The organism is Stygiolobus sp. RP850M, from assembly GCF_037389295.1.
In the GTDB taxonomy this organism is placed as follows: domain Archaea; phylum Thermoproteota; class Thermoprotei_A; order Sulfolobales; family Sulfolobaceae; genus Stygiolobus.
The window spans coordinates 1-42,951 of sequence record NZ_JBBHKU010000054.1; the positions used below are offsets into that span (position 1 = coordinate 1).

Annotated in this window: 51 protein-coding genes and 2 pseudogenes; 20 read left to right on the top strand and 33 right to left on the bottom strand. The window is 36.0% G+C overall.

Annotated elements, in window-relative coordinates; translation table 11 throughout:
- Positions 1–664, top strand: a pseudogene (locus WIW52_RS06365) (hypothetical protein); the annotation flags it as partial.
- 9 nt (positions 665–673) lie between these two features.
- Here the strand turns inward: WIW52_RS06365 and WIW52_RS06370 are convergent.
- Together WIW52_RS06370 and WIW52_RS06375 are read right to left on the bottom strand one after the other, a co-directional pair.
- Positions 674–1,021, bottom strand: a complete 348-nt coding sequence (locus WIW52_RS06370) for a hypothetical protein (RefSeq protein WP_337709327.1) — start codon at positions 1,019–1,021, stop codon at positions 674–676.
- A gap of 117 nt (positions 1,022–1,138) precedes the next feature.
- Entirely contained in the window at positions 1,139–4,375 is a 3,237-nt protein-coding gene (locus tag WIW52_RS06375) for a protease pro-enzyme activation domain-containing protein (RefSeq protein ID WP_337709328.1), read from the bottom strand.
- Between the two features lie 81 nt (positions 4,376–4,456).
- Between WIW52_RS06375 and WIW52_RS06380 the strand changes: the two genes are divergently transcribed.
- The 5 genes from WIW52_RS06380 to WIW52_RS06400 all read left to right on the top strand — a co-directional run bounded on the left by WIW52_RS06380 (position 4,457) and on the right by WIW52_RS06400 (position 8,898).
- The gene (locus WIW52_RS06380; RefSeq protein WP_337709398.1) at positions 4,457–5,683 is read left to right on the top strand and encodes an NADP-dependent isocitrate dehydrogenase; all 1,227 of its coding nucleotides are present in this window, start codon (positions 4,457–4,459) and stop codon (positions 5,681–5,683) included.
- A 439-nt stretch (positions 5,684–6,122) separates the two neighbouring features.
- Positions 6,123–7,283 (top strand): Cdc6/Cdc18 family protein, encoded by a 1,161-nt coding sequence (locus WIW52_RS06385; protein ID WP_337700913.1) that lies wholly within the window; start codon positions 6,123–6,125, stop codon positions 7,281–7,283.
- A 26-nt stretch (positions 7,284–7,309) separates the two neighbouring features.
- A complete protein-coding gene (locus tag WIW52_RS06390) occupies positions 7,310–7,639 on the top strand; it encodes a hypothetical protein (protein ID WP_337709330.1) in 330 nt (109 codons plus the stop codon).
- A gap of 53 nt (positions 7,640–7,692) precedes the next feature.
- A complete protein-coding gene (locus WIW52_RS06395) occupies positions 7,693–8,544 on the top strand; it encodes a mechanosensitive ion channel family protein (RefSeq protein WP_337709332.1) in 852 nt (283 codons plus the stop codon).
- Positions 8,545–8,619: 75 nt separating this feature from the next.
- Positions 8,620–8,898, top strand: coding sequence for a 4a-hydroxytetrahydrobiopterin dehydratase (locus tag WIW52_RS06400; RefSeq protein WP_337709334.1), 279 nt, complete (start codon positions 8,620–8,622; stop codon positions 8,896–8,898).
- A 55-nt stretch (positions 8,899–8,953) separates the two neighbouring features.
- On the opposite strand, the gene WIW52_RS06405 is transcribed toward WIW52_RS06400, so the two are convergent.
- The 8 genes from WIW52_RS06405 to WIW52_RS06440 all read right to left on the bottom strand — a co-directional run bounded on the left by WIW52_RS06405 (position 8,954) and on the right by WIW52_RS06440 (position 14,631).
- Positions 8,954–9,397 carry a hypothetical protein gene (locus WIW52_RS06405; protein WP_337709336.1) on the bottom strand — a complete coding sequence of 148 codons (444 nt, stop codon included), beginning with the start codon at positions 9,395–9,397 and terminating at the stop codon, positions 8,954–8,956.
- Positions 9,398–9,400: 3 nt separating this feature from the next.
- Complete coding sequence (locus WIW52_RS06410) at positions 9,401–9,862, bottom strand: hypothetical protein (protein ID WP_337709338.1); 462 nt, start codon at positions 9,860–9,862, stop codon at positions 9,401–9,403.
- A 320-nt stretch (positions 9,863–10,182) separates the two neighbouring features.
- Positions 10,183–10,431 carry an ArsR/SmtB family transcription factor gene (locus WIW52_RS06415; protein ID WP_337709339.1) on the bottom strand — a complete coding sequence of 83 codons (249 nt, stop codon included), beginning with the start codon at positions 10,429–10,431 and terminating at the stop codon, positions 10,183–10,185.
- Between the two features lie 80 nt (positions 10,432–10,511).
- A complete protein-coding gene (locus WIW52_RS06420; RefSeq protein ID WP_337709340.1) occupies positions 10,512–10,796 on the bottom strand; it encodes a hypothetical protein in 285 nt (94 codons plus the stop codon).
- A gap of 32 nt (positions 10,797–10,828) precedes the next feature.
- Positions 10,829–11,638 carry a nitrilase-related carbon-nitrogen hydrolase gene (locus WIW52_RS06425; RefSeq protein ID WP_337709341.1) on the bottom strand — a complete coding sequence of 270 codons (810 nt, stop codon included), beginning with the start codon at positions 11,636–11,638 and terminating at the stop codon, positions 10,829–10,831.
- Positions 11,629–12,471, bottom strand: a complete 843-nt coding sequence (locus WIW52_RS06430; RefSeq protein WP_337709399.1) for an NAD+ synthase — start codon at positions 12,469–12,471, stop codon at positions 11,629–11,631. The genes WIW52_RS06425 and WIW52_RS06430 overlap by 10 nt, the downstream gene beginning before the upstream one ends.
- A gap of 3 nt (positions 12,472–12,474) precedes the next feature.
- The gene (locus tag WIW52_RS06435) at positions 12,475–14,025 is read right to left on the bottom strand and encodes a hypothetical protein (protein ID WP_337709343.1); all 1,551 of its coding nucleotides are present in this window, start codon (positions 14,023–14,025) and stop codon (positions 12,475–12,477) included.
- 99 nt (positions 14,026–14,124) lie between these two features.
- Positions 14,125–14,631 (bottom strand): NTPase, encoded by a 507-nt coding sequence (locus tag WIW52_RS06440; protein WP_337709345.1) that lies wholly within the window; start codon positions 14,629–14,631, stop codon positions 14,125–14,127.
- Positions 14,632–14,753: 122 nt separating this feature from the next.
- Here WIW52_RS06440 and WIW52_RS06445 point away from each other — a divergent pair, with 122 nt between their 5' ends.
- Positions 14,754–15,434 (top strand): chlorite dismutase family protein, encoded by a 681-nt coding sequence (locus WIW52_RS06445; RefSeq protein WP_337709347.1) that lies wholly within the window; start codon positions 14,754–14,756, stop codon positions 15,432–15,434.
- Here the strand turns inward: WIW52_RS06445 and WIW52_RS06450 are convergent.
- Positions 15,391–15,915 (bottom strand): NUDIX hydrolase, encoded by a 525-nt coding sequence (locus tag WIW52_RS06450; protein ID WP_337709349.1) that lies wholly within the window; start codon positions 15,913–15,915, stop codon positions 15,391–15,393. The genes WIW52_RS06445 and WIW52_RS06450 overlap by 44 nt on opposite strands.
- Positions 15,916–15,922: 7 nt before the next feature.
- A complete protein-coding gene (locus WIW52_RS06455) occupies positions 15,923–16,522 on the bottom strand; it encodes a hypothetical protein (protein WP_337709351.1) in 600 nt (199 codons plus the stop codon).
- 181 nt (positions 16,523–16,703) lie between these two features.
- Here WIW52_RS06455 and WIW52_RS06460 point away from each other — a divergent pair, with 181 nt between their 5' ends.
- The 3 genes from WIW52_RS06460 to WIW52_RS06470 are packed head-to-tail and all read left to right on the top strand — an operon-like array spanning position 16,704 to position 21,257.
- Entirely contained in the window at positions 16,704–19,718 is a 3,015-nt protein-coding gene (locus tag WIW52_RS06460; RefSeq protein WP_337709353.1) for an FAD-binding and (Fe-S)-binding domain-containing protein, read from the top strand.
- 43 nt (positions 19,719–19,761) lie between these two features.
- Positions 19,762–20,595 (top strand): deoxyribonuclease IV, encoded by an 834-nt coding sequence (locus WIW52_RS06465; protein WP_337709355.1) that lies wholly within the window; start codon positions 19,762–19,764, stop codon positions 20,593–20,595.
- Positions 20,595–21,257 carry a phosphoglycolate phosphatase gene (locus tag WIW52_RS06470; RefSeq protein WP_337709357.1) on the top strand — a complete coding sequence of 221 codons (663 nt, stop codon included), beginning with the start codon at positions 20,595–20,597 and terminating at the stop codon, positions 21,255–21,257. The genes WIW52_RS06465 and WIW52_RS06470 overlap by 1 nt, the downstream gene beginning before the upstream one ends.
- On the opposite strand, the gene WIW52_RS06475 is transcribed toward WIW52_RS06470, so the two are convergent.
- Genes WIW52_RS06475 through cobT form a run of 4 tightly spaced genes read right to left on the bottom strand, consistent with a single transcriptional unit; the run spans position 21,234 to position 23,850 of the window.
- Positions 21,234–21,866: an METTL5 family protein gene (locus WIW52_RS06475; protein ID WP_337709401.1), complete on the bottom strand. Its 633-nt coding sequence runs from the start codon at positions 21,864–21,866 to the stop codon at positions 21,234–21,236. The two genes, WIW52_RS06470 and WIW52_RS06475, sit on opposite strands and share 24 nt — an antisense overlap.
- Positions 21,833–22,492 (bottom strand): HAD family hydrolase, encoded by a 660-nt coding sequence (locus tag WIW52_RS06480; protein WP_337700882.1) that lies wholly within the window; start codon positions 22,490–22,492, stop codon positions 21,833–21,835. Before WIW52_RS06480 ends, WIW52_RS06475 begins: the two co-directional genes overlap by 34 nt.
- Positions 22,489–22,809, bottom strand: coding sequence for a transcriptional regulator (locus tag WIW52_RS06485; RefSeq protein ID WP_337700880.1), 321 nt, complete (start codon positions 22,807–22,809; stop codon positions 22,489–22,491). The genes WIW52_RS06480 and WIW52_RS06485 overlap by 4 nt, the downstream gene beginning before the upstream one ends.
- 3 nt (positions 22,810–22,812) lie before the next feature.
- A complete protein-coding gene (gene cobT / locus WIW52_RS06490) occupies positions 22,813–23,850 on the bottom strand; it encodes a nicotinate mononucleotide-dependent phosphoribosyltransferase CobT (protein WP_337709359.1) in 1,038 nt (345 codons plus the stop codon).
- Positions 23,851–23,902: 52 nt separating this feature from the next.
- On the opposite strand from cobT, the gene WIW52_RS06495 reads away from it, so the two are divergent.
- Complete coding sequence (locus WIW52_RS06495; protein WP_337709361.1) at positions 23,903–24,253, top strand: hypothetical protein; 351 nt, start codon at positions 23,903–23,905, stop codon at positions 24,251–24,253.
- A gap of 26 nt (positions 24,254–24,279) precedes the next feature.
- Positions 24,280–25,224, top strand: coding sequence for a quinolinate synthase NadA (nadA, locus tag WIW52_RS06500; RefSeq protein WP_337709363.1), 945 nt, complete (start codon positions 24,280–24,282; stop codon positions 25,222–25,224).
- On the opposite strand, the gene WIW52_RS06505 is transcribed toward nadA, so the two are convergent.
- From WIW52_RS06505 to WIW52_RS06530, 6 genes are all read right to left on the bottom strand, one after another.
- Complete coding sequence (locus WIW52_RS06505) at positions 25,199–26,323, bottom strand: aminotransferase class V-fold PLP-dependent enzyme (RefSeq protein ID WP_337709365.1); 1,125 nt, start codon at positions 26,321–26,323, stop codon at positions 25,199–25,201. The genes nadA and WIW52_RS06505 overlap by 26 nt on opposite strands.
- The gene (locus WIW52_RS06510; RefSeq protein WP_337709367.1) at positions 26,310–28,028 is read right to left on the bottom strand and encodes an AMP-binding protein; all 1,719 of its coding nucleotides are present in this window, start codon (positions 28,026–28,028) and stop codon (positions 26,310–26,312) included. The genes WIW52_RS06505 and WIW52_RS06510 overlap by 14 nt, the downstream gene beginning before the upstream one ends.
- A gap of 3 nt (positions 28,029–28,031) precedes the next feature.
- Entirely contained in the window at positions 28,032–28,841 is an 810-nt protein-coding gene (locus tag WIW52_RS06515; protein ID WP_337709369.1) for a hypothetical protein, read from the bottom strand.
- 159 nt (positions 28,842–29,000) lie between these two features.
- Positions 29,001–29,477: an NOB1 family endonuclease gene (locus WIW52_RS06520; RefSeq protein ID WP_337709371.1), complete on the bottom strand. Its 477-nt coding sequence runs from the start codon at positions 29,475–29,477 to the stop codon at positions 29,001–29,003.
- Entirely contained in the window at positions 29,477–30,220 is a 744-nt protein-coding gene (locus tag WIW52_RS06525; RefSeq protein WP_337709372.1) for an NAD(+)/NADH kinase, read from the bottom strand. The genes WIW52_RS06520 and WIW52_RS06525 overlap by 1 nt, the downstream gene beginning before the upstream one ends.
- Positions 30,221–30,225: 5 nt before the next feature.
- The gene (locus tag WIW52_RS06530) at positions 30,226–30,582 is read right to left on the bottom strand and encodes a hypothetical protein (RefSeq protein ID WP_337709374.1); all 357 of its coding nucleotides are present in this window, start codon (positions 30,580–30,582) and stop codon (positions 30,226–30,228) included.
- An 87-nt stretch (positions 30,583–30,669) separates the two neighbouring features.
- Here WIW52_RS06530 and WIW52_RS06535 point away from each other — a divergent pair, with 87 nt between their 5' ends.
- Both WIW52_RS06535 and WIW52_RS06540 read left to right on the top strand, forming a co-directional pair.
- A complete protein-coding gene (locus WIW52_RS06535; protein ID WP_443294976.1) occupies positions 30,670–31,653 on the top strand; it encodes an NAD(P)/FAD-dependent oxidoreductase in 984 nt (327 codons plus the stop codon).
- Between the two features lie 65 nt (positions 31,654–31,718).
- Positions 31,719–32,480: a methyltransferase domain-containing protein gene (locus WIW52_RS06540; RefSeq protein WP_337709376.1), complete on the top strand. Its 762-nt coding sequence runs from the start codon at positions 31,719–31,721 to the stop codon at positions 32,478–32,480.
- Here the strand turns inward: WIW52_RS06540 and WIW52_RS06545 are convergent.
- The 3 genes from WIW52_RS06545 to WIW52_RS06555 are packed head-to-tail and all read right to left on the bottom strand — an operon-like array spanning position 32,388 to position 33,391.
- The gene (locus WIW52_RS06545) at positions 32,388–32,867 is read right to left on the bottom strand and encodes a DUF371 domain-containing protein (protein ID WP_337700854.1); all 480 of its coding nucleotides are present in this window, start codon (positions 32,865–32,867) and stop codon (positions 32,388–32,390) included. The genes WIW52_RS06540 and WIW52_RS06545 overlap by 93 nt on opposite strands.
- The gene (locus WIW52_RS06550; RefSeq protein WP_337700851.1) at positions 32,860–33,129 is read right to left on the bottom strand and encodes a YhbY family RNA-binding protein; all 270 of its coding nucleotides are present in this window, start codon (positions 33,127–33,129) and stop codon (positions 32,860–32,862) included. Before WIW52_RS06550 ends, WIW52_RS06545 begins: the two co-directional genes overlap by 8 nt.
- A complete protein-coding gene (locus WIW52_RS06555) occupies positions 33,080–33,391 on the bottom strand; it encodes a ribonuclease P protein component 4 (RefSeq protein WP_337709377.1) in 312 nt (103 codons plus the stop codon). Before WIW52_RS06555 ends, WIW52_RS06550 begins: the two co-directional genes overlap by 50 nt.
- A gap of 27 nt (positions 33,392–33,418) precedes the next feature.
- On the opposite strand from WIW52_RS06555, the gene WIW52_RS06560 reads away from it, so the two are divergent.
- Complete coding sequence (locus WIW52_RS06560; protein WP_337709402.1) at positions 33,419–34,078, top strand: 16S rRNA methyltransferase; 660 nt, start codon at positions 33,419–33,421, stop codon at positions 34,076–34,078.
- On the opposite strand, the gene WIW52_RS06565 is transcribed toward WIW52_RS06560, so the two are convergent.
- From WIW52_RS06565 to WIW52_RS06575, 3 genes are all read right to left on the bottom strand, one after another.
- Positions 34,052–34,651 carry a hypothetical protein gene (locus WIW52_RS06565; RefSeq protein ID WP_337700847.1) on the bottom strand — a complete coding sequence of 200 codons (600 nt, stop codon included), beginning with the start codon at positions 34,649–34,651 and terminating at the stop codon, positions 34,052–34,054. The two genes, WIW52_RS06560 and WIW52_RS06565, sit on opposite strands and share 27 nt — an antisense overlap.
- A gap of 63 nt (positions 34,652–34,714) precedes the next feature.
- Complete coding sequence (locus WIW52_RS06570) at positions 34,715–34,870, bottom strand: hypothetical protein (protein ID WP_196770238.1); 156 nt, start codon at positions 34,868–34,870, stop codon at positions 34,715–34,717.
- Between the two features lie 129 nt (positions 34,871–34,999).
- Positions 35,000–36,040, bottom strand: coding sequence for a hypothetical protein (locus WIW52_RS06575; RefSeq protein ID WP_337709380.1), 1,041 nt, complete (start codon positions 36,038–36,040; stop codon positions 35,000–35,002).
- A gap of 176 nt (positions 36,041–36,216) precedes the next feature.
- On the opposite strand from WIW52_RS06575, the gene WIW52_RS06580 reads away from it, so the two are divergent.
- The gene (locus tag WIW52_RS06580; RefSeq protein ID WP_337709381.1) at positions 36,217–36,786 is read left to right on the top strand and encodes a hypothetical protein; all 570 of its coding nucleotides are present in this window, start codon (positions 36,217–36,219) and stop codon (positions 36,784–36,786) included.
- On the opposite strand, the gene WIW52_RS06585 is transcribed toward WIW52_RS06580, so the two are convergent.
- A complete protein-coding gene (locus WIW52_RS06585; protein WP_337709383.1) occupies positions 36,783–37,649 on the bottom strand; it encodes a menaquinone biosynthesis family protein in 867 nt (288 codons plus the stop codon). The genes WIW52_RS06580 and WIW52_RS06585 overlap by 4 nt on opposite strands.
- A gap of 29 nt (positions 37,650–37,678) precedes the next feature.
- Here WIW52_RS06585 and WIW52_RS06590 point away from each other — a divergent pair, with 29 nt between their 5' ends.
- Both WIW52_RS06590 and WIW52_RS06595 read left to right on the top strand, forming a co-directional pair.
- Positions 37,679–38,191 (top strand): inosine/xanthosine triphosphatase, encoded by a 513-nt coding sequence (locus WIW52_RS06590; RefSeq protein ID WP_337709385.1) that lies wholly within the window; start codon positions 37,679–37,681, stop codon positions 38,189–38,191.
- Entirely contained in the window at positions 38,191–39,357 is a 1,167-nt protein-coding gene (locus WIW52_RS06595) for an NAD(P)/FAD-dependent oxidoreductase (RefSeq protein ID WP_337709387.1), read from the top strand. Before WIW52_RS06590 ends, WIW52_RS06595 begins: the two co-directional genes overlap by 1 nt.
- Before the next feature lie 10 nt (positions 39,358–39,367).
- Here WIW52_RS06595 and WIW52_RS06600 read toward each other — a convergent pair whose 3' ends face one another.
- Together WIW52_RS06600 and trxA are read right to left on the bottom strand one after the other, a co-directional pair.
- The gene (locus tag WIW52_RS06600) at positions 39,368–40,018 is read right to left on the bottom strand and encodes a hypothetical protein (RefSeq protein ID WP_337709389.1); all 651 of its coding nucleotides are present in this window, start codon (positions 40,016–40,018) and stop codon (positions 39,368–39,370) included.
- Position 40,019: 1 nt separating this feature from the next.
- Positions 40,020–40,436, bottom strand: coding sequence for a thioredoxin (trxA, locus tag WIW52_RS06605; RefSeq protein ID WP_337709391.1), 417 nt, complete (start codon positions 40,434–40,436; stop codon positions 40,020–40,022).
- Between the two features lie 68 nt (positions 40,437–40,504).
- Here trxA and WIW52_RS06610 point away from each other — a divergent pair, with 68 nt between their 5' ends.
- Complete coding sequence (locus WIW52_RS06610) at positions 40,505–41,434, top strand: FAD-dependent oxidoreductase (RefSeq protein WP_337709393.1); 930 nt, start codon at positions 40,505–40,507, stop codon at positions 41,432–41,434.
- On the top strand, positions 41,431–42,150 hold the full coding sequence (locus WIW52_RS06615; protein WP_337709394.1) for a D-aminoacyl-tRNA deacylase: 720 nt from the start codon (positions 41,431–41,433) through the stop codon (positions 42,148–42,150). Before WIW52_RS06610 ends, WIW52_RS06615 begins: the two co-directional genes overlap by 4 nt.
- Here the strand turns inward: WIW52_RS06615 and WIW52_RS06620 are convergent.
- Both WIW52_RS06620 and WIW52_RS06625 read right to left on the bottom strand, forming a co-directional pair.
- Entirely contained in the window at positions 42,136–42,753 is a 618-nt protein-coding gene (locus tag WIW52_RS06620) for a 2,3-diphosphoglycerate-dependent phosphoglycerate mutase (RefSeq protein ID WP_337709396.1), read from the bottom strand. The two genes, WIW52_RS06615 and WIW52_RS06620, sit on opposite strands and share 15 nt — an antisense overlap.
- A gap of 71 nt (positions 42,754–42,824) precedes the next feature.
- A pseudogene (locus tag WIW52_RS06625) lies at positions 42,825–42,951 on the bottom strand (IS1 family transposase); the annotation flags it as partial.

Below are 42,951 nucleotides of genomic sequence, written 5' to 3' on the forward strand. Positions count from 1 at the left end.
GCTGTTGGGTTCAAAGCGAATTAAGGTCCTCAGCACACTCAGCCCAACAGCCCCCATTACTAACACTAGATTTAACTCACTTTTAGCCCCCGTTGCAGTTATTATGAAAAAGACTATAAATTCAACTTTAACTTCTATAAAAAACAAGTATAAAAATGAGATAAGAACATTGGTAAACGAAATACGTTTACTTAATCAGCAAAAACAGAAAGAATTAGAAGGAGTTAATATTAAGATAAAGGAACTAGATGAACTACTTCAAAGTGTTGTTAATCAATTGAATACTATAAAGAGGACGTGTGAGGAGGAATTAAACAAACTTAAACTTGCATATAAGAGAGCACCATATATGGACGAAAAAGTAGATGTTATAGTGCCCTTCCTTCTGGTGAAAGACTACGCAGATAGGGTTTTAGCAATAGGTATTCAAATGTATAAATATAGGAAGAGCTTCTTCGGATTCTTTAAAAAAGAGCCGAATGAGATATCTGAAGACCTCCTTAACTTCAATGATTTTATATCCGTTCTGATTTCTAAATACGGACACAACATTTCCGATAACTTAAGGCAGTTGAAAGCACAAGTAGACAAAGGATTTGAAGAGCTTTATGATGAAGGTTGGAACGTAAGAAAGAGAATAGAAGAGTACTATGTGTTTCTATAAAGAAATTATTCATTTCACTTCAGTTATTACTCCCATCCACTTTCCTTCATCGTAAATCATGTACTGAACTTCTAAGTTTATTTTCTTAGAGCCATGTCTAGTCTTAACCTTTATTGGATAAACGAAATAATAGATATCCCCTTCAATGTCTTTTTTCGCTCTCTCCGGGAACTCTATTTCATAACCGTAAGACTCTGCGATCTCCTCTAACTTAGACGTCAATCTGGTAATAATATCTTTTATATTCTCCCCGTAGATAGGTTCAAGCATCATAGCTCGAAGCTCTTTCTTAAAAGCTAATATGCTTTCTTTGCTCTTTTTTCTCTTCTTTTGTTGTTTACTTCTGTTATTCTCCACAATAATGTTATCATTAGATTAGGGTTAAAAACAGTTTCCCTATTCGTTTAATAACGTCTAACCAGCCAAATTAAGAGGGCTTTAGAAGACAGAAGAAAAGGGGAATAGTAAAAAAGATTACTTATTTTTCCTAAGGCTGAAATATATGAGAGGTATGAAAGATACAAGAATTGCCAAAACCTCTTCAACAGCGAAGAACCCAGAGTGATTAGTTATAGAAGAGGAACTATTAATACTATTAACATTATTAATACTAGATACTGTATTTGAAGGTATAGTATTACTAATATTTAGAGCTGTTAGATTGCCTACTATTTTAGAGTTTATCAATTTAGCGCTGTAAACATTAGTGTTTATGAGCATAATTATAGAGTTAATTGCGGTGAGGTTTTCTACTATAGAATCTATTAACGTTACATTTTCGTCCTTAAATACCGCATTTTGTATATACAGACCGTAGCCTATATTTCCACTAAAGTTCTTTACAAAAGTATAAGGGAAAACTACAAACGTTAGTCCTTCATAAAGGGGACTTATAGTAAGACTCTGATAGCTTAACGTTGAGTTGAAAGGTATAGAATACCCGTTAAAAGAAGAGCCAACAACATATACATCCCACTCACCTGCGACACTATCTGTAGACATTCCACTATTAGGATTATTTCCAGATGGAATTGTGAAATTACCTATCCATTTTCCGTCGGTATAAGTTAACTGGACAGCATTGGATATCTCCAAATTGTTGAATTGGGAGACTAAATATCTAGGAATAAAGATTGCAGTAAACGTTCCGAACTTCACCGGTGTCCCGTTGGGATATAAGATAGTAGCTTTAATTGTAACTGTTTGGTTTTCGAAGGCTACTGAATTAACTGATGCTTTGTACTCTAAGTAACTTGGAGACACGTAAACTTGTGTATATCCTTCACCGTAAGTAGTGTAAGTATCGTTACTATAAACAGCATATGCCTTAACTTCATAATAACCTGGGGAAAGGTTCATAGGTACTGTAACTTGATTTATATAAAATGCGTTATTTCCGAAGGTTATTGAGTTCACGGTGAAATTCCAATACACTTTTCCGTCCTTAATGAAAGATACAGTAACGTTTGGCATTCCTAAGCTTTCCACTGCAACTTCTACAGTTATATTCTCCCCAGGGTAAATCACTGTCGGTTCTTCGAAGGAATTAGGTATTATGATAGGGACTACATAAGAGCCTAGGACTATTTCATCCAATCCAATAGTGTTTACAACCTTTAACACGAGAACTCCTCCCAACTTACTGACGTTAGTATAATTTATATAACCCTCTAGTATTCCAGAATTGTATTTGATAGTTATACCAAGAGCTGAGATATTGATAATAGGAACATTTGTCAGAGACGTTGAACCTATCATCGTTAACTTACCGTTAATCTGATTCTCAGAATATACATTCAATTGGGTATTATTAAAACCAGAAACCAACGTACCGTTAGGATAATCGATCATGACCAACACGGGTATTGCCATAGGTATAGGATACACTGCCAACGGTGGGAATATGAAAACTGCTTGATATCCGTCAATGAAGTATGTAAATCCGGTTAAATCGTTATAACTCGCTATTACTTCGTAAACTCCAGACTGAGGGGCTGAGAACGAACCTACGTAATAAGTTCCATTATATACTAAATGAACAGTATCTATTACAGTAGTTCCGTTAAAAATCTCAGCCGTAAGAGTAGAAGGTAGTGGAGAAACTCCGCTTAATTTTCCTATCACTTTCACTGTTTGTCCAGGTAAATATGTGGTGTTCTGAACTGCCAGAGAAAGTGATGAGTCTGGTACTTTTAATAGCTTTACAAAATATCCCGCGTTAATATATCCTAACCCAGTGACCGGGTTATAAGATGAATTTGCAACGTAAGGAGAGTTATACCCAAAAGTCACATGATGAAGAGCCGGGGTTTCGTTTAGTGCATATATCAATGGATTTATAAAACCGAGTTTACCGTGAACTTCTGAAGCAAGAGCTATTATTCCTGCAACTGTAGGTGTAGCTAATGAAGTACCTCCTACTAATATACTTTCTCCGTGATAATAAGTCACGTTTACTCCAGTATAAGGATTAGCTAGAGCCACTACATCTGGTACCTCTCTGAAACCCTTTAACATTTGGTAGGGAGGAGCAGGGAATATATTGCTAAATCCTCCAGTTGTACTTCCGAGAACACTTTCTCCGCTCCACGCAGTTTGCATACTTTCGTTACCAGATACATAAAGACTGCTACCTCCTACAGCTAAAACGTAAGGAATTGCAGCCGGAACTATTTGGGATCCTAATGGACTTAAGTAAAAATTGTAACCGTTTCCACCTGCATCACCACTAGCGCCTAGAAAAGTTATACCTTCGACTTCTCCCAGCCAATATTCATATACCATCGATTGCAAATACGATAAAGGAAGAAGACCCAATAAGAAGTAAATTTCTGGAATACCGAAGCTCTGTGAGACTACATTTACTTCGTCTTGTTGGTCTATAAAAGCTATTGCCTGAGGTAAGGATATAGACGGGTTTGCTACATAAAGGATTATACCTGCACCCGGTGCCGCCACATGTGCATACTCTACGTCTAGAGAGATCTCTAGCGCCCAACCGCTTTGTATACCATCATTTGGATTGTAAGGACCTATGGGAACTACTTTGAATAAGGGAGGAGGTGATATATTATACTCTTGATCAAACGCTGTTAATTGTTGATAAATATAAGGATCCCCTTCAAAGTCTAAGATACCAATATTAGTCCCACTACCGTTGATACCATGTTTTAACAAATAAGTAATATTGTAAGCTTGCTGTATCTGCTGAGGAGTTACCGTAGAATATGCTACAGCTTGAGTTATATTATACAAGGTATTAGGCTTACTGAAAAGAGCCTCAGTTAAGTTAGTAGCAATAATGATACCTGGTATCGACTTATCCGCGGAGATAAAAGTATACACTTTCTTACCTTCGAAAGTGTAGGTAATGAATTGACCTTTAAACATCTCTTCAACCTCTTTAGCAGGAGCTGAGAAAGAGATAACGTTCCAATTCACAGTAGGTTTAATGCCCTTAGATTCAAGTTCTTGGACTAGTTGATTGATCTGCTGAGAAGGGATAAACAATTTCTCTACTTGGCTCTTGTTTAAAATCATATGCTGTTGAATATAGAGTTGTAACATCTCAAGGTTTTTAGGAGGAATAACTATACTGACGTAAACATTTCCTTGAGGTAATGTAGAGTTAACGGAGGGGGTAAAGAAAGGAAGGGTAGTGATACTAATACCACTTAATACAAGTAAGAGGATTGCTAATGACGACCACATGGTATTATGCAATTTTACTAAATCCTTAAAATCTTTTTCGTAAAGCCTAATAACTTCGCTGTAAATCTACTGAATGAAATGTTGTATAAAGAGCCTGAAGACGGAGAAAAGATCACATTTAATAAAGGTAAATGGATAGTGCCTGATAAACCTATTATACTATACATAGAAGGAGATGGAATAGGACCAGAAATAACGCAAGCCGCTATTAAGGTAATTAACGCTGCTGTTGAAAAAGCCTACGGAAGCAAAAAGGAGATAAAATGGATGGAAGTGTACGCTGGTGAAAAAGCAGAGAAATTAACTGGTAATAGGTTTCCTCAAGAAACCCAAGATATGTTACTAAAATATAGAGTAGTGTTAAAAGGACCCTTAGAGACTCCAATAGGTAAAGGTTGGAAATCTGTAAACGTTGCAATTCGTTTAATGCTAGATCTGTATGCAAATATACGCCCAGTTAAGTACATACCGGGATTAGAAAGCCCTTTGAAAAACCCTGAGAAAGTAAATATGATAATATTCAGAGAAAATACCGACGACTTATACAGAGGTATCGAATACCCATACAATAGTGAGGAGGCAAAGAAAATAAGGAACTTCCTGAAAGAGCAGTTTAAGGTCGAGATCGAAGATGACACAGGTATCGGTGTTAAGGTAATAAGTAAGTTCAAGACACAGAGGATAACCAGGCTTGCCATTAACTATGCAATAACCAACGGGAGGAAAAAGATCACGATAATGCATAAGGGGAATGTAATGAAATACACAGAAGGAGCCTTTAGAGAATGGGCATATGAAGTCGCACTAAAGGAGTACAGAGACTATATTGTCACTGAAGAAGAAATTAACCGGGGAGTAAAATCTGATGGAAAAGTTGTGATAAATGACAGAATTGCAGACAACATGTTCCAACAGATTATAACAAGGCCAGATGAATACGACATAATCCTAGCTCCTAACGTGAATGGAGATTATATTTCAGACGCTGCTGGAGCTTTGATAGGTAACATTGGAATGTTGGGAGGAGCTAATATCGGCGATGACGGCGGAATGTTCGAGGCAATACATGGTACCGCACCGAAATATGCAGGTAAAAACGTAGCTAACCCTACCGGAATAATTAAGGGAGGAGAGCTAATGTTGAGGTTTATGGGTTGGGATAAAGCTGCTGATTTGATCGAGATAAGCATAAATGAGGCAATAAAGAGGAAACAAGTGACTCAAGATTTAGCAAGGTTTATGGAGGTAAAACCGCTAGGTACTAAAGAATTTGCAAATGCTCTAACCGAGATTATAAATCAATTGTAATAAGTTACAGTATTTTTCCTTTGTTTCTTCTCCTTGCATACCCTAACCTAAAGAGACACTGCCAGGTTTTCTTTTGTTAAAAATTGTAACATCTCTTTTAGTAATACATTAAGATAATTTACTCGTTACCTTTATTATACAAACAAGTTCATTCATAACTTAAACTAATCTTGGCATGAAACGTAGGAAATTCGCTCTCTCTCTTTTTCGGTTTTGAAATACCGTACTTGCTTGTATTACGGTTAAAAAAGATCTTTTTTGAATTGTAAAAAATTATGAAATTTGATAATTAGGGAAAGCGTAATACCTGGAAACGACTGAAATTTACTGTAAAACTGGGGGGTAAAACAGATGGTATTTTTCCCATTCATTATGATTAGGTAACACCAATTGAAATATCTGATAACCAAAATAACAAATGAAACATTTGAAATAATACGTGGCGATTAGAGAGACATTAAAAGGCGGTAAAGGCGAGGTGATAAAGAACCCTAAAGTCTTTATTGACCCACTGTCAGTATTTAAGGACATCCCCTTTAGGGAGGACATACTGAAAGAATTGGCGATCGCGGTACGATATTTTGTAAAGAATTCGGTGAAATTTTCAACATTGTTTCTAGGTCTCACCGGTACAGGTAAAACATTTGTCGCAATGTATATGTTCAACGAAATTGAAGAGGTTAAAAAGGAAGATAGTGATTATGAAGGAGTAATTCAGGCTTATGTTAACTGCAGAGAAGTAGGTGGTACTCCTCAAGCCGTTCTCTCAGCGCTTACTGAAAAACTAACTGGTATAGATGTTCCTAAGCACGGGATTAATCTGGGCGAATATATCGAGAGGATTAAAGAAGAACTGCTGAACCGTAAGGCGTTAGTCTATTTAGACGAGGTCGATACTTTGGTGAAAAGAAGAGGAGGTGACATAGTCCTCTATCAATTATTACGTGTTGAAAGTAATATTTCTGTTATAATGATCAGTAACGACATTAACATCAGAGATTACATGGAACCCAGAGTTTTATCTTCCCTGGGACCGACTGTTTTCTTTAAGCCTTACGACGCTGAGCAGTTAAAACACATACTTTCAATATATGCTGAATACGGCCTATTCAAAGGTTCTTATAACGACGAAATATTGTCATATATAGCAGCAATATCAGCAAGGGAACACGGTGATGCGAGAAAAGCTGTTAACTTGTTATTTAGAGCTGCTCAATTAGCCTCTGGCGAGGGAATTATTAGGAAAGACCACGTAGATAGAGCGATAACCGAGTACGAGCAGGAGAGACTCATCGAAGCTATTAAGGCTCTGCCTTTTCACTACAAGTTGGCATTAATGGCTTCAATAAGGGCTGAAGATGTAGTTACTGCCCACAAAGTGTATTCCGACCTAGCTTTAGAATACAAGCAGAAACCTCTTTCGTATAGGAGATTTTCAGACATAATCTCCGAGCTGGATATGTTTGGTATTATAAAAGTTAAGATAGTTAATAGAGGAAGAGCTGGTGGAATTAGGAAGATTATAGAGGTGGCAGATAAAGAGAAGATAATGAAAGCACTTGAAGAGACTATGCAAATGGAATTAGATGACGGTTTGTAAAATCTCTTAGCTTGAGGGAGAAAAAGTTGATCTGGGAGAAAGTAAAACGAATTGAAGAGAGAAAATACGAACTAGAAAATGAGATAGAGGCACTTACCGAGCAACTGAAGTCCTTGCCTACTGGACATCTTGAGGGAAAGGTGATTAAAGGCAAGAAGTATTATTATTTACGGTATTGGGAAGACGGTAAGCTGAAAAGTAAGTATGTGGGAAAAGAGGTAGATGACTTACTAGAGAAATTTAAGATAGCTAGTGAAATTAAAATAAAGCTAGATAAATTAAAAAGAGAGAATGAAAAGTTAGGAAGAGTCCTTGAAAAAATAGTGAAGATAATTGAAGAAGAAAAGATGAATTAAATATGGTTATATCAACAAGTCTTTTATACTAATTATAAAGTATAGTTTACTCGATGTTGTTCCTATATCAAGTAAGTAGTATAACTCAAACATCAACTACTCAAGTAAGTAATATATCTCAAGCATTAACTAATTTAGCAACAGAAACAATAGATGCAATACCATCAATAATACTTTTCGTAATCATAGTTATAATTGGGTATATAGTTGCTGAGATAGTCAGCAACATAGTAGGTAGGGTGATAAGGAAAGAATTCGCTCGCTTTTCCGTAAACTTGGATCCTTCATATATTGAAGGAACAGTAAAGGCATTAATTATAATACTCAGCTTGGCTATTGCCTTATCTATACTTAATCTCGGAGCAGCTACGGTCTATATTTCACTAATAGCTAAGTACTTACCTTACTTGGCTGGAGCAATACTATTACTGACACTTGGAATGAGTTTAGTAAATGTACTATTAGATTACATGGCGAGACAAATGCCCGTACAAGACCAGTTTATAGCCGTTATTTTAAGTGTGTTAAGGTTCGGTCTGTACGCAGTAATAATTACCATAGCTGCTGAGTTAGCTATTTTTGAATGGTTACCGTCTATAAATTCATACCTATTCTATGACATCTTGATCGGTTCTATCGTATTACTCTTTAGCTTTACCATTACCGACAAGGCCTTAGATACTATTGTTAAGACTGATCCTAATGCAAATTATATAGCTACTTACGGAAGATTCCTACTTTACACAATTTTCATATTAATAGCAATAGCAATAATTGTTCAGCCATTTGAATATGTAACGGAGATTTTACAGACTTTATCTTGGGGATTAGCAATAGCGTTTGGAATATTATTAGTGCCGTTAATATACATGTTCGTCAAAAAGATGGTAGCAGAGATAAAATGATGAGAACTCCCCAGACGGATAAGTGAAGACTCCTTTAAGTGCTGATTTTTATACTTCCTTGGAACAATATATCTCATGAAAAAACTTACTCAAGATGAAATAAGGATTTTTTTAGATAATTCTAAAGGTTGGAACTTAAAGGATAATAAGCTAGAAAAAGTCTTCTTATTTAAGGATTTTAGAGAATCAGTACAATTTGTAAATAAGATCCAACTCATAGCTGATGCTATGAATCATCATCCAGATATATGCATATACTATAACAAAGTTATTATCCAACTTACTACCCATGACGTAGATGGTATAACGGATCTTGATGTGGATTTAGCGAAAAAGATAGATGAAATCAAGTAAGTTTGAAGATTATTCCTTCTTTTCCACCAACTCTAGTACCTTTTTACCCTTACCCTTAAGATGTTTTCTTCAATTCGTATATCCCCAGCCAATTAATCTTTATTATTTTGCCAGGTAGGTGCCAGGCAGCTTCGTAAGGGTATTCAGCTATTTCTTCACTATATATGTTATAATACTCATTTAAACCTTTTCTTGACGTGCCCGAGAAATATACTAGGAACTCAATGATAGGGTGGTGTTTATCTAATAACTTAATTTTCACCCATTTCACGTAAGCTTTAACTCTTTCCCCATTTATTGTTATTTTCTCTTCATCAATTAGTTGTTGTAGATTTCTCTTTATGGTGATAATTTCTCTCTTAACTTCATTTTCGTTCAGGGAGACGTAATAACCAAACTTATCTATATAATAAAAAGTCGTAAACTGAGTTACTTTACCGTCTCTGCTAAAGTTGAAAAAACCTGATGCATATATAGGAATTACATTATCGGAGCTCATATTTTACTTTTTAGCCGATCTTCTTTTTCTGCCACTTTCATGCTGTAATAGTGACTCTATAGCTTCTTTCAATTCTTGACAGTTATTAACTTTAGCAAAAACTAAGTTTATGAAACAACACAAGCTTCTCAGTCTCTCAAATGAGGTAAACTTTATTGAGTTCTGTGGTCTCTCTGTAGAGATTGCCAAGAACTTAGCTTGACCAGCTAATGCCTTAAGTACTAACCTTTCACTGGTCAGTAGCTCGGTTGATGTCCATCTCCCCTCACTTGGTTCTGGCAATTTAAGTTCGTTTTGCTGAATACCTTGACAATCTTCATTAAATTCTACTTCTTCTTTTTTGTCCATAAGGTCTACAACTTCTGATTCGTTAGTAGTTTGAGTTCCTAAAAATTTTTCAAAAAGCCCTTTAAGTTCTTGATTATTGTAAGCACAACAGCTCAATTTTCCTAGTTCTTCTAGCATAGAAAAATCTCTCAAGGTAATGTTATTTGTTCCCCGACTAGTTGAGATAGACAAAAGAGTAGGGCCATTTGGTATCATAAGTACTTCAAATCGGAAGTAGTTACTTTCAGCTAGTCTGATAATGTAGGTCTTATTCCCTTCATTTGATAGTTTTCTAAATTCTTCTAATTTTGAAGTCAAAAATGTTTTATCACAAGTAGAAACGAGATAATTAAAACCTCTGATATCTTTCACACACTCCGTTGAACACAACATATATACTAAATCTCGATTTGTAGAATATAAAAATATTTGAGGCTTTAGACTAAAACACTTTTAGTTCATACGCCTGCTAAGAGTAGATTAGCGTTTTTAGTTAATTCATAGTAGTATTTTCTTCCTTTTCTGATATTTACAAGTCCGAATTTCTGCAATAATTCTAAATGATATCTAGCAGTTGAATAATTTATTTTAAGCTCTTTAGATATTTCGTATGCGGTTTTAGGTCCATCTCTCAATACTTCTATTATCCTCTTTCTAGTCTCCCAACCTGGTAGGGCTAATAGCTCATCTACTTTTGTTATGCTCATAGGACCTATCTAGCTTTCCATTATGCTTAAATCTAAGCAGTTTTTTATAGGAATAATTTCATTTTCAGTGAATAAATTCATTATCTAATGGGAAAATACCTGTCTCTATTCATGAACATTACAACTAGAAGAAACAATACCAGTGCAAAGACAGCAAATGAGTAGTACGGTTCTCTAAGTCCTAGTAAGAGTAGAAGAAATATTGAAAAAGGTATAGGAAGAAAAGTCTTATTATTTAGACCGTGGAACAGTGAAAAACCAATAGCAGGTACTAAGAATAGAGGATTGTAGATCGATAGTACAAGTAGGATGAGTAATATCATCAAAAGCAGGATTCTCAATATGTTAATTCTCTGTGTTAGCATAATTATTTGATAATTATCGGTTGAGTATAAATTTATAGCTTATGTAAAACTTCGTGGAAACCTTGTAAATGATCTCTGAAACTGCTGAAAAATCTATTTTTCCTAACTTCATTTAAATTAATCTCTGTGATTATTCTATCCTCTTCAAATAATTTTGCTGTAATAATAATTTCTCCTAAAGGCGATACTACCATTGAACCTCCCCAGAAGAACTCTTCTTCTTGGCTACCGACAGTATTTACAAAGACGCTCCATACACCATTTATGATAGAATGGGCTTTAAGCAAGGCCTCCCATTGCTCCCTGATTGCTATGGTAGAAGAAAGCCTTCTCATAGGTGAGGCAGCTGGAATCATAATTACGTCTGCTCCCATTAGCGCTAGTGCCTCTATTGGTTCGTAGTGCCACGCATCTTCACATATTGTGACACCGAACTTATATCCTTTGTATTCATATATCCTTAAATCAGTCCTAGGATCGCCTGGTTGAAAATACCTTCTTTCTTCAAAAAGCCCGTAGGTGGGTAAATAGAACTTGTAAATATAATCTATTTTTCCCTCGATTATTACGGCAGCACTATTTCTCAAAATACCAGGTCTTACCTCTTTGACCAACCCTGCGATTACACATTTAGAATGTTCTGAGAGCTTATTTACTGCTTTTTCGCTTTCCTTATATACCTCAAATACAAGGTCTCTAAGCACGTAACCCGTAAGCGATAGCTCTGGAAATACTACACAGTCTGCTGACGAGGTTTTAATTATTTCTATGTGTTTTTGAAAGTTATGTGTAACGTCACCTAATTTAGGTCTGATTTGTGCTAACTCTACTCTTAACCCCATTGTCTAGGATATCTCCAATCTGAATTTATAGCCCTTCCGCTCAATCTGAATATCTCAGGAGGAAGTCTTTTGTGTTGAGAAATCTTAACCATTTTGATTATTTTATTAATCGCTGAGATATCGGTATTAGTAATCTTACTTATAGTTTCTTCATCAAGCATTTCCTCAAATTTAAGGTATAGGATCGAGTCTATTGTTTCGTAATCTAATCCTATTTCTCCTTCTGCAGTTTGTCCTTCCCAGAGAGCAGGAGACGGAGGTTTCTTCACTATTTCTTCAGGAATTCCTAAGTGTAGTCCTAGAGCCCTTACTTGGGTTTTATACAAATCACCTATTGGCAATATATCAACTCCTCCGTCACCGTATTTAGTAAAGTATCCTAACATAAGTTCACTTTTATCTCCGGTGCCAACGACTAAGTAATTGTGTTTTTGAGCAAAAGCGTATAGAAGAATCATTCTAACTCTAGCCTTTATATTTCCCGTTACCAACTTATCATCAGTCCCAACAGCTTTACTGAATAATGAAGTTATTTCGTCAATATTAATTACAGAATAGTTTTTCTCAGTAGCGTTTACAAGTTTTAAGATAGAGTAAGCGTGTTGTAAGTCTTGATGTGGGGTAGAGCTAGAAGGCATAAGTAAGAAGTATGCGTTTTTAGTAGCTTTAGAAAGAAGTACAGCCGTTACTGAAGAGTCTATCCCTCCGCTTAATCCTACTATTCCTCCTTCTTTTCCGCTTTCCTTAATATATTCTCTTATTCGTTCAACTAGGTACTCGGTTATCTTGTCAAAATCAATTAAAAGTAACTTTTTCCTTACGTAATCTGGCATCATTTAAAATATATTAGAAGCTGAAGTATTTAGAGTATACGTTGCAAAATAATAATTGTAGTAAACTTGAACCGTAAAAACAGTACTGTTTATACTCTCGTTAAATTGCGGTGCGTATGCGAAGACTAAACCCGTGGAGTTGGGTGGTATTATTCCCGATGAGAAATCCCAGACCATATTTAAGTTATTAGGTATTGAGACTCTAACTAAAGTTATATTCACGGGATAAGGTTTATCATTGTATACTTTAATTAGTAATGCGTCATAAGGAAGTTTTCCTAAAGGATAAACGCCTTCTATTGTTAATGGGTTTGATTGTACGTAATTTATATGAGCATAAACAGCTAGAGAACTTAGTAAGGTTACTAGTAAGAATAAAGGAACTAGGATTTGTCTCTTGAAATTGACTTTTACTGTGGGAATCTTATTATAGTCGATATTGTACAAGGATAGAAAAAGTAAGGGGATCCACATAATGAAGTATTCTGTTAATGTTCTCCATAAGAACCAGCTTATTATTATCGGAAAGACCCATATGCTTTCTCTTATTACTTCAAAGTACCTGCTGTAAAGGTAAATGAGAAATAGGCTTACAGTCCCGAGGCTTATGGTGAAGAACCAAGGTTCTAAGGGATAGAATCCTGAATAAGATATTACGCTAAGGCCTATTTGCCCCACCGGAATTGTAGCAGAATCTGTGGTAATAACGTTTGTAATAAATGATGTGGAATTCCAAATGAGGAATGGTATAGTTAGTATGGAGACCGAGAGAGAGAAAGGTAACAGATATTCCCTTAAGAATCTCTTTTTACTCTCATAAGTCTTCAGCTTATATATTAGGAGAAAAGGTAGAGCAAGCCATGAAAGTTGCGTGAGCATAGTTGCGAGACCTAAAGACGTACCTCCTAGTTTATCTTTTCTTACGTAGGCTATGGCTAGAAAGGTAGTTGGAATTACGACAAAAACACCGTAAAATGGAGGTATGGATACTGCCGTCATAATATAGATGAATATTATAGGTAATAGAGCGAAAGGATCCTCTTTTTTTCTTCCTTCAATATAAATTAAGATTGCCAATATTACATCAAAAACTATGTTTTCTAGGTTAAGAAAATATGGAGGCAGATCAAAGACTCTTAGGAATACATAAAGGGGTATGTAGATTATAAAAGAGAGAGGTGGATAAATGTAAGTGTTAGCTATACCCCCCGCTAAGGTATAAGTAGGACACACCCCTTGAGGGTAGTAAGTTACTGCGTAAGGATCTCTACCTTGAAATAGTGAGTTTAATGCTTCATATACATACTCCATATCGTCCGTTCCAAACGAGTTAACTAAGGTTATACTTATCAGTAGAAAGGTAATACTAGATATAAATGCTACGTAATCGTCTACACTCGTTATCTTTCTGTTAGGATTAAGTAGTTGTGGATTCATTACTAGAATTAGTATAGCTATTAAGAAGAAGAAGGAAAGAGAAATTATTGAGGCTGAAATAGGGTCAGAGAGTACGCTAGCTCTGAAATTTATCACTATGAGTACGTATAAGACCACGGAGGTCAGTATTAAGTATGTTATTCTATGACGGAGAGTATTATCCACATCAATTCAATAACCTTAAGGCTTTAATCGTTTTTCATTATGTTCAATTAATCAATGATTTATCAGTTCTAATACTTTCTTACTTAAATAGTGGAAAAGATTTTCTCTGTTTTTCTCCGTTATCTCATATATTTCCTCTCCTAGCTTTATCGATCTGTGAACCACAGCAAAAAGAGGGATTTCAGAGTCGAGTATTCTCGTTATAAGAGCCTTTAAGCTAGGCACAGAGAGCTCCATAGGTCCTATTTCATCAATCGCTATTAATTGCGGGTTATTAAATATCTCTAGCTCTAGTGATTTTACGAATTCTTCATTTAGAACAACGCTGTATTTACCTATTTTCACACTTCCGTTCTGTTCTGTAGATGCAAGCATAGCTTCTTTTCCTGAAGATATGCTTACTATTTTAAACCCTACTCTATTAGTCCCTTTCCTAATTTCAGGACAATAGAAACCGGTAACGTTAATGTTTTTAGAGCGGAGTTCTTTCACGATTTTCATTAAAATAGTAGTTTTACCTACTCCAGGTCTTCCAGTAATGAATATCTTGTTTTTCATGCTAATTATCGTTTTATTCGAGGTTAAAAAAGGATTGAAAAGTGTATTGGTTAAAGATGAATAGAGTATGAGATTTACTAAAAAGACGAAAAGTGTTAATATGAGGAAGTGAACGTAGTATTATGTCACCAAATAGTCAGCAAGGAGTATATATGTATGTTATTTCACTTAAGTTTTCTAGCAAATGGTGGGAGTTAAGTAAATCTCAGAAGTTGCAGATACTTTCAACAATAGAAGAAACAGAGAAATCTTACCGAGATAAGTTGGGCTCCTTAAAGAGGTATAACTCTCTGAGAGATAATGGAGACTTGATATACTGGGTTGCAGATGTCGAAACTTCTCTCCTAAACGAGTTCAGGTATTCTCTTGCTTCTTCCTCCTCAGGTCTTTTAATCCCCACGTTAACTTTCTTTTCGTATTTCAAGCCTTCTCCGTATACGGGTAATACATCAGTCGAAATCTTAAAGTATTTGAGGCAGGAACCTTTAAGGTATTTCGTAGCCTATCCTATGAAGAAGACGGTAGACTGGTACCTGCTTCCTTTCGAAGAAAGGAAGGAGGTCATGGATGAACATATAAGGGTTGCAAGAACTCATCCTGATAATAAAGGGATAAGGTCATATACTACGTATTCTTTCGGCATAGGCGATTATGAATTCGTAGTAATATATGAGATCCCTGAGTTAGATAAATGGATCAACATAGTTGAAAAGCTGAGAGAAGTCAGAGCTAGGAAGTGGGTTGCTTTTGAGGAGCCCATTATTGTAGGAGAGTTAGGATCTCCTGATATTTTCTTGAAATGAAGAGGAGAGATAACATAGTTTTACCGTCTTCAATTTTTCCTTCTTCAACCATTTTTACGGCTTCGGACAGTTTAACTTCGAAGGGTTCGATCACTTCATAATCCTCAAGTTTTTGTTGAGTTTTTTCCAATTTTGTAGCAATGAAAAGATGCATTATTTCTGTTGTAACTCCGGGTGATACGTAAAACGAAATTAACTTATGGAGTTTCCCAGCTTTGTAACCTATCTCTTCCTCTATTTCTCTTTTAGCTGTCGTTTCAATGTCTTCCCCCCTTTCAATCGTTCCTGCTGGGAGTTCGATTAGCCACTTTCCAATAATAGGTCTGAATTGCTTGATAAGTATTATCGTCTCACTGTCCAGAAATGGGGCTATAACTACGGAACCTCTATGCTTAACGTAAGCCTTCTCAACTGACTTACCGTTAGGTAAATTAAAATTATCTATCTCTACATCAAATTTTTTTGAAGAGTAAATTCTCATTTTGAGTTTATAAGCTGAATTTAGGGTATTTTTGTTTAATCGTCGAGTACATTTTTTCCCAATCTATTTCAGCTAAGATTACTCCTAGTACGATAAAAGTTATGGATGAAATTACAGTAAGCTCTAATGGGCTCAGTCCACTTATTGCACTTACTTGGATTATCCCTAGTATTTCAAGAGGTATTTCTACTCCACTTTTCAGGATTTTGGCTGGTATTGTTACTTTTAACATTCTAACTAATGAAGTTCTCACTACTCCTCCGCCGATATATAGATAATCGTCTAGAGGGAGTCCTGGTAGCATGGCCATGATGAAAAGGGAAAGGATAAAGTATTTAGAACTTATAAATCGCTTGAGCAGAGGTAAGTTCTTATTTTTATTTAAAGGTTTTTCTAGACCTATTCCTAGTGTGTAAGTTAATACTTTGGCTAAACCCGCTCCGAGTCCCGACACAATAATATACAGTATTATTATTAAAAGTGAGGTGTGATAATGTATTATGAAATATGAAGTTATAACTGTATAAGGTGCACCAGCAAAGGGTAAGATATTCGACACAAAACTTATTCCAAAAACTATAACTAAACTCACTACAATGTCATTCATTAAGCACAAGTAATGAACATTTAGTTTTTAATTTTTTCCCAATTTTTTACGCTACTATTAATTGAATTTAATAGAATTTATTATGAACAAGAGTTTTGCAATGATAAAAATATTATTTATTGTTAGAAAAGATTATAAATAGGTATAAATAAAGGTTATTTATAATAATGAGGTGGCAGTAGTGGGATTAAGAGAGGAATTAGAGTCCCGGTTTGGAAGCAACTTTTCTGATAGCATTACAGAGAGATTCTCACACTCGGCCGATATGGGTTTTGTTCCTCAGCTAGTGTGGTCAGGGGATATAAAACTTAACTTAATTCCAGATTACGTTATATACCCAACATCAGTAGAGGACGTTGTAGACCTAGTGAAAATTGCATTAAAGTATAAAGTCCCCATTATTCCTTACGGTAGGGCTACAAATAGATACGGTAACGCTTTACCTGTAGATGGAGGTATTGTAGTAGACTTTGCTAAAATGGATAAAGTAGATGTAGATGAAGTTAATTCGCAGGCAATAAGTGAACCTGGTGCTACTTGGAAGTTAGTCGATTTAGCAGCCCTATCTAAGGGTTTGCAGTTAAGGACTTTCCCTTCATCTTATGATTCCACTGTTGGAGGTGGAATAGCTGGAGATGCCTTAGGAATAGGATCTTATGAATACGGATTCATTTCAGATAACATCTCCTTTGTTGATATGGTAAACCCTAGAGGGGAAGTAGTCAGGCTTGAAGGCCCAAATTTAGCCTTAGCGTCTGGTGCTGAAGGCATTACTGGTATCATAGTAAGAGCAGGTGTCAAGCTTAGGAAGTATGCACCTACTGAAGCTATAGTATTAGCCTTTAATTCCTTTGACGACACTGTAAAAGCGATAGGAGAATTCTACAGGGAGGTAATACCGGCATGGCACGTTCAAGTTAGAGGTCCCTCTATATCTACCAATATAGCTGACAGGTTTAACGCTAAGCTCAGTAGAGGAAAATGGAATATGATCATAATGTATCCGTCTACAAGATCTACTCTAGTTGAGCCAAAAATTTTCAGAATAGCGCAGACATTTAACGCTGAAATTTATGAAGGTGAGTGGACTGGTTGGTGGTCATTTAATCACGGTGTTGTTGCCGCTTTGAGGTCAAAAGGTCTACTAATTCACCAACATGGTCTTATACATTACACTAAGTTAGTGGAATTAGTTAATGAATTAAAAGGATTTTTGGGGGAGTTAGGAAAGTTAGAACCTAATTCTGGGTTTGATTTAGATATAGACTTAGAAAAAAGAGAAGTTTTGTTAGTAAATGCTTTCACTGAAGTATCCTTGAAGAACGAGGACAAAAAGATCATTTACGATTTAGCTAAGAACACTCTAATGATGGATTCATTCATAAAGGTTGGCGGTTCATTGCTATCTGTAGGAATTTTCGCTCATAAGTATGCTAAGAATAGGCTAAGTGCTATGGGCAAGACTTTCCAGCAACTTGGTGTTGATAGATACGAAGTTATAAAGAAGTATAAGGAGGAAATGGATCCTGAAGAACTGTTTAATCCAGGCAAAGTATTAGATCCTAAAAAGAGAGGTAAAGTAGTTCTTGAAATTGTAGGAAAACAACAAGAAGCGTTGATGTTCAGGTTTGGAATAGGATTAGCCAAAGCAATAGTACCTGGAGGAGAGGTACAAGGATTTACAGTTGTCAAGAGGTATCTGGACATATTTGCTGATTATGCTATGCAATGTATAGACTGTGCAATGTGTGTAACAGTATGCCCGCAGTTCAAACTTATTCCACAAACGCCTTATGCACCCAAGGGTATGTTTGGCTTCGTAAAAGGCGCAGTAACGTACTATTACCTTAAAGGAGGAGTTGACATACCAGATGATGCTATAGTCGAGCTTTCAGGATGCCATAAATGTGGTTTATGTGATGGTGTTTGTCCTGCTAAAATACCCATATCTTCGCTCTTGGTGAGGCTTAACAGTATAGTTGCTAAGAAGATGCCAGAAGAGCCACCAGTAGACGTTCCGTTACTTCAAGACCCCGAATTGAGATCCGTAAACGATAACTCAAGTGATATAATACTTTGGATTGGAAAGAATTTAGTGGATAATCCAAACGTTGCAATAACTGTGTTGAGGCTTCTAAAGTTAGTAGGAGCTAAAGCTAAGGTAATAGGGACTACTTACGACAGCGGATTTATGGATTACATAAGCGGTGGTGAAAAGTTAAACGAGAAAATGGAAAAGAACAAGTCAGTGTTAGCATCTGCTTTAGAGGTTATAACTATAACACCAGAGGATTATAGAGTATTCTCTGAAGCTTACAAGGATTATTCTAACATGAACAATATGAGAATGGGATTTGAGGTATCTCCCATTGAGTTAAGGCTACTAAAGTCTCTTCGGATAGATGGGAACGGAGAAGAAATTTATCTTCACGCTGCTTGTTTCGCGACCCCGTATGTGGGAGAAGTAATTAAGAGATTGACAGATCTAAGGTTTAGAGTTAGGAAAGTAGAAGGGTGCTCAGGTGCAATACTGGAGAAAAACTTAGGTAAAAGAGCTGATAAAATGGCTAGGGCTTTAGGTGCAAAGTATCCTATGTTAGTAACGTTATGTCCGCTAGCTTCACTTAAATTCAAAGAAAACGGAATACCAGCAAAAACTTTAGTTGAATTTATAGCCGAAAAAGTAGGGCTAACTACAGTAGTAACATCAGGTACAAAAGCTAAGTTAGAATTATCCGACCCAGAAAAACAAGAATTAAGAAACGCTATCACTACATCGTTATTAAAGAGTCTCTCCAGTAAATCTAGTATTATTGCAGACACAGTCACTTTTACCAGCAGCGGCATAGACGAATATAAGAAGATTATAGAGAATGTGATAGTTGAAGCATTAAGTGATGCTGGAGACGGAATAAAAGTTCATATTAAGAAGTTATTAGAAAATAAAAAAGCTCAAGGTACTACATATGATGATATAGTGAACTATTTATCAGCACTTATTAGAGAGCTTAGTAATATAATTTCCACAATGCAATTAGATCCAATCATAGGCATAGTAATAAATCAAGTTAAGGGACTTACATCAGAGCAGTTCGACGAAGGAGTATTGAGGCAAACTCTGATATTATTAGTGAGAGAGAACGAAAAAGTTATCAAGGAAAGGGCAACAGCACTTACTGCAGATGCGGCCAGTTAAGGTATTCTCATTCTTTTAAGTTATTTCAAACAAATAGCAACTTATGGTCAAAATTTATTTAGGACCAGCTGGAGTTCCATTATCTTCTAAGAAGAGGAGTACCATAGATGGAATAAGAACCGTAAAGGAGTTAGGACTTAATGCTATGGAAGTGGAGTTCGTCCAAGGAGTTAAAATGAAACCAGAGGCAGCGGAGGAAGCAGGAAAAGTAGCGGAGGAGTTAGGAGTGAGACTGTCAGTTCATGCACCTTACTTTATAAATTTGTGTTCTGATGATAAGGAGAAAGTGAAGGCTTCTAAGGCAAGAATACTAGATACCGCTGATAGAGCTGAGAGGATGAAAGCGGATGCAATTGCTATTCATATAGCGTTCTACGGTAAGATGAGTCCAGAAGAATGCTATCAGCAAGTCAAATTCGAATTGGGAGAAGTAGTGGATACAGCAAGGTCTCAAGGCATCAAGAACGTAAAATTCGGGGTAGAAACTATGGCAAAAGAGTCCGCCTTCGGAACAATCGACGAGGTAATATCTATATCCAAGGAAGTCAAGGGAGTTATACCTTATATAGATTGGGCTCACACTTTTGCCAGACAGGGTGGGAAGATAGATTATAGTGAAATTATAGATAGACTTCAAAAAGAACTTAATCTAACTCATATAAATTCGCATTTTGAGTCTCTCGTATTTAGGAACGGTAAGTACGTAGATGAGCATTTACCTATTGATACTGAAGCTCCGCCATTCAGGTCCTTAGCTGAGGAACTTCTTAAGAGGGAGAATTTATCCATTACGTTAATTTGTGAAAGCCCAGAACTAGAGAGAGATGCCTTGAAAATGAAAAAAGTATTAGAAGAGTTAGGTTACAAATTTTCGTGATGGCATATCTTTTCGTATCGGATTACGATAGGACGTTAGCAGATGAAAAAGACGGTTTTGTGATAAGGGAGAATCTAGCGGAGTTCATAAACCATTTCTCATCTAAGTATCCCTTTTTTGTAGTTACCGGAAGAGAAAGAAGGTTCATAAGCAGGCTCGCTCCTACTCTAAAGCCCACGGGTTGGGTTCTGGAGAACGGTGCAATAATACTTTATGGTGAAAAAACTTATATTAACGCACCAAAAAATTGGGCTGAAATCAGAAAAGAAATAATTAAAAGATTAGAAGAGAAGGAGATTAAATATAGTGTAGGAGAGGTAATTGTATATGTTAATAATATTGATAGTTCCTCTCTTGACTTACATCTGGAGGGCGCAAAAGTAGAATGGAATAGAAACGATGCAATGATACTACCTAAGGATGTCGACAAGGGTAGAGGAGTTTTATTTATTAAAAACCTCCTCAACTTTAAAGGCAAGGTCATAGCTTTAGGAGATAGTCAAAATGATATCCCGTTGTTTAGAGTTGCCGATGTAAAAGTCGCCGTAAGTAATGCGTTACCAGAAATTAAGGAGATAGCGGATGTAGTTCTTGATAAACCAAACGGGCAGGGGATAATTGATTTTCTGAGCAAAATTTTATCCGGTGAGATTTTCCTTTAAAAGATAGAGATCGACAGAAAATTTGTGAGATCTTTCTTTGTGCCACGGATAATAAGGCTTTAGATCATATCTTGAGGTGATAACTTCTACAGTATAGTTCTCAGTCTCAGCTATTTTTCTAATTATCTGACTACTTTTAGGGTTAGACTTATGAATGGTGTATACTACTTTACCTATTTCTAGGGCTTTTTTCAAGAATAAGATATCTGCACCTTTGTTAACTACTCCGAATGGCGGGTTCTGAATTACGGTATCTATCTTGCGAGACAATTTTAGATGCGCCACATCAGCTATTATCGGTTCAAAGTCCAACATGTTTTCTCGGAAAAATTCTTTCGCTACGTAAATTGAGTTGTCGTCAATTTCGATGCACAAGCAGTAGGCACCAAGGATAGATGCTCCAGCACAAAGTCTACCGGTACCACAACCTAAATCGGCTACGAGCTTGTTCTTCTTTATATCACCCCTTAAATATGCAGTCCAGAGTAATGTAGATGCGAGGTTAGATGGTGTAAGATATTGTTCTAACTCATAATTAGGATTAGGATGTGGAGGAACTCGTTCTAGAAAAATTTCTAGTTGTTTTTTATTAATTTTAGTGCTTGTAATAGGTTTTTCACCTTGTTAGCCTTTATATCATCATAAAAGTTGTATCTATCTAAGAGTAATGGGTTAATTCCAGCCCTCAAAGCTCCTACGTAGTCTATTTCGTATATGTCTCCTATATGGAAGATGGGGGTTCCGTATTTCTCTTTAGCTATTCTGAAAATTCTCGGGTGGGGCTTCATAATTCCTAGATCACATGATGCGATTATGTCGTCAAGATAATTTATTAGTCCTAAATCATCCACTATCCTATATACGCTACGAGTAGCATTTGTAATCATTATTATTTTATATCCGTCCTTTTTTAGCTCATTAAGAAACGGTTTCACGTCATCAAATAGTTCCCAGTGTCCCGAGAGCAAGGTGAGGTTTTTTAGTTGCTCCAACAAGCATTTTTTAGGTGAGATTTTCAGCTCGTATAATACTTCTCTAAAATTAAGTTCACTTAAACCGCCAAGTACTGGATCTGGAAAATGTTCTCTGCCTAATTGCTTAGATACTGCACGAAAAACTTGTTTCTCCGTCACTTTATATCCTTTCTTAACTAGAAATTCATAGAGCGGTTGATGAAATTTTGGAATAAAACTTACTAACGTTTCTCCCATATCTACAAAAACGACCTTGCTCATTTTCTATCCCGTCCTCTAACTAGGAATTTGGGAGGTTCAATGTCTTCACTTTTACATCTCGGGCATTTACTTGGTTTCTTTGGCTTTTCCAAGTTGAACGTATACCCGCACCTCCTACACTTTGGTAAGTACACTATTAACTTCATATCCTTTCTCTTAAGGGATTTAGCTATATGTAATAAGTGTTCGTATACTAACTTTTCGCTTTCTATTCCTAATCTCTCTTTAATCTCTTTTGCCGTTAACGGTGAATCTGTGTATTTAAGAAGTATTACTATCTTCTCCCTTGTTGTTAAAAAGTCGAAATCGGTAAACATTACTTAACTAATATTGACTAACTGTGAATATATTTCTTCTACTTTCTTTAATATGTCATTAGGTGTATAATCGTTTGCAAGTGCTAAGGTTGACGCACCTCCAGCTCCCACCCCTTCTTTAACGTAACCGCGTTCGTAGACCTTTAGTCCTTCATACTTTGAGGAGGAAAAGTCCAGCATAGACGCTACAACCGAGACTCCCACTTGTTCAGCCAAGTATTTAATGTCTGAAGAAGGATCCTCTACGATCCATCTTGTTGTGGCAATTGTTACATTACTTAACGTCTCTTTACTTAATTCTTTGATTATTGCTGAGGCTGCAGTCATTTGCGTACCACCAGCGAGTATAACTTCCTTCTTAAATCCTATACTCAAACCGGCTACAGCTATCAACATAGGGTCAGACAATTTACTAATCTTTCCTAGAGTATCCGTAGGCAAGTCTCTTAGTGCCTCCATAACTATTTTCCTTTTTAATTCTTTAGGATTTTGGGGAGATGCGGAACTTACCTTATCTAATGCGTCGTATCCTAGCCCCGCTAACACTGCCATAGCCGTGGTTGTTCCTGCAGGGATTGACTCCCCGATAACAAGAAGGTCATAAGACTTTGATAACTCTTCACTTATGATCATACTGTTTTCAAGTATTCTCTGAGCAACCTCTGTCCTTAAAGATCCTTTTCTTATGTCCCCGCCTGGCTCTCCCCCTAAATCAATCACTGGGAGTTTTGGTATTACTCTACTTCCAGCATTCACAACTAATTTAGGTATTTTCAATAATTCAAGTGATGCTCTCGTTATAATTGCTGGTGTTGGAATACCGTCTGGAGTGACTGGTATAGTATTTATGGATTTACACTTACCCAAAATTAAAAACTCTGCATCAGCTGCTGGAGTAAAGTGGGTGAGTTCGGGTGTCGCCCCAGCTACTGTTATCCCCGGTATTAAGCTCATGTCTGTTGTGGCAATTACTAGGACAAATAGCGTTTTTTTCTTCTTAATCTCTTTTAACTTTCCCACTATTTCCTTTATGTATTGCATAATTGATTTTTTGGTGACTTTTCCGAATTTTAATTTGATGGAGAATTTTTGGATGTACTACAGAGGTATTGAGAAAGGCACTAAAGTTACTTACGATGAGTTTATTTTAGATCACTCACTAAAATCAGAGGTATTAAATTCTATAAAGAATATGTATAACCTAATTAGACAAGAAGTTAATAAAAGGTTCGGTATAGGGGAAAACAGATTAAGTGAGGTTATCTGGGAATTGGCAAAGAGGAAGATTATAAAATCTGAATTAATTCAAGAATATTTGGATGTCTTAGAAGCTATTGAAAAAATAGACATGATAGATGATTTTACTATATACACTATGCTTGTTAGAATTATGGAAGATTTAGAAGAATTATATTTTTCAGTAATAAAGTTTAAAACTGACTAATTCACAGAACACATGTTCGAGGGAGAATGTCTGCTCAGTCCAACATCATGATCGAAATAAAGAAACTAAAAAGGGAAAAGAACGCTATTATACTCGGACATAATTACATGGATTATGGTGTTCAGTTAGTCTCGGATTTTACAGGTGACTCTTACGACTTAGCAGTGAAGGCTATGAAAACTAATGCAAAAATGATAGTATTTGCTGGAGTTTATTTTATGGCTGAACAAGCTGCTGCATTGAATCCGGATAAAAAAGTACTATCGCCCGATCCGAATGCTGGTTGTTCGTTGTCAGATTCTCTAGATGTAGATACATTAAAGAAATATAAAGAGATATATCCAGACGCTCCGGTAGTGTTGTATATAAACACGAGTATATACACTAAAGCATTCGCTGACTATATAGTAACTTCCTCTACTGCAGTTAGAGTCGTAAGTAAACTCGACGCTAAGAACATAATTTTCGGTCCAGATGCAAATCTAGCTAACTATGTAGAGCACAAAACCGGTAAGAAATTAATTAAAGTCCCTCCTAACGGAAGATGTATAGTTCATGCAAATTATACCAAGCAGTTAGTATCGATAGCAAGGAAGAAATATCCTAATGCACTTCTTATGGCTCACCCAGAAAGCCCGTTAGAGATTCTTGAGGCAGCTGACTTTGTTGGATCTACTAATCAAATGATAAAATTCGCTAAGGAAAGCCCTAACAAAGAATTCATTGTAGCTACGGAACTGGGAATGATAAATGCATTAAAAATTCAAGTTCCAGATAAGGTATTTTATCCTTTAGTAACCACTGAAGCTTGCGGATGTGCAAGATGCCCTTACATGGCAATGATAACTTTGGAAAAGATTAAGAGATCCCTAGAAGAAGAAGTTTATGAGGTAAAGGTACCTAAGGATGTTGCTGAGAAAGCTAAAGAGGCTTTCGAAAGAACCATTAAGATTCTCGGAGATAATAAATAATATAGTCTATCGCAGATTCTATCTCTTCTAATGTATTGTAGAAATGAGTAGATATTCTTATCCCTTCCCCTCTAGGTGACACGATAATTTTTTTTCTGAGTAAATATTCTGAAGCTTTCCTAGGATTCTTTATCTTGATTACTACTATTCCTGCTTTTTTATTTTCTGGAGTTATAACCTCCAGACCTCTTTCATTAGCTATCTTTATTACGTAGCTAGATAGGTACTGTATTCTTCCAAATATTTCATCTCTGTGTTGGTAAATAATCTCACATGATTTGGCAAGACCTAGATTTGACGCAACATCTATGGTTCCTATCTCGAATCGTCTAGGACCTTTTTCTAGCTCAAACTTTTCTGGGTTAAACTCTAAGAAATTAGATGCACTTTTCCAGCCATAAAACGGTGGATCTTCTAATAGTCCTTCTTTAACATACATGAAGCCTGAACCTTGGGGACTCATTAGCCATTTATACCCACCAGCAACGGCGAAGTCTACATCAAACTTTTTTAAATCTACTTCAGTAGCTCCAGCGCTTTGAATTACATCCAATAATACATATGCTCCTACTTGTTTAGCCTCTTTAACTATTCTACTTACATCGACTTTTACACCCGTGCTAAAACTAACGTGACTTAAGCTAATTAGTTTGGTATTTTTATCTACTCTTGAGAGTATATCATCCTCTATTTTTTCCAGGGATACTTTAGCTATTCTTAGCTCGACTTTCTTATTCTTAACTAACTTAAGAAAAGGATAAACTGTTGCTGGAAATTCAACATTATCTGTAACTACGTTTTCACCTTGCTTAAAGGCTAAACCGTGAGCTATTACATTAATCCCATAGGAAGTGTTAGGTATTAAAGAGATTTCCTCACTTTTTGCATTTACTAGTTTACCTATTTTCTCTCTTATGTGATAAAAGTCGTCGGCTTCCTGTTCGTTAACTGCTATCGTCCCCTTAGTCATAACACTTATCAGATATTTGTTAACTTCGAGGTAGACAGAAAGAGGGGTAGGAGATATGGCAGCGTGATTAAGATATATGTAATGTTGAGTTAAAGGAACTTCATTTCTAAAGTCTTCAATAAAGCCCACTCTTCACTACCTCCTTGATCTCGTTCACTACGTCAGGATCTTCGAGTATGGTAGGATCTACCTCCTTTCCGAGTACGAGATCTCTCAATATTCTTCTTACTACTTTACCGCTTTTAGATTTAGGTAGCCTGTTTACCTCTATAACCTTATCTATTACGTAAATAGGACCTAGAGACTTTCTTGTTTTCTCCCTTATTTTTTCTGGGTCTATATTATTTCCCACCACAAATACGATCATTTTCTCTCCTTTCACTTCATCGGGTACCCCGACGACAGCAACCTCTTTAACCCCGTTTACCTCCATTAGAACATTTTCTACTTCTCCAGTTGTGATTCTATGCCCAGCAATTTTTATCATATCATCGCTTCTACCGACGATCTTCACGTACGGATTATTGATTATTGCAATATCTCCAGTATCATGGTACCCGAATCTCGAGAAATAAGAAGCAAATTTCTCGGAGTTGTTTAGTACACCTATGAACTGAGTGGGGAAAGGTGTTTTACAGATTAAGTAACCAGGTTTATCATAAACCGGTTTTCCTTCGTCATCAACAGTCTCTAGCAGTGCCCCAGGGAATGGTACTCCTGCATAACCGGGTTTAGGTTCTATATTTTCTAGGGAGTACGGAATTCCTACTACATAACCAAGTTCGGTCTGTCCATAAACATCAGTGATCCTCTCTGCAAAAGTTTTAGCATACTCCCATGTTTGATCGTCAAAGATTTCCCCTGCAGTAGCTAAGAATTCAACTCTCGGCAATTTTAAGTCGTATTTTCTCAACGTTCTTAGAAGCGTAGGTGATGTAAATAGGACTTTAGGTCTTAATTCATCGATGATTTTTACTAGCCTATTTTTCGGATAATCTGGGGCTCCCTCCATAAACACGAATGTAGAACCGTGGAGCAGAGTTCCGTACATAATTCTTGAAAAAGTGATCCACCCCATATCGGAAGTAGTTAATACTATATCGCCCTGCTTTAGGTTGAACATTAGGTTAAATACAGTATAATCGCCTACCATCCAGGCTCCATGGGGTAGTATAATGCCTTTGGGCCTACCAGTAGTCCCTGAAGTATACATTACTTTTAACGGTTCATTACTTTCGATTTTCTCAGCTTCGTTGTCTTTATCGCCTTTTTCAACAAGTTCTTTTATCTCTTGAACTTCATTCTTCTCTCTGAAGATCAAATCTCCCTTAATAAATAAGGGGATTTTGTTTCCTCTGCGGACTGTGTAGTTCGCTGTTATTATATAATCAGGCTGAAAATCATCAAGTCTTTTCTTAATAGCCTCTTCTCCTAATCCCGCAAAAATTATCGTGTAAATTCCTCCTACCCACGCCGAAGATAAGACGGATATTATTCCTTGGGGAGTGTTAGGTGTATATATAGCTATCCTAGAGCCTTTTTTAATTCCTTTAGCTCTAAATTCACTGGAGAGCCCCTTAACAGCTCTTTCCAGTTCGTTAAATGTAAGCTCTATTTTTTCTCCGTTTTCGCCGTACCAAACTAATGCAGTCCCAGCATGTGAAATCGCATTTAACGCGATATTGGTTTTACCTCCCACAAACCACCTAGCTACGTATTTCCCCTTAGATACTACTGTACTCCACTTGTCAGACCATTTTAACTTTTCAGCGTATTCTTGCCAATACCAATCTGGCTTTTCGAGAGATTTTTGATAAAGGGTAAAGTAGTCCAACTTTTACTCGATCTTAATTTTAGGTATTTTCCATTTATTATCTTTGAATACTTCATAAGGTATGCTGAAACCATGAGCAAATGCTAGATCTTTTATTGAAATGATTACTTCCACGTCTTTAATTTTGTTCACGCTAGAGATTACTCTTTCTAGACTTTTCTTATCTGCATGGTATTCTGCTATATAATAACCGTTATCGAGCTGCGCAATTGTCAGTAAGCTAGGATCGTTTACAATTCTTTTAGACTTTACGTCGAGTATATAATTTGTATTGCCTAAAGTATACATGAAGCCGTGTAAAACTTCTTTTATGTGTTTGTAGTGGTAATTTCTCCAGTAAGGTATTGCGGGATTCACTTGGATATCTGTCAATAAGTTTACGTCATATTTATCTAATTTTAGAAGTTCTTTTGACGGGATTGATATATATACTTGTTTTCTATTACATACCCATTCCTTATTTTCAAAATCGTAACAGTTTTCATCATTGATAAATCTAAAGCTTTGAACAGAAAGACTTATAGAACATTTCATGTTAAGTTTATCAAAAACTTTTTCATAGGTTTGTTTCATTTCGTCAAATACTTCATAACTTGTATAAAAAACAAGCATAAATGAATCATCTTCAATATCTCCTCTGAAAAGGTTTGCTAAAGGTCCAGTTATCTGTTTTGCCTTTTCGTAAGGTATAGTCGATTTCTCACACCATATGACACCTTTCCATAAGCCCAACTTTTCAGAGTTTATAATGGGAAATACAGTCATCTGATGTTCGTAAAATAAGCTAAGAATCGAATAGTAAACATCATTCACAGGCATCCTGGAAAGAGATGAAATTATATGGGGATTTAATCCCACGAGTCTTATGTATTTTATAAGGTCACTTAGCTTCAACTCTTAGTATTGTTTGTTTGATAAATATATAAAATTTTCTTCAAAATGTATTAAAAGATTAGAAGAAATTTGTTTGTTTTATTTTTCTCTAACCTTAACTATTTTATACCCGCAATAGGGACATTCTGTATATTTTTTCTTAAAAATTCTGCCACAAGCCTCACACTTATATACTACTTTTTTCTTGTTCTTCATCTTAAATCCTAACTTTACGGAGTTAAATTCTATATTAAGATACAATAGTGCGTTTTGTACGCTTAGATCGTCGGTAAATACTACTGAGGGTCTTAATTCGTGTGCTAGCGCAATCACGCTGATATCCGTTTGTGATAATTCACTTTCCTTTATTTGATGTAAAGTCTTTATGACGTAATCCACTGATTCTTTAGAAGGAGATTGTATAATTATTTTTCCTGAATTAATAGATAAATTCAATAAATTTACTGAATTTGAATCTCTTACTTCTTCTATTACGTCAGGTGTTGTATAAACTAAGGGAAATAAATTCTCAAGTCCAGCCAGAAAACCCGCTGTATCGAATATTATCCTTTTCATTACAAGTAACCTAAGTCAATTCTTTTATAGAAACGTAGAATTTTAGCTTTTCTTTCATGTTCGGTAATTATAACCTCCTCATCTTCCCCACTCCTTAAATACCCTACTACTTCACCATCTACTATTATTTTAGCTATTTGAGGGCGTCCTTTATCTTCTAACTTAATAGTGACTTTCTCCTTCATAGGGATAATGATATTATGCATATCTGGAACTACACAGTTCATAAAAGTAATTTCAATACCGTTCACACCTTTATGAAGTAGAGTTCTTGTAGCTGAATAACTCCAAGCCCAGCTTCCTTGAGGAGTAGAAACCAATACACCGTCTCCTTCAAATATGATTTTCTTTTCTCCCATACTGATACTGCCTAGAATAGTCTCAGGGTTATCAAATAATATAGCTACTTCGTTGAATGCCACGGCTCTAGTCTGTTTGGTCCTCAAGTTTAACATCAAATACTCATCTACTATATAATCACCGTTTTTTAGCCTAGTCAAAACATCTTTTACGTTTTCTGGATTTATATCTAATAAGGCTGATCTTCTACCGAACTTGATTCCTATAACTGGGGAGTTTAATTTGACAGCTTTAAGTAGTGTACCATCACCGCCTATTACAACCACAAGATCGTGGTTATTTCCTTCAGTTATTTTAAATCCCATTTCTTCTGCTAATTTCTTAACTTTTTCACTAAATTCAATAGCATCTGGCGAGTTTTTTGTAAGTATTTTGAGTAACATCTACGTTAGTTATGATACTCCTTTAAGATAATAACATTTACCGTGAAGACTTTACTTTCGTTAATTAGCTCGACTTCACCATCATAATTTATTAACCTAACCTTGTAAATCTTTTGTTTTATTCCCTTATATTTTGCACTTATCCAGCTGTTTACTCCGGTCGTCATTATTGTGGTCTTTCCATGAAGTCTTATCGTTACATGTTCTCCAGGCTTGAGTGTGATGGTTGTCTTCTCAGGATTCTCACCTACATATTCAACTGCCGCTATCATAATTTTTCTATAATAGTAGAACCATCCGCGCATTAATAGGATAAATCCTAAAGATAAAGCTAATAAGAGAAGTCCCAGTAACAGATACATATTAATCTCTCATTATAAATCTGTGTAAAGGTTTAAATAGTATAAACAAAATGAAAAAACGGGGATTTAATTTTGGCAGAATTTGACATGGTAGTTATTGGCGGAGGCCCAGTAGGTCTATATGCTACTTTTTATGCAGGATTAAGGGATATGAAGGTTGCTCTTATAGATGCACAAGATGAGTTAGGGGGACAGCTTGTCACTCTATATCCTGAAAAGATGGTTTATGATGTTGGAGGTTTCCCTGGTATATTAGCATACGATTTAGCTCAAAATCTAATCGAACAAGCTAAGATGTTCTCTCCAGAAGTAAGAGTAAAAGAGTGGGCTGACACTCTTCAGAGGGCTAACGATAATATGTGGATAGTAAAGACTGACAAAGGGACGGAATTTAAGACAAAAACAGTGTTAATTGCAGCTGGAATTGGAAAAATAACCCCCACTAGGCTAGGTGCTAAGGGTGAGGTAGAATACGAGAATAAAGGAGTTTATTACACTGTTAGGAGGAAGAAGGACTTTGAGGGTAAGAGAGTACTGATTGTAGGAGGTGGAGACTCGGCGGTTGATTGGGCCTTAACCCTAGCACCTATGGCTAAGTCCGTGACGTTAATTCACAGAAGAGATCAGTTTAGGGCTCACGAAAGGAGCGTAAAGCAGCTATATCAAGTCGCCACAGTTTATACTTGGCACGAGTTAAAGGAAGTTCAAGGCGACGGTAATAAGGTTACTCACGCTGTAATTTTTGACAACAGAACAAAGGAGGAGAAAGTGTTAGATGTAGACGCTGTCATTATTAGCATAGGACACAAAGGAGACTTAGGTAACATGCTAAAGTGGGGACTTAATATGAAAGGAAGGGATATAATAACTAACGCAAAGATGGAAACCAATTTGCCTGGAGTATATGCTGCGGGTGATATCGCGAGCCAAGAAGGTGCACCAAAACTGGCTCTAATTGCAGTTGGTTTCGGACAGGCTGCTATAGCTGTAAGCGTAGCTAAAAAGTACGTGGATCCAAATGCGTCATTATTTGCGGGACATAGCTCTGAGATGGATAAGTTTAAGAAGTAATTTCCTTTTTCTTCCTTTGTTTGTAACTCTACTTTTTTAGCTTTCTTCTTTAATCAATTTTAGTCTTGACAAGCAAAAGGACTACCCCTAAACTGAACGAGATTATAAAAGGAGTCAGAAGTTACTACATAATCGGAGACATTGCACTAGTCTCTCCAAAAGAAGAAGTTAACAAAGAGGAATTAGCTAAAGCGTTGATGAAGATAAACCCTCGTATAAAATCAGTTTTTATTCGTAAGAAAGTCACGGGAGAATTGAGAGTTAATGAACTAGTATTCGCTGGTGGTGAGTACAAGACTACTACTGTTTACAAGGAGAGTGGTCTTAGATTCAAAGTTGATATTTCAAAAGTTTATGTTAACGTGTCTTTATCTTCCGAAAGAGACAAACTCGAAAAAGAAGTAGAGTGTAAAAAGGTATTAGCGGATCTGTTTACAAGTTATGGTGCAATAGCTATACATCTAGCTAGAAAATGCAACTACGTAATTGCTGGAGACTTAAATATCGATGGTCTGTATCTTTTGAAGGAGTCTTTAAACCTCAACAAATTAAAGGGGAACATAGATATGGTGCAATACGACGCTCATTACTTACCCTTTAGGGATAAGAGCGTAGATATAGGAGTTGCTGATAATCCTACTATGATTGAATCCTTTAAGAGCGAAGTGTGTAGAGTATGTAAGGAGGCAATTTTTTACATTTTATGTAAGTCTAAGGACGAAGCTACTCAAAAACTAGGTGAAGCTGATTGGGTAAGAGTTAACGATTATTCTAAGGATCTCTTCATTTTTAAGGGGAGAGTTAGATGTGATAATGAAAAGAGTTAGGTCTGAACCCTGTTGTAATTTCTTAATTATTCTTCTGTCTATGTCTTTCGCAGATTTATCAGCATTTAACATAATTGTACTGTCTGAGATGAAGGTAGATTTCCTGATTATTATTTTATTAGGATTGGTTAGTTGTAACTGACTTGACCCTCTACCCGAAACAATGTCGTATATTCCATTTACGACAATAACGGCATATATATAACTAGTATCCCTCCTAATCTCGTCCTTGACCCTTTCGTCGAGTTGAGAAGCTCCCTTGTCTGCGTTTATTCCTATTATGCAATCTCCCCTAGGGGTTAGAAAGCTATCTTTAGTAACTTCTAAAGTAGTTTTGTGGGTAGCTTTAACGTTATAATGTCCTTTAGCCTTAATTGCGTCAATCATTTTTCTTAGCTAGTATAAATGTATAACCTCTTATTTCTATCAGCTTTGCGTTAGCCTTCTCAGCTATTAATCTAGCAAATTCTCTTCTGTCTTCTACTTCTATTCCTATTTTCACTTTTACTACTTTGTGTTCATCTAGCCTTCGTTTTATTTCTTTAACCACTTCTTCAGTAACTCCTTTCTTTCCTATTCTAACATCGGCGTGGCTAGCTTTAGCCTCCTTTATCAGTCTTTTTAACGGGGTATCTTCTGACCCAACCACAGTATATACATGTTCTAACTATAACTTTATTTTTTATCCTCCTACGCTCTGTTAGTCCCGGAATTAAAGGCACGAAACACTTTCTACAAATTTTTCTCTTATAGATTAATGGAAGCTTAAATCTGAATTTACTTGAATATGTTAATGCCAATCGTACATATCTTCTCGCTAGTTCTATATCTCCTTCTTTTACAATTTGCTCAGCCATGTCAATAAGTTCTAAAGCTCTCTTCCTATGTTCTTTTACTACTTTTATTTTCATCAACATTGATCTTCATTTGTGAGTAAAATTAATCTCATCTTATTGGACTCTTCCCTTGAACTGATACCAAGAGACATCTTATCTCATCCAGCAGTCATAGTAAACGCTAAGAAAAGAGGAAAGGATCCGCATTACATGATCTTAGACAAATCACTTCATTACAGTGCAATGGCTAAGCTTAAGGACAAAGAGAAAAGGGGTAGACCGGACATTGTTCACTTATCGCTGCTGAATTTCTTGTATTTGGAGGACGAGATAAAAGGTGAAGTCTTCGTACACACAATAGACGGGAAAATAATCAGTGTGAGAAATGATACTAGAATACCTAAGAACTACGAAAGGTTCGTGAGCTTAGTGGAACAGTTGCTAAGATATGGTAAAGTTCCGGTAGATTCGGATAAGCCTTTTATGGAGATTACAAGTGAGAGTTTAGGTTCTCTAAAAAAGAAGTATAAGCTAGCAGTCCTTTCTGAAAATGGAGAAAAAGTATCTTTAAAGAAGATTTGCGAGCTAGGTGAAAATTGGTTAATAGGTGTTGGAGCGTTTCCTCATGGAGACTTCTCCGAAGAAGTAAGGGTAAATGCAGATGTTTTTTACTCAATTAGTGATAGAGTTTTAGAAGCACATCAGGTAATATGTAGACTATCATCTGCTTGTCTCTTATTTCTTGGATTCCTTAGAATTTGAAGCATCGAGTATTTTAGCTTTAACTAAGATTATTCCGCCTGGTGTAGGGTTCAAGGATATTACCTCAAATCCATACTCTTCAAGAATCTTCTTAAGGATTATTGAGGCACAAGTAGTAGATTCCAGCCCGAAACCTGTGCCCGTTATTCTAATATCAATTGTTTCACCATTTTGTTTTATTGCAATGTCCTTTACGGGAATAAGTTCTTTAATTTTTTCATAAAGCTCAACTAGATCGGATAGGTTGCTAGCTTTAGTCTTTAGGTAGGATGCTAACTGGATTCCAGTTATCTCACATACCTCTGATGCCTTATTTTTATCATATTCGTAGGCTAGCTTAACTATATTTTCCAAGTACCATACCGTAACTGGGACTATTTCTAAGTCTTTTACGGTCTTGTAGTACTCGACTAAAGAGTTTAAAGTCTCAGAATCTCCTCCCTCTTTTAAGATCTCTAGGATCGCTCTCAGAGCCAAGTTAGTGATAGCATACATTGTATAGCCTTTCTTTTTGACCTCTTGTTCTAACTCCTCTATTAACTCAGCATCTGCAGCTAGGTTCGCCCTTGGCAACTAATTATCACAATAATTTAATTTTAAAAAGTGTGTTAAATAGCTTATCTTTATATAATTTTATTAAGAATGCGGCGTGAATAATGCTATATCCATTAGTACAAACAATATAAGCAAAATTACAAAACCACCTAAATACCAGTTATCGTATTTAAATAGAGCTTTTATCAAATCACTGAAAGAATTAATTTCTACCTCTTCTTTTTTACTCTCAGCCATAAGCGATCCCAATATTACATTTAACTTTTAACTAATAAATTTTAGTTAAATGAAGAGAAGGAAGTCTAATTAACAGTGTTTTAATTTAATAAAGTCTCATTATTGTATAAATATCTCATTTTTAAGTTTTTAATAAACTATTACTAAGTTGTAAGGTCCATTATAAGTGGAAGAAAGATTGTTCATCGTCACTGTTATTATGTCCAGTCCTAAGTCCCTAAATATCTTGTGAAGTTCATCAGATTTCGATTTTTCTTTCATAAGAACTTTTCTATCATTAACTAGAAATGACATATCTTCATTTTCTGCAATTATTATATTTTTGTAGTATAATTTAAGGAAGCTTTTTAGGTCAGTCGTATACTTGAAATGGTAATTGTTTCCGGTAAACTCATAAACATCAACTCTGCTCTTTTCAAAAATCTTTTTGTTTATTATGACACTATCTTTTTCTAGAAATCTAATGAAATTAAATATAGGTAATTTGTCACTATTATTATCAAGGTATACTTCACCTAAAGTTGTGTATCTTAGTTTGAATAGTTTGGAAAGACCCTCTACGTTAGTTGAACCTCCTATTTGAGCTATAAGTAAATTATTTAGTTTATCTATGATTATATCATCAAAATTTAGTAAAGATGGCGGATAATCAGCCATTAGTGGTTCTCGGTTTATTTCCTTTTTTAAAGAATAATATAAAAATTTTATCTCAAACTTACTAGCAGAAATAGATGGAAATCCTATCACTGGAATTTTATCTATTAACGCGTATCTATGTAGCCACATTAATTCTCCTCTTATTTTTTCAGAGAATACCCTAAGCTTAGGTACTTTTCTGTTCTCGTTCTCTGATATAATTACAGTGGGATTAAGAATGAAAAGGTTGCATAAATCTTCCCTGTTCAAAGACAGTATTGAATTCTCTAATTTCTTTTCCTCGACTTTTCCTTCTCCAATTGTAGGTATTGACGTATAAACTAACTCGACTAGTTTTTCCCTTTCTACGATATCACAAACGTCTTTTACCTCTCCTAACTCTTTTAGTTTTTCTAAGAAATTTTCGTATTCTAACTTAGCTCTTACAGGGTTAACAAAGTCTTCCAATCCAAAGTCGAAAGGATTTAATGACACTAGTTCCCATCTTCTAGGGTTAAAAACTAAAAATCTCATTATTGGTGATTATCTTATTAGATAAACGCATATAAAACTAATTCCTATTATTATAGACAGTGATGTTTGCTCATGCTCACTTAATTCGACAAATGAGGGTCTTTGGCGATAATTATGATTTGTTAGCCTATACCCTTGGGGCCAAAAAGGATGATATTATTAAACTTATAACTAGTATGAAAAAGAATCTATATTTAACGCCGATAATTAAATTTGAAGGCTTTTCGCTGTGTAAAGGGTTACATAACAAGAGCAAAATTTTGAGGATTAGCATTAAGGGTAGGAAAGCACTAATCGAAGAGAATGAACTGAAAATTAAGGAGATTAGGAATTACTCAGGAAAACCTGATGAGTACGATCTTGAATTGGATACATGGAACCCTAACTTCAACAAAAGGGCAGATTATATCAGAGTAGAATCTACCGAATTCGATGACAACAGAGGGTTAAAAGAAGGGGATGATACGAGGGTGATAGATGTAAAAGGGTACATAGTAGACTACGGGAAGAGAGACTTTTTTGTAGATTTGATAACACCTGATGAAGAAGTTCTCAATGAACTTGAATATTTTCCTTTTATAAGGGTAGCATATGAGCTTGAAGATCTGGAAGGATTAAGCCTACATTTAGTAGAATTATACGTACCAGAAAGTTATCTGAATTTAGTTATAAAAAGCATTGATTATATGTGTAGAATAACACTATGTGAAAAAGTAATTAGCTTTTCGTCATTAAAGGGAGGCTAAATTATATCGAGATTTATTACTTTAGGTAGTATTCCTCTTTCGGCAGTGAGTTTATAGAAAGTCTCTAAGCCCCTCTTTACGTCCGCTAAAGGTACGTTATATTCTTGAATATCAGCCCATATTGTCTTTCTAATAATTTCTTCTTCTATATTTTCATTATGAGCTTCTCTCATGATTTCGGCATCTTTCTTTATAATTTCGTCCAAATGTTTTTCTGCATAAACTTTACTCTTTAGATAGGCTTCTTTGAACTTTATAGCTATATCCTTACCTAGATCTTTATTCACTACTACCATTCCCATAGGCATGGGAGCGTTTCCGGCAACTTGCTTCCATAGCTCCCACATGCTAGCAATTCTGTGTACTTTGATCCCTAACTTCTCTAAGGCATACATCATTTTCAGTTCATGTACAGCAACTAATACATCTCCTTCTTTACCTAATCCTTTTATCTCATCAAGGACTTTTTTAATTATAACAAGCTTTCTATACTTACCTATAAGCAGCTTGTACAAGGTATATGCTGTTGTATTATGGCCATGCACTATAACTCTGGAATTCTTTAAGTCTTCCAGGGTTAAAGGCGACGTAGATAAAATGGGCATCCCGGTTATCCCGTCTATTGCTGAAGCTACGGCTTCCCCTATCACGTAATAATCTTGCTGAATATAAGGATACATTGCAGCAGATGGTACAGCTACATCTACATCTTTTTTCAAAACCTTCTCGTTAGTATCTTGTACGGTAGTAATCACTTCGAATTCTAAGTTAATCCCCTCCGGCTTTACTTTACCCTCAATTAATGGTATAAATGGGTATAGGTCTCCTGAGTCTGCTAATGGCCCAACTTTTATTGTTACCATGACCAAATTCTTTGCTAGTGTGAATAAAAATGTTTGTTGCGGTAGGTTCTACAAACAAGGCAAAGGTAGAGGCTGTCAAGGAAGCTCTCAGAATTATAGGTATGAAAGCTGAAGTTAAAGCCGTAAAAGTAGATCCGGAAATACCTCCTCAACCAGTTTGCAATCAAACTTTTGTAGGTGCCAAAACTAGGGCTTACAAAGCGTTAAGACACACACATGCTGATATTGGAATAGGAATAGAGGGCGGTGTATTTTATTATGAAAATAGAATGTTGGCCTATGCAGTGGTTTATGCGGCAAGTAAAAAAGGGATAGAGAACTTCGCGTTTTCAGCATCTTTTCCTTTACCTCCCTCAATGACTTCGCTTTTAGTCGAAGGAAAGGAGTTAGGTGAGGTTACAGATATTATATTCTCTACGAAAGAGAGTAAACAGAGTGAAGGGGCAATAGGGTACTTAACTAAAATGCATATAACTCGTAAAGATCTTTACGTTCAACCTGTTGTGATAGCCTTATATCCTTTTTACAACAATGTAGATTAATGGCAAATAAAAAGAGAGTTCTAATACTAGGGGCTGGATTTGCGGGCTTGACTATTGCTCACCGATTGAGGGAAAATATTCCAGATAAAGCTTACATTATAGTTATTTCAGAATCGGATCGAGTTTACGACAATACAATATTTCCAGCTCTGCTTACAGACGATGTAAAAATTGAAAACACGTATTTTCTTGCATCTCAAAAATTACCGCCAAGAGGCATTGAGTTCATTGAAAGTAAGGCCTTAGAAATACGACCAGAATCTAATGAAGTAAAGACAGATAAAGGCACATTTGATTATGACTACTTAGTTGTCGCTCTAGGCGGAGCTTATGAAGAAAACTTCAATAAAATTAAGGGTCATGAAAACGCATTTATGCATCACACACTTGAGGGATTTTTAGGTATAAAAAAGGTTGTAGAAGAAAAAGATGAAATAAACGCATTCGTAGGTAATGCAATGAACAGCCCTATCGAAGGTCCCTCCTATCAAGTTGCCTTTATACTGGAATATCTGGGTAGAAAACTGGGAAAGAGAGTAACAGTATATCTAGGTACACAAAGCCCTAAAGGTATATTCGGGATATTGCCGGTAGATTGGATCCCAAAACAAGTGAATGCGTATGCTGAAAAAAGAGGGATTAAGTTAATAAAAGGAGTTTATGTTAAGGAGATCTCTAGAAACAAAGTTTTGTTAAGTAACGGAAACGAGATAGATTCTAACTTAATTTCCGTTCTTCCTACACTCTCCGCACCCGAAATAGCAAAGAAAGCTGAGTTAACAGACGAATCTGGGTTCATCTCGGTGGAACATCCCACTTTTAGATCTACTAAATTTAGGAATATATTCGCAGTCGGCGATTCTGCAAAAGGTATGATCCCGGCAAAGACCGGAAGAGCGGCTATGATATCAGCTGAAAATGCAGCCGCTACAATAGTAAAGGAGCTTAGTGGTAAAACTCTACCTTATTATGCACAAGGAGTCATATGTATGATGCATGCAGGAGATTATTCAGGGATGTTGATATTCGATGTAAATAAATATGTTAAGAAAATAGACTTTAGGTGGGGCTCGATGTACAAATATCTCAAGAAGTTATATTCTGCAATGTTAATATCGTCTGCATTCAGTGTACCATACCACATGGCGTTACCATATTACAATTAATTTTTTGAAATCAATAAAATACATCTCCCTTAACTAGCTTTGAAAAGAGGATACCAAGTTCAGGCAGTTTTACAGTATCATGCTCATTAGGTCTAGGAACCGTTGATAAGTAAACACCGTAGTCTTCATGTTTTCCGTCCTTAGGTTCTCCATAAGGTGAGAATATTATGAAATCCTGAACTCTATTTATTATCTCTTTAACGAAGCCGTCAATCTCTTTATAGATCTCACACTTATCTATACTCCCGTTATTTATTAAGAACCTGTCTAGAGCTGTAACATCTGCTATTACTGGGTTTTCATCTATGTTTTTAAATATAGCTTCTTTAACTTTGTTTAGTTCGTCCTTTATGGGTACAGTCTTGTCATAAGGTAATTTAACCTCTCCATAGGTAGGATTAGTTATAGGTATATTAATTGGAACTGCCTTAGTAATCTTGATTAACTTCAAATCAGGGAGAGAAGATAGAAAACCGCTTTCGTTGATATCATCTGTCATTTCTAAAATGCTAAGCCATGCAGGAGTAGGGTGGTTGTTCTTGTTCTTATTAGCCACTACTCCCCTGAAAGTACTACTGAAGAGCATCAACAAAGTTCTAGGATTACATTTCATAAAACTTGAATAACTCAATCCATCAATTCCTAAAAGCAACGGTTTCATATTATTCACCTAACAATGCCTTAATTCTTGTCTCTATCTCTTCTCTAGGAACTGCTCCCAACAATTCATCTACTGGTTCTCCGTTCTTGAAGAATATAACTGTAGGTAAGCTCATTACTCCATATCTGGCTGAGATATCTGGATTCTCATCGCTGTTAACTTTTCCAAAACCTACTTGTGGGTAATCGTGGGCTAGCTCTTCAATTATAGGTGCTAATATAAGGCAAGGAGCGCACCACTCAGCCCAAAAGTCTACAACAGCAACCTTATGTGAGTTTATGAAAGAGTCAAAGTTACTGGAATCAAGATGTGCTACTGGCTCTCTCCTCTGCTCTTCTTTTTTAGAAGCTACTTTAGCTAGCTTTTTAGCTTTTTCCTCCAAAAGCTTTTGTAACTCAGGATCATTTTCCTCGTTCATAACTATCCAGATAGTGTTTTCCTCGCACTTTAAAAAGTTTATTTTGTTTAATTTCTAAAAATGATGTTATGGTTGAAACTATCATAGTAGGTGGAGGAATTGTAGGTGCCGTCGTTGCTGATAAGCTTCAAGATATGAACAAAGATGTAAAGATTATAGAAAAAGAACGTAAAGTTAAACAGCTTAACTCAAACCGAAGCGTATGGTCTATTATACCACCATTATGCGGAGACTTAATGGAAAAGTGCTTATCTTCAATAGATTATTATGTCCAGCTATCACATAAGTACGGTGTTATATACAAGGAAATGAGTGTTATATCAGATAAACAGATAGGAAGAGAAATTTCGATGAACAAATTGAGAGAGATAGAACCCGATATTACTGTACCTGAGAGTACAAAAATGTACATCTACGAAAGGGCTCTTTATTTAGATGGAGAGAAACTTTTAGAAAAGGTAACGAAAAGTGTTATGATAAATGAGGAAGTGATCGGATACGAGATTAAGGATAACAAGATAACGAAATTACACCTTTCGTCAGGAGAGAATATTTCGGTGAACGGGAACGTTATTTTCTCTACCGGTTATCTCACTATAAAACTTTTTGATATCAAAGATCTCGAGGTTTATAAGGGTCATTTGATCTCGAGTTCTTCTTCCTTCACTTTAAATAATATCTTGTTTTACAAAGGTAAGATATTCTTAAAGAGAAGAGGTTCAGAAGTTATTATCAGTTCGGATGCAGAGAAAACCACAGATAATAAGATAAACTATGAGAAAGTAAATGATGCGGTGAATACAGTTAACTCCATCTATCCATTGGGTCATCGGATTTTAGTTAGCGTAGGTTTCAGGACAGCTTCGAGCAGCAAAAAGTACGTTATTGAAAAAATTGCTGAAAACGCGCTAGTTATTACTGGATTTAGATTTGGGTTTGCAATGGCTCCCTTTATTGTGGACGAGGCTTTAGGTCTTCTAAAGAGTGGGTCGTCATGAGAGTAAACTTCTTAATATCTACAAAAGATCCTGTAGGAATTACGATTAAAAAACTAGGGTATAGGTTTGATGAAATAGAAGATGATGTGATAGATTTCAAGTACGACAAGGGAGACGTTATTGTTATATTTTCACGTCATGAGAGCTCGTCTAAGACTCCTTCATTAACTGTTCATTACCCTGGAAATCCGGGGTCTAATGCTTTTGGAGGAGAACCTTTTAAACTAGGGATAGCCTTTCCTAAATTATTATCCTCAATTTTTAGAGAGATATTAACTTTACCCGTGGATATCCAAAAGGCTATTGAAGCTACTCATCATGGCCCCACGTATCAGACTCATCCGGTGATCTTTGTGGAGATAGGTAGCGATATAAACTACTGGCAAAACGAGAACCTTGTAAAAATGATGGTTGAGGCTACCTTGAGAGGTGTAGACAAGTTCGATCAAACCGTATGTGAAGAGATCATTGCGGGAGTAGGAGGGACTCACTATACACCTTATTTTTCGAAGATAAGTACGTCTAAATGTATAGGGCATGTTGTATCCAAATATTACTTAAATGAGATAAACCAAGAGGTTGTGAGGCAAGTTATCATGAATTCCGTTGAGAAAGTAGATAAAATAATATTCGATAACGTTAATTCTTCTATTAAGAATAAAATTATAGAGTATATAAAATGGATCAACAGTAATATAAAATTAGAGTCTAGATAAGATTTCAGTTGTTAAAATAGGAGTTCCGATACAGATTATCTTGCAGTTTTTTGCATTCTCGTCATTGCATTTGACTATACTTATACTTGCATTTGGTAGTGAGATTCCCCAAGAACCAATGTCGTCTAAATCTATAAGATATGAGAGAAAAGCCCTAATCGGGTCGTAATGACTAACGGCGATAATTGTTCCTTCCTCTTTCTTAATAGTATCTTCTACGAAGCTAACTATCCTCTTCATCAAGATCTCCCATGGCTCTAATCCTTTAGCCGAGATTTCTCTCTTGTAAACTTTTACTCTCCAGTTATTGATTTCGTCAATTCTAAAGTTATTCAATTCGCCTAATTCCCTCTCTCTTAATCTATCATCTATGATTGGCACTAGTCCTAACTCCTCTCCTATTATCGATGCAGTTTGGTAAGCCCTTAGTATAGGACTACTATAAAGTCTCGTTACTGTTGGGATTTTCCTTAACTCTTTAGCGGTCTCTTTAGCCTGTTGTCTACCTTCGTCAGTCAACGGGTATTTATTTATATCGTCAGAAAGAATTCTTTGAACGTTTGAGACTGATTGGGCATGTCGAATAAACACTATAACAACCATGTTAAAGAGCTTTTACACGCTGATTATAAAAAATTGTTTTTGAATAATTGAGTGTGGAGATAGTGTCGTCATTAAGTTACAAATTCTGGGATTAACCTTCTCTCCCACAAGACTAGGGCTATGGAGTACATCATGCTACGAATGCTCCTATTTACTGCCTTCGTTGCTCTCTTGAATCTAATTAGCCTGTCCCTTAAT

Coding starts and splice junctions, on each gene's coding strand:
- WIW52_RS06485 (WP_337700880.1), bottom strand. CDS start 22,809: ATGTTTACCGATTTCGACTTTTTAACAACAAGGGAGAAGATAGTAATA.
- cobT (WP_337709359.1), bottom strand. CDS start 23,850: ATGCAATACATAAAGGAAATAGTGGGAAAGTTAAAAGAGATTAAGAAG.
- WIW52_RS06575 (WP_337709380.1), bottom strand. CDS start 36,040: ATGAGATTTTTAGTTTTTAACCCTAGAAGATGGGAACTAGTGTCATTA.
- WIW52_RS06465 (WP_337709355.1), top strand. CDS start 19,762: ATGGTCAAAATTTATTTAGGACCAGCTGGAGTTCCATTATCTTCTAAG.
- WIW52_RS06570 (WP_196770238.1), bottom strand. CDS start 34,870: ATGGCTGAGAGTAAAAAAGAAGAGGTAGAAATTAATTCTTTCAGTGAT.
- trxA (WP_337709391.1), bottom strand. CDS start 40,436: ATGAACGAGGAAAATGATCCTGAGTTACAAAAGCTTTTGGAGGAAAAA.
- WIW52_RS06590 (WP_337709385.1), top strand. CDS start 37,679: ATGTTTGTTGCGGTAGGTTCTACAAACAAGGCAAAGGTAGAGGCTGTC.
- WIW52_RS06600 (WP_337709389.1), bottom strand. CDS start 40,018: ATGAAACCGTTGCTTTTAGGAATTGATGGATTGAGTTATTCAAGTTTT.
- WIW52_RS06400 (WP_337709334.1), top strand. CDS start 8,620: ATGAAAAAACTTACTCAAGATGAAATAAGGATTTTTTTAGATAATTCT.
- nadA (WP_337709363.1), top strand. CDS start 24,280: ATGTCTGCTCAGTCCAACATCATGATCGAAATAAAGAAACTAAAAAGG.
- WIW52_RS06470 (WP_337709357.1), top strand. CDS start 20,595: ATGGCATATCTTTTCGTATCGGATTACGATAGGACGTTAGCAGATGAA.
- WIW52_RS06545 (WP_337700854.1), bottom strand. CDS start 32,867: ATGATTGACGCAATTAAGGCTAAAGGACATTATAACGTTAAAGCTACC.
- WIW52_RS06395 (WP_337709332.1), top strand. CDS start 7,693: ATGTTGTTCCTATATCAAGTAAGTAGTATAACTCAAACATCAACTACT.
- WIW52_RS06620 (WP_337709396.1), bottom strand. CDS start 42,753: ATGGTTGTTATAGTGTTTATTCGACATGCCCAATCAGTCTCAAACGTT.
- WIW52_RS06535 (WP_443294976.1), top strand. CDS start 30,670: ATGGTAGTTATTGGCGGAGGCCCAGTAGGTCTATATGCTACTTTTTAT.
- WIW52_RS06615 (WP_337709394.1), top strand. CDS start 41,431: ATGAGAGTAAACTTCTTAATATCTACAAAAGATCCTGTAGGAATTACG.
- WIW52_RS06495 (WP_337709361.1), top strand. CDS start 23,903: ATGTACTACAGAGGTATTGAGAAAGGCACTAAAGTTACTTACGATGAG.
- WIW52_RS06595 (WP_337709387.1), top strand. CDS start 38,191: ATGGCAAATAAAAAGAGAGTTCTAATACTAGGGGCTGGATTTGCGGGC.
- WIW52_RS06525 (WP_337709372.1), bottom strand. CDS start 30,220: ATGTTACTCAAAATACTTACAAAAAACTCGCCAGATGCTATTGAATTT.
- WIW52_RS06455 (WP_337709351.1), bottom strand. CDS start 16,522: ATGAATGACATTGTAGTGAGTTTAGTTATAGTTTTTGGAATAAGTTTT.
- WIW52_RS06445 (WP_337709347.1), top strand. CDS start 14,754: ATGTCACCAAATAGTCAGCAAGGAGTATATATGTATGTTATTTCACTT.
- WIW52_RS06425 (WP_337709341.1), bottom strand. CDS start 11,638: ATGGGGTTAAGAGTAGAGTTAGCACAAATCAGACCTAAATTAGGTGAC.
- WIW52_RS06440 (WP_337709345.1), bottom strand. CDS start 14,631: ATGAAAAACAAGATATTCATTACTGGAAGACCTGGAGTAGGTAAAACT.
- WIW52_RS06405 (WP_337709336.1), bottom strand. CDS start 9,397: ATGAGCTCCGATAATGTAATTCCTATATATGCATCAGGTTTTTTCAAC.
- WIW52_RS06420 (WP_337709340.1), bottom strand. CDS start 10,796: ATGCTAACACAGAGAATTAACATATTGAGAATCCTGCTTTTGATGATA.
- WIW52_RS06375 (WP_337709328.1), bottom strand. CDS start 4,375: ATGTGGTCGTCATTAGCAATCCTCTTACTTGTATTAAGTGGTATTAGT.
- WIW52_RS06450 (WP_337709349.1), bottom strand. CDS start 15,915: ATGAGAATTTACTCTTCAAAAAAATTTGATGTAGAGATAGATAATTTT.
- WIW52_RS06520 (WP_337709371.1), bottom strand. CDS start 29,477: ATGAAAAGGATAATATTCGATACAGCGGGTTTTCTGGCTGGACTTGAG.
- WIW52_RS06480 (WP_337700882.1), bottom strand. CDS start 22,492: ATGAGCAAGGTCGTTTTTGTAGATATGGGAGAAACGTTAGTAAGTTTT.
- WIW52_RS06415 (WP_337709339.1), bottom strand. CDS start 10,431: ATGAGCATAACAAAAGTAGATGAGCTATTAGCCCTACCAGGTTGGGAG.
- WIW52_RS06585 (WP_337709383.1), bottom strand. CDS start 37,649: ATGGTAACAATAAAAGTTGGGCCATTAGCAGACTCAGGAGACCTATAC.
- WIW52_RS06555 (WP_337709377.1), bottom strand. CDS start 33,391: ATGAAAATAAAAGTAGTAAAAGAACATAGGAAGAGAGCTTTAGAACTT.
- WIW52_RS06610 (WP_337709393.1), top strand. CDS start 40,505: ATGGTTGAAACTATCATAGTAGGTGGAGGAATTGTAGGTGCCGTCGTT.
- WIW52_RS06430 (WP_337709399.1), bottom strand. CDS start 12,471: ATGCCAGATTACGTAAGGAAAAAGTTACTTTTAATTGATTTTGACAAG.
- WIW52_RS06580 (WP_337709381.1), top strand. CDS start 36,217: ATGAAAAAGAATCTATATTTAACGCCGATAATTAAATTTGAAGGCTTT.
- WIW52_RS06410 (WP_337709338.1), bottom strand. CDS start 9,862: ATGCTAGAAGAACTAGGAAAATTGAGCTGTTGTGCTTACAATAATCAA.
- WIW52_RS06530 (WP_337709374.1), bottom strand. CDS start 30,582: ATGTATCTGTTACTGGGACTTCTCTTATTAGCTTTATCTTTAGGATTT.